The organism is Geobacter sp. PheSNFMC, from assembly GCF_059620965.1.
Map to the genome: position 1 here is coordinate 1 of NZ_JCAMRN010000006.1, position 57,541 is coordinate 57,541.

Genomic DNA, 57,541 nt, shown 5'->3' on the forward strand with positions numbered 1-57,541 from the left:
CTCAATTTCGAACCCCACCGGATTACCTACTACCTGCAGGAACTGGCCGGTGCTTTCCATTCGTTCTATAACAAGAACCGGGTCATTACCGAAGATGCAGACCTGACCGGCGCGCGCCTGCTTCTGCTGCACAGCACGGCAACCGTGATCAGAAACGGCCTCGAGCTTCTGGGTGTGTCTGCTCCCGAGAAGATGTAGCGGAGCGCGGTCAGATGGTTCTTGATTATCGCGAACGAAAGACGGTCAGTAAAAACCGTCCCAAATCAAAGCCGATAGGACTCCTCGCGTGTGCCTTCCTGCTCGTGGCACTGATTTCCTTTGCCCTCGGCGTGCTGGTCGATCGTTTTCTTCTCCCCCCCCGGGACGTGCAGATGGAAGCGCCGTCGACACCTCTTCGGAATGCGGATACGCCGAAGGCTCCCTCTGCCCAGGCCCAGCCCGGTGAAGGAAATCCCCCTGTGGTGTCCACTCCTCCCCGCCCGGCGGGAGAGCCTTCGCTTACGTTCTACGAGACGCTGCCCAAGGGAGGAAAGGCCATTCTGGGGAGCGGCATCAACCTTAGGAAGGATGAGGCGCCACCGAAGAGTCCTGCGGTATCCCCTGCGGCCAAGGAACAGGGGGGAGGAGCCCAGAAGCCCACGCCCAATCCTCCCGAAGCAAGGGGAGGGGAAGCGCGGCGCAACGACGAGCCGTCACCCGCAGTGGGTGCCTCGGCCAAGAACACCGCACCTGAAGCAATGGCTCAGCCGTCTCAGCCGGCATCTGCGGCGAAGGAGACCTATTCTGTTCAGGTTGCCTCTTCCAAGGAGCGCAAGGATGCTGACGCAATCAGGGCCAAGCTTGCTGAGAAGGGATATTCGGCCTATGTCACCGAATCGACCATTTCCGGCAAGGGTACCTGGTATCGCGTCAGAGTGGGCCGGAAGCTGGACCAGTCCGCCGCAAGCAATCTTGCCGAGATGCTTGGCAAGGGAGCGATTCTGGTGCCGGAATGATTAAAGTTAAAATTTGCGATTGACAGCCTTGGATCAGCTGTGGTACATATTGGTTCTCACGACGCGGGGTGGAGCAGTCTGGTAGCTCGTCGGGCTCATAACCCGAAGGTCAGAGGTTCAAATCCTCTCCCCGCAACCAAACAAACAAAGGCGAATCGCTTGCTGGCGGTTCGCCTTTTACTACCATAAGGCGGTGTAGCTCAGCTGGTTAGAGCATACGGCTCATATCCGTAGTGTCCGGGGTTCAAGTCCCTGCACCGCCACCATTAACGATAACCCCTCCGGCTTGGAGGGGTTTTTTGTTTTGTGTTCACGTTCAGGTTTGACGCGAGATTCGGTTTATGAAAGCACTATCCCCGGTTGATGCGGCTTTGAAAAAAGTACGTGCGTTTATCGCTGAACACGGGATGTTCCGTCCGGGCGACAGGGTTGTCGTGGCCGTATCGGGCGGCGCCGACTCGGTTGCACTGCTGGATATCCTCACCGCCCTCAAGGAGTTGCGGCTTGAGTTGGTTGTCGCACACCTGAACCATGAGCTGCGCGGAGCAGAATCTGACGAGGATGAGCGGTTCGCAGGGCAATGCGCTCAGGCATACGCCCTGCCGTTCGTGAGCCGGGGCGAGCAGGTAACGGCGATGGCCGAGCGGGAACGACTGTCCCTTGAAGATGCTGGACGCCGGGCGAGGTATGCATTTTTTGATGACGTTGCTGCTGCTTGGGGAGCCCGAACCGTTGCTCTGGCCCACCATGCGGATGACCAGGCGGAAACGCTGCTCATGCGGCTCGTTAGAGGGGCGGGGGGGCCGGGGTTGTCTGCCATGCGCCCCGTCAGGGCTGGCGGGAACTATGTGAGACCCCTCCTTGTGCTTGACCGGCAGGAAATCGAAGCCTATCTCGATGAACGGGGACTGGCGTTCCGCCAGGATCGAACCAACACCGACGTGGCCTTTCTGCGTAACCGTATCCGGCACGAACTCGTTCCCTATCTCGATCGACTGAACCCGGGCGCCGCTTCCCGGCTTGCCAGAACAGCCGAATTGCTTGCCGATGACGAAGCGTTGCTGGGCCGGCTTGTCGAAGAGGCATCGGCGCGGCATGTTAACGTGACGGAGCAGGGTGGCGCGATCTGCGCCGTCGACGCCCTGCGCCGGGAGCCGCGCGGGCTTCGGCGCAGGCTGTACCGCAAGGCGATCGCGCTGGCCAAGGGTGATCTCGCGCGGATAGGCTTTGACCATGTGGATGCGATAGATCGTCTCGTGTTGTCAGAGAATCCATCCGGCCGGCTCCATCTGCCGGAAGAAACCCTGGTAACCCGCTCCTACGACGAGATTACCTTTGTCCGGAGAACGACTGACATCCCTCCGCTTCAGGATCTGCGAATCGGCGGCCCCGGCTGCTGGCCGCTGTCCGGCGGAGGGGAGCTCGTTGTCGAAATTGCCACGGATCCTCCGCCGTGGGGTGAGCTTCCTGCTACCGAGTCCTGGTTCGATCTGGAGCAGGCCCCGTTTCCCTGGCTTGTCCGTGGATGGAGGCCCGGCGACCGCATGACTCCCCTCGGTATGGCAGGAGAGAAGAAGGTTAAGGACATCTTTATCGACGCAAAGGTGCCCCGCGAACTCCGCCAAAGTGTCCCGCTCGTGTTCAGTGGAGATTCCCTGCTCTGGATCTGTGGTTGTCGTCGTGGAGAACCGGCGAGGATAACAGCCGGCAGTCGAGCGATGGTCGTTGCGCGGATACGCGGCAGGCGCCTGAAGTGACCTGAAATCGCTTGTCAACCCGTTCCTTCTATGATAGCTTTTTTCAATTAGTGGTCTGAAACCAGCAACCATCAGCGTTCGTGGGCGTTCGTGCACTGCCCGAACCACATCATGGGGGTACCCTTGAACCAGTTCTACAAGAACCTTGCGCTCTGGCTCGTCATAAGCCTTATGATGATCCTCCTCTTCAACCTCTTCAACAAGCCGCGCACCACCCAGGAACGGCTCGGCTACAGCGACTTCATTGCTGCGGTTGATGCGGGGAAGGTCAGCACGGTTACGGTCCAGGGGAACGAGATCATCGGCAAGTATTCCGACGGCAAGGAATTCCGCAGCTACAAGCCGACAGATGCCATGCTCTCCGAAAAGCTTCTGGAGAAGAAGATCAATGTCTCTGCCAAGCCCGAGGAAGAGAAGGTCTCGTGGTTCTCCATCTTCATCTCCTGGTTCCCGCTCCTTTTTCTGGTGGGGGTCTGGATTTTCTTCATGCGCCAGATGCAGGGAGGGGGTGGCAAGGCCATGGCATTCGGCAAGAGCCGCGCGAAGCTTCTGACAGAAGCCCAGGGGCGCGTGACCTTCGAAGACGTGGCCGGTGTAGACGAAGCAAAGGAAGAACTGGAAGAAATCATCCAGTTTCTGAAGGATCCCAAGAAATTCACCAAGCTAGGAGGCCGCATCCCCAAAGGCGTTCTGCTCGTGGGGCCTCCCGGTACGGGCAAGACGCTCCTTGCCCGGGCCGTTGCCGGCGAGGCGGGAGTTCCCTTCTTCTCCATTTCGGGTTCCGACTTTGTGGAAATGTTCGTGGGGGTCGGTGCGAGCCGGGTCCGCGATCTTTTCGTCCAGGGAAAGAAGAATGCGCCCTGCATCATCTTCATTGACGAGATCGATGCGGTCGGACGCCATCGGGGTGCGGGACTCGGCGGCGGCCATGACGAGCGGGAACAGACACTGAACCAGTTGCTGGTCGAGATGGACGGCTTCGAATCCAATGAAGGGGTCATTCTCATTGCGGCCACAAACCGGCCCGATGTCCTCGATCCGGCACTCCTGCGTCCGGGCCGGTTCGACCGCCAGGTTGTCGTTCCCCAGCCCGACGTGAAGGGGCGGGAGATGATCCTGAAGGTCCACACCAAAAAGACTCCGCTTGCTTCCGATGTGGACCTGGGAGTAATCGCCCGCGGCACGCCCGGATTCTCGGGGGCGGATCTGTCCAACGTGGTGAACGAGGCTGCTCTGCTGGCAGCGCGTAAGGACAAGAACTCCGTCGAGATGAAGGACTTCGACGACGCCAAGGACAAAGTCCTCATGGGTGTCGAACGGCGTAGCATGGTGATTTCGGAGGAAGAGAAGAAAAATACCGCATATCATGAAGCGGGCCACACCCTCGTTGCCAAGCTGATCCCCGGCACCGATCCGGTGCACAAGGTATCCATTATCCCGCGTGGACGGGCGCTTGGCGTTACCATGCAACTGCCTATCGAGGACAAGCACAGCTATAACAAGGAGTCGCTCCTGAACCGGATCGCGGTGCTCATGGGAGGCCGGGCTGCCGAAGAGATCATCTTCAATGAGCTTACCACGGGCGCCGGTAACGACATTGAACGTGCAACGGAGATCGCACGCAAGATGGTGTGCGAATGGGGTATGAGCGAAAAGATGGGGCCGGTCACCTTCGGTAAGAAGGAGGAGTCGATCTTCCTTGGCCGTGACATGTCCATGCACAAGAACTACAGTGAAGCGACGGCGGTGGAAATCGACGAGGAGATTCGTAAAATCATCGACGGCAGCTACTCGCGGGTCAAGCAGCTCCTGAATGAGAATCTGAGCGTGCTCCACTGTCTGGCAACACAGCTTATCGAGAAAGAGAACCTGACCGGCGACGAAGTTGACCGGATCATCAAGGATGACTGCGCGGCCAGCCGCGCTGCAGTCGAAGAGGCCCCCGTGGCTCCATGACTCCATTGACTGCCCAATGCTCCGGAACCTTACTTTGCGCGGAGCACGCCACCGGACAGCACCATGCCGGGGTATGGCGACTGCGTAGCCGGCGCATTGACCTTACATCCCGTCCTTGTATCATGGGGGTCCTTAACGTGACCCCCGATTCATTTTCTGACGGCAATTGCTACCTGGACCCCGCTGCGGCGGAAGATCGGGCTCTTGCCATGGTGGCTGAAGGGGCAGATATTGTTGATATCGGCGGTGAAAGCACCCGCCCAGGTGCACCTTCGGTCAGCGAAGCTGAAGAAATGCAACGGGTGGTGCCTCTTGTGGAGCGCCTTGCCGCAAAACTGCCGGTTCCTCTTTCCGTCGATACCTACAAGGCTGCTGTAGCCCGCGAGGCTCTTGCCGCCGGCGCAGAGGTCATCAACGATATCAGCGGCCTGACCTTTGACCCGGGCATGGCGACCACCGTGGCCGAGGCCCGGGCGGGACTCGTGGTCATGCACACACGCGGCACCCCGGCGATGATGCAGCGCGATACGGCCTATGACGATCTGATTGCCGAAGTGCTCGGATCGCTGCGCTACTCTATGGGGCGCGCACAGGCGGCGGGAATCCCCAATGAGCAGATCGTAGTGGATCCGGGCATCTGTTTCGGCAAAAGCGTTGACGGGAATCTGGAAATTCTCCGGCGTCTTGCGGAGTTTGCCAGCCTGGGACGGCCCATACTCGTCGGTACTTCCCGCAAGTCGTTCATAGGCGCCGTTCTTGACAGGGAGGTAGCAGATCGCCTGTTCGGAACCGCCGCCACGGTGGCGGTGGCCGTGGCAAACGGCGCCTCCATACTGAGAGTTCATGATGTTCGGGCCATGCGGGATGTGGCCCTGATGACCCGGGCGATTCTTGCTCCGCGACGCTGATCACACCCCATTTACCGTACTGATTCAGCCCACCCCTGTCAGGTGACGACGATGACCGAGCCACTCCAGATCTTCGGTTGGCGCGACGCAATCGATCTCGCGATTGTGGCATGGATCATTTATCGCCTGATCATCATGCTCAGGGGACGGGTCGCCAACCGTCTTCTGCTAGTCCTGGCCTTTCTCGCGGCGCTGTACTCCCTGTCGCGGCTCGCGGGATTCGAGGCGTTTCACTGGATCGTCGGATCCCTGTTCAGCTCACTGATCCTTATTCTCGTCATCCTCTTCCAGCATGACATCCGGAGGGCGTTGGTGACGCACGGCAAGCATCGCCATGCCCTCACGGAAGACCGGGACGAGCAGGAGGAGCGAGACCATGCCTCACTGATTGTCGGTGAATTGATCGCCGCCGCTACATCGCTTTCCTCCCGCCGGATAGGAGCCCTGATCGTCATCGAACGCGAAATGGGTGTCATGAGTCATGTTGAAACCGGCACCGAAGTTGATGCCAAGATTACGAGCGAAATTCTTACATCCATTTTTCTTCCCTATTCTCCTATTCACGATGGTGCAGTGATCATCCGGCGCGGCAAGCTGACGCGGGCCGGGTGTTTTCTGCCCCTTTCGCAGGACCCGACCATCAACAAAAACCTGGGGACCCGCCACCGGGCCGCTCTTGGTCTCACAGAATTGGTGGACTGCGTCGTTCTGGTAGTTTCCGAGGAAACGGGAACCATATCCGTGGCTGTGGGGGGAAGAATCATTTCTGTCAGCGATGCTGCGAGTCTGCGGAAAATTCTTAAAAAGCTCCTTGAACCCAGGTGGCTTACTGAATGAACGTGACGGATCTTGTGAAAAACTGGGATGTCAAGCTCCTCTCGCTAGTCCTCGCCGTCAGCCTCTGGCTCGGTGTTGCCGGGGGGAGGGAAGGGGAGCTTGTCATGCGGGTCCCACTTGAGCTTCGCAACGTTGCCACCGGCTATACCGTGGCAGATAAAGGCCCCGGGGAGTTGGTCGTCACCCTTAACGGACCGAATATTCTTTTGTTGAAGCTCCGTGACGAAAAGATTATCATGCCGCTCGACATGACGGGGGTCGGGGCGGGTACTGTCCTGTTCACCGGTTTTGAGGCCCGCCTGTCTGTTCCCTCCAAAGTTCGGGTGACGCGAGTATACCCAGCTGAAATTTCGGTCCGGGTGGAGCAGTCGCCCGCACGGCCTGAATCCCCCAAGACACATGAAAGCAGGTGAAGCGATGAAGAAATTATTCGGAACGGACGGTGTCCGCGGTGTTGCCAATGTCTACCCAATGACCACGGAAATGGCCATGCAGATCGGCCGGGCTGCAGCCTATCTGTTCAAGGACGGTAATCGCCGTCATCGTATCGTGATCGGCAAAGACACGCGCCTGTCCGGTTACATGCTGGAAAATGCCCTGGTGGCCGGCATCTGCTCCATGGGGGTCGACGTCCTTGTGGTCGGCCCTCTTCCCACGCCGGGAATTGCAAATATCACCTCCTCCATGCGGGCCGATGCAGGGGTTGTCATTTCTGCTTCACACAACCCCTTTCAGGATAACGGCATCAAGTTTTTTTCCCGCGATGGGTTCAAATTGCCCGACGAAATGGAGCTCAAAATCGAGGATCTCATTTTTTCCGGGAAAATCGACTCGCTCCGTCCGGTGGCCACCGAGGTGGGCAAGGCCTACCGGATCGATGACGCAGTGGGGCGGTATGTGGTGTTTCTGAAGAACAGCTTTCCCAAGGACCTCGATCTTGCGGGGATGAAGATCGTCCTCGACTGTGCCAATGGTGCCGCCTACAAGGTTGCGCCGGCCGTTCTTGAGGAGCTGGGCGCCGAGGTCATCCCTTATGGCGTCAAGCCTAACGGAACCAATATCAATGCCGGTTGCGGCTCCCTCTATCCGCAGGTCATCAGCGAAGCGGTCAAAGAGCACCGGGCAGACCTCGGCATTGCCCTTGACGGTGACGCCGACCGGGTCATCTTCGTGGACGAGTTCGGCAACGAGGTGGACGGCGATCACATCATGGCCATCTGCGCTACTCAGATGTTGAAACAGAAAAAACTGCGCAAGAACACACTGGTAGCAACGGTCATGAGCAATATGGGCCTCGATATCGCAGTGAAGCGGGCCGGCGGAAAAGTAGTCAAAACTGCGGTTGGAGATCGCTACGTGGTGGAGGAGATGATCAAGGGGGGGTACAATCTTGGCGGGGAGCAGTCGGGGCACATGATTTTCCTCGACCACAACACCACCGGCGACGGCGTCCTGTCTGCCCTCCAGGTGTTGGCCACCATGCGCCGGGCCGACAAGAGTCTCTCCGAACTGGCGGAGGTCATGATTCCGTTGCCCCAGGTGCTGGTCAACGTGCGGGTCAAGGAGAAGAAGGACATAACAACCATTCCGGAAGTGGCGTTGCTCATCGGAGATATAGAGAAAAAGCTCGGCGACGAGGGACGCATCCTTATCCGCTATTCGGGTACCGAACCGCTGTTGCGTATTATGCTCGAAGGCCAGGACAAATATCAGATAACCGGGTGGGCAAAGGAAATTGCCGATCTGGTCGAGAAGAAGATCGGAGGGAAGTAGGTGGCAAAGCTCGGAGTCAACATTGATCATGTAGCAACAATCCGCCAAGCCCGGGGCGGCGTTGAGCCCGACCCGGTGGCGGCCGCCGCCATTGCCGAGTTCGCCGGTGCCGACGGGATAACGGTGCACCTGCGCGAGGACCGGCGGCATATTCAGGACCGGGACCTGCGTCTGCTCCGTCAGACCGTTAAGACGAAGCTCAATCTGGAAATGGCCGCCACCGACGAGATGGTGGGTATAGCTTTGTCGGTCAAACCCGACATGTGCACCCTGGTACCGGAGCGACGCCAGGAGCTTACCACTGAGGGGGGGCTTGATGTGAGAGTCGGCATGCAGGCGCTTGCCGATGCCATTGGACGCCTTCAGGACGGCGGCATTGTAGTGAGTTTGTTCATTGATCCCGATGCGGATCAGGTTAAGGCATCCAGCAAGGTGGGGGCCGACTACATCGAAATCCACACCGGAACCTTTGCCGAGGCACGGGAGTGGAAAAAGGAGCAGGCCGAACTTGAGCGCATCGAAAACGCCATCAAGCTCGGCACAAAGCTCGGGCTCGGCATCAATGCCGGGCATGGCCTCAATTATACCAATGTTCGCAAAGTCGCGGCCCTCGGAGGTATCGAGGAATTCAACATCGGACATTCCATAATCTCACGCGCAGTGTTTACCGGGCTCGACCGTGCCGTGCGGGACATGGTAGACCTCGTCAAGTACGCATGATTTTCGGTACCGGCATCGATATCGTCGACATTACCCGTTTCGACCGCCTGGTCGAAGAAGGGAACGTGCGTCTCTTCGAGCGGCTCTTTACGCCTCATGAAATGGAGTACTGTGCCGGCAAGGCCCGGAGCTCCCAGCACTATGCCCTGCGGTTCGCGGCCAAGGAGGCGTTTCTCAAGGCCTGCGGTCTCGGCCTGCGTGAAGGGATGACCTGGCATGACGTGGAGGTCGTCAATGATACTCTCGGTAAGCCCGAGCTCAAGCTCCACGGCAAGGCCCTGAAGCTGGCCACCGACCTGAGCCTCAGTCGGACTTTCGTTTCCCTTTCCCACGACGGAGCATACGCCGTCGCCCTAGTTGTGCTGGAGCGCCCATGAAGGTGGTGAGCGGCGAAACCATGCAGCGGATGGACCGTCGCGCCATCGACGAGTTCGGTATCCCCGGCCTTGTCCTCATGGAAAACGCCGGCCGCGGATGTGCCGACGCCATCAGAGAGATGTTCGGCCGCGACGGCTGCATACCGGTCCTTGTGGTCGCGGGCAAGGGTAACAACGGCGGCGACGGCTATGTGATCGCTCGACTGCTGGCTGGGGAAGGGTGGCCGGTGCATACGGTTGTGCTTGCCCGTAAGGACGAAATTGGCGGTGATGCCCGCGAGAATCTGGACCGCCTCGACCCGTCGACGGTTTCTTACCTCCCTGCAGGGGGAACTCTTTCGTCCCTTACGGCTAGGCTCGACGCTGCGGCATTGGTGGTGGATGCCCTGCTGGGGACAGGGCTGAAGAACGAGGTACAGGGCGCGTATGCCGAAGCGATCAGGCACATCGCAGCTTCAGCTCGGCCGGTTGTCTCGGTCGACATCCCGTCGGGTATCGACGCCGCAACGGGCAAGGTGCTCGGGGTTGCGGTCACGGCCAGTCTGACGGTAACCTTCGCCCTTGCAAAATACGGACACGTTCTTTATCCGGGGGCGCTGCACTGCGGCCGGCTGAGAGTTGTCAATATCGGTATTCCGGAGTCAGTCGCCCGGGAAGCGGACGGCATTCTCTACGTTGACGCGGCTGAGGCGGCAGCAGTGGTTAAGCGGCGGGACCCATGCTCCCACAAGGGGAGCTTCGGGCACAGCCTCGTTATAGCCGGGTCTGTCGGGAAGACGGGAGCCGCGGCAATGGCCGCGAACAGCGCCGTTCGAAGCGGAGCAGGCCTCGTTTCGCTGGCAGTTCCGGCAAGCCTTAATGCAATTCTCGAGTTAAAGACCACCGAGGCTATGACAATCCCGCTGGCTGACGGTGGGGTCGGTTTCCTCGGGGATGAGTCACTTGTTCCGCTGAGGGACGCGATTCGAGGCCGGGATGCGATAGCCCTTGGTCCCGGCCTGTCGTGGCAGCCAGCTACTGCCGCCCTTGTGCGGCACCTGCTGGCTGATATTATGGTGCCCCTCGTCCTTGACGCCGATGGCCTCAATGCAATTTCCGAGCAGACCGAACTCTTGAAGGGCGCGCGCCCCGACACCGTTGTCCTCACGCCCCATCCTGGGGAGATGGCGCGTCTTGCGGGAACCACCACTGCGGCGGTCGAAGCGGACCGTATCGGCGTTGCGCGAGACTTTGCCGCACAGTTCGGCGTCTATCTTATCCTCAAGGGCGCACGGTCCGTCATCGCGGCGCCCGATGGGCGCATCGCCCTCAACGGCAGCGGCAATCCGGGCATGGCCTCGGGGGGGATGGGGGATGTGCTCACTGGTGTTGTCACGGCACTCCTTGGACAGGGGTACGAACCATTCGACGCCTGCATACTGGGTGCTTTCGTTCACGGTCATGCCGCTGACCTGGTTGCTGCGGACAAGGGCGAGACAGGCATGTCCGCTCTCGATGTCCAGGAGCGGCTACCCTATGCATTCAATTCACTGATCCGTTTGAAGGGAGAACAATAATGAAGACTGTGCGCGACATAATGACAACCAACGTTGTTACAGCCAGGCGTGAGACCACCATACGGGAGCTTGCCGAGCTTTTTTCGAAATACCGGATCGGGAGTATCCCCGTTGTCGACGAAGCGGGCAACCTGGCGGGCATCGTCACCGAGTCCGACTTGATTGAGCAGGACAAAAGCCTGCACATTCCGACGGTCATATCGCTTTTCGATTGGGTTATCTATCTGGAAAGTGCCAAGAAGTTTGAACGGGAGATCCAGAAGGTAACCGGCCAGACCGCCGGAGATATCTATACCACCGAGGTTGAGAGCGTGACGCCGGAAACCCCGGTGAGCACGGTCGCTGATATCATGGCCAACAAAAAGCTCCACACGCTTCCGGTGGTTGAAGGGAAGAAGCTCGTGGGAATTGTCTCCCGTATTGATCTCATCAGAACCATGGTGGGGTAGGACGCGTGGTGTTTAATGTCACTTCGCGGTGCGAGGAGGAGACCGAGCGACTCGGGGAACTTCTGGGCAGAGAGCTGTCAGCCGGGGCATTCGTTGCCCTGGCGGGGGAGTTGGGAAGCGGAAAAACCCGGTTTGCCCGCGGAGTGGCGCGCGGACTCGGCGTTGCTGAAACGGTCCCCATAACCAGCCCGACCTTTACCCTCCTCAATGAATACCGAGGCCGTATTCCCCTCTACCATTTCGATCTGTACCGGCTGGGCGGCGTTGACGACGCAGCGGCTCTCGGTTTCGACGAATACTTCCATGGAACAGGTGTTTGTCTCGTGGAATGGGCCGAACGTCTGGGTGATGATCTGCCTGTGGAGCGGATTGACATCACCTTTCGACACGAGGATGAAACCATCCGTCTTCTGGAGTTCGTTCCTTACGGCATAACCTATGAAGCTTTATTAAAAAAATGTTTTGACCACTGGTCTGATTCCTGCTATTAAGTGACGACCTGCGGTCGTGTCCTGTATACAAACTGCAGTATGACACATATGATCCAGAGCAAAGGAGGAACGGTAGATGGCACTGGTGGTCCAGAAATACGGCGGCACCTCGATGGGGTCCATCGAGCGCATCCGCAATGTTGCCAAACGGGTCGCCAAGACCTATGACGCCGGAAACGATATGGTTGTTGTCGTTTCCGCCATGTCGGGAGAAACCAACAAGCTCGTGGCCCTCGCCAATGAGATTTGCGAATTCCCGGATACCCGCGAATATGATGTGCTGGTGGCGTCGGGCGAGCAGGTCTCCATAGCTCTCCTTGCCATGTGCCTCAAGTCGATGGGCTACAAGGCCAAGTCATATCATGGCTGGCAGATACCCATTATCACTGACAGCGCTTTCAGCAAGGCTCGAATCGAGAGCATCGACGACACCAAGGTGCGCGCTGACCTTAAAGACGGTTCCATTGTCATTGTCGCCGGTTTCCAGGGCGTCGACAAAGATGGCAATATCACTACTCTGGGCCGTGGTGGCTCCGATACCTCGGCGGTTGCCGTAGCTGCCGCCTTCAAAGCGGATGTGTGCGAGATTTTCACCGACGTGGACGGCGTTTATACCACTGATCCGAATATTTGCCAGGATGCCCGGAAAATTGAGAAGGTATCCTATGATGAGATGCTGGAACTCGCCTCGCTCGGGGCGAAGGTTCTTCAGATCCGTTCCGTAGAATTTGCGAAGAAATACAATGTGGACATTCATGTCCGCTCCAGCTTCAATGAAAATCCAGGGACCATGGTTACCAAGGAGGATAAGGATATGGAAGCAGTTCTCGTTTCGGGAATCGCCTACGACAAGAACGAAGCAAAAATTGCCGTGATGGGGGTACCCGACAAGCCGGGGGTTGCCGCCAAAATCCTGTCGCCCCTTTCCGAGGCCAATATATCGGTCGACATGATCGTTCAGAATGTAAGCGAGGGCGACCTGACCGACTTCACCTTCACCGTTACGAGGGCGGATTTCAAGAAGGCACTCGCCATCACCAAGGAAGTGGCCAAGGAGATCAATGCCAAGGATGTGGCGGAGGACGAAAACATATCCAAAATATCCATTGTCGGTGTCGGCATGCGGAGCCATGCGGGTGTTGCCACTCAAATGTTCCAGACCCTTGCCAAGGAAGGGATCAACATCCAGATGATCTCCACCTCTGAAATCAAGGTTTCGGTCATTGTTGACGCCAAGTACACCGAACTGGCAGTTCGGGTGCTTCACGAAGCGTTCGGACTCTCCGGCAAATAGAGAAACTTCCAGAGCGGAAGTGCGGAATTTCAAAGGCGCGGGGGAGAAAATCGATCATTCAGATTTTTTCTTCCGCGCTTTCGTACATGCGCTTCTCAGTTCCCGAAAGGTAAAAGCATGAGCCTTGTAAAACTCTACGATACCACTCTTCGCGACGGAACCCAGGCGGAGGACATTTCCTTCCTCGTGGAGGACAAAATCCGGATAGCCCATAAACTCGACGAGATAGGCGTTCACTACATCGAGGGGGGATGGCCCGGCAGCAATCCGAAGGACGTTGCTTTTTTTAAGGACATCAAGAAGGAAAAGCTCTCGCAGGCGAAAATCGCCGCGTTCGGCTCCACCCGGCGCGCAAAGGTAACCCCGGACAAGGACCACAACCTCAAGACCCTCATTCAGGCGGAACCCGATGCCTGCACCATATTCGGCAAGACGTGGGATTTCCATGTACACGAGGCCCTGCGGATATCGCTCGAGGAAAACCTTGAGTTGATTTTCGATTCGCTGGAATACCTGAAGGCGAATGTCCCCGAGGTCTTCTACGATGCCGAACACTTTTTCGACGGCTACAAGGCGAACCCGGACTACGCCATCAAGACCCTCAAGGCCGCCCAGGACGCCAAGGCCGATTGCATCGTTCTCTGCGACACCAATGGCGGAACCATGCCCTTCGAGCTCGTGGAGATCATCCGTGAGGTGCGCAGGCATATCACGGCCCCGCTCGGCATTCACACACACAATGATTCAGAGTGCGCCGTGGCCAACTCCCTCCATGCCGTCAACGAAGGAATCGTCCAGGTTCAGGGGACCATCAACGGCTTCGGTGAGCGCTGCGGCAACGCCAACCTCTGCTCAATCATCCCCGCCCTCAAGCTCAAGATGAAGCGCGAGTGCATCGGGGATGATCAACTCAGAAAGCTGCGCGACCTTTCACGGTTCGTCTATGAATTGGCCAACCTCTCGCCCAACAAGCACCAGGCATATGTGGGCAATTCGGCATTCGCCCACAAGGGCGGTGTCCACGTGTCGGCCATCCAGCGTCATCCCGAAACCTATGAGCACCTGCGCCCGGAACTGGTCGGCAACATGACGCGAGTACTCGTTTCAGACCTGTCGGGCCGTTCCAATATCCTTGCAAAGGCAGAAGAGTTCAACATCAAGATGGACAGCAAGGACCCGGTCACACTTGAAATCCTCGAGAACATCAAGGAAATGGAGAACCGGGGCTACCAGTTCGAAGGGGCGGAAGCGTCATTCGAACTCCTCATGAAGAGAGCCCTCGGCACCCACCGCAAGTTCTTCTCGGTGATCGGTTTCCGGGTAATCGACGAAAAGCGCCACGAGGACCAGAAGCCTCTTTCGGAAGCCACCATCATGGTCAAGGTTGGGGGCAAGATCGAGCACACAGCCGCTGAAGGGAATGGTCCGGTGAACGCTCTGGACAATGCCCTCCGCAAAGCACTGGAAAAGTTTTATCCGCGGCTCAAGGAAGTAAAGCTGCTGGATTACAAGGTGCGCGTATTGCCGGCGGGGCAGGGGACAGCCTCGTCCATCAGGGTGCTCATCGAGTCGGGCGACAAAGAGAGCCGCTGGGGTACGGTTGGGGTCTCTGAAAATATCGTCGATGCATCCTATCAGGCCCTTCTGGACAGCGTGGAGTACAAGCTTCACAAAAGCGAAGAGATCGAAGGCTCCAGGAAGTGAAAACCCGCACCGGGCATGTGGTGTATCTCGCCCTTGCCTTAGCGGTCATGACATTGCCATTACTTTACAAAGGCCACGGCACATCCCCTGCGGAGATTCCTGCCGTGGCCTTTGTGCGTTCAGGTGAACGACCCGTGAGCATCATCATGATAACCGGTGTCCCGGAGAGGTCAGGCGTTTATCGGATTGCTCGGGGATCCACGTGCCAGGACGTCATAAATATGACGCTTTCTCACATGCCGGTAACGTACCTTCCTACTCATATAGCAAGCCGTGTCCTCTGCGATGGCGATGTCGTGGCCATACGCAAGGGCAACGGGGAACCCTATGAAATTTCGTTGGGAACACTGGCAGTTTCTCAATTGATGCTTTTGAGAATCTCTCTTGATCCGAACCGGATGAACGTAACGGACTGGGAATTTTTACCCGGCATTGGCCCGGAGTTGGCACGGCGGATAGTGCGTGACCGTCAATATAATGGCGATTTCTCGTCTTTTGGGGAGTTGGAAAGGGTCCCGGGAATCGGTCCAAAAACACTTGAGAGAATAAAAGAGTATTTTAATGCTTACAATATATTGAAATAGTTCGGTTTTTAACAACAAATCACTCTTGCCGCATTGTGTCAACGGGGAGCTCCCTGGTTTGGCACACATGGTGAAAACAGTTAGGACACTCACGGTTATAATTCTACATGGGGGGATGACCTATGAAATGTCCTAAATGCAGAGGCCGAATGTTTGCTGAGAAGTTTTATGATTTCGTGAGATCATTTGATGCATGGAAATGCACCTGCTGCGGAGAGGTGATTGACCCGACGATCCTGGCGAACAGGGCAAAAAATCAGAATATCGTTCTCGGTTAAACAATTCTGTCAGCCTTTGGGCGACGATAAAGGAGGGGAAAGCATGCTTTCCCCTCCTTTTGTTTTGCGGCGCGGGCAGGTCCATGTAATTGTTTCGTGGTGATGTTTATTGTATGGTAAGGGACTGTCAGGCCTATGCCGACCGGGAGGCGTGGTAATGGAGAAAGAGTGGTCGCTCGCACAAACGAAAAGCTACACGGATGAAATGCTCAACTGGGTGAGGGGCAAGGGAAGGATCCTGATCGTTGTTCACGACAACCCTGATCCTGATTGTCTTGCCTCGGCCATAGCCCTGCGGCACCTATTCGTCATGAAGCTGAACAGGGACGCCACCATCGCTTTTTCCGGCATGATCGGCAGGAGCGAAAATATCGCCATGGCCAAGCAACTGCAGATACCTCTGACTCCGCTGGCACTCATAGAGTATCAGGATTTTTCCGTCACATGCATGCTCGATACCCAGCCGGGAACGGGCAATAACTCGCTCCCTCCTGACAGACGGGTTGATATCCTTATTGATCATCACCCCAGGCGGGAAGCTGGCTTGAGGTGCCGATGGGACGATATCCGCGAAGAATACGGCGTAACCGCAACCATCGTCTATGAATATCTGCAGGCCCAGAGTGTCCCCATTGGCAGCAATCTTGCCACGGCGCTGTTTTATGCGATCAAGTCGGAAACGCAGGACTTGGGTCGCGAGGCCGCCCGCCCCGACAGGGATGCCTATCTGAAGCTCTTTCCCCTGGCGAACAAAAAACTGCTCTATGAAATCACCTACCCAAAGCTTCATGTGGAATACTATCTTACAATCAACCGCGCCATTGAGCACTCGCGCATCTATGGCAATCTGCTGGCAACAAATCTCCGAGAGGTCAGTTTCCCGGAAATAGTTGCCGAGATGGCGGATTTTTTCCTCCGGCTTGAGGGGGTTGATGTGGTGATGGCCATTGGCCACTTTAACAGAGATGTGATCCTCTCTTTGCGCACCTCCCGGCACGACGTCAATGCAGGAGCGCTGATCAAGCGGCTCGTCGAGGAGAGGGGGGTTGCCGGCGGCCATGGTATGATGGCCGGAGGTAAAATCGAAGGACTCGCCGATTCCGCTGCGGAACTGGAGGAAATTGAGCAGCTTCTCGTTCGTCGTTTTCTCGATGTCTTCGCGCTGGGACATGTCCGGCCGCTCCCCTTGAGTGCCCTCAGGCGTACTGCTCTGCCCGTCCTTGCCGCTGAGATTGACAACCTGCATCACATCGTTTAAGGTACGCTCTTTCCAATTGCCAGAGGTACATCATGCGTTCAGACGGCCGCAGTTCCGCAGCACTCAGACACATCCGGATTACACGAAAGTATATCAAGCATGCCGAAGGCTCTGTACTTGTTGAATTCGGCGACACGAAAGTTTTGTGCACTGCCTCAGTGGAGGAGTCGGTGCCCCCCTTCCTGCGCGGCAAGGGGGGGGGATGGGTAACGGCAGAGTATTCCATGCTGCCGCGGGCTACCCATACGCGATCTCCTCGCGAGGCGGCCAAAGGGAAGTTGGGGGGAAGGACCCATGAGATACAGCGTCTCATCGGCCGCTCCCTGAGGGCCGTCACTGATTTGACGCTCCTTGGCGAGCGAAGCGTGCTGATTGATTGTGACGTGATACAGGCTGATGGAGGTACGCGGACAGCTTCCATTACAGGTGCCTACGTCGCCTTGGTTGACGCGTTTCGATGGCTCGTAGCGCAGGGGACTATCGCGGCCCTGCCGGTCCGGGAGGCGGTCGCCGCCGTCAGTGTCGGGATAGTCAACGGGGAAGTGTTTCTTGATCTGAACTACGTAGAGGACTCACGTGCCGATGTCGATATGAATTTTGTCATGACTTCGTCGGGCCGTTTCGTGGAAGTGCAGGGAACCGCCGAGGCTGAACCCTTCACCTGTGTCCAGATGGATGAGATGCGGTCCCTCGCCATGATTGGCATCGAGCGGCTTATGGCCATCCAACAAGAGGCACTGGAACAGTGACCCGGTTGGTAGTGGCAACCCGCAACAAGGGCAAATTGCGAGAGATTGCAGCAATTCTCAGCGGGTTACCCTTCATGCTGCTGTCGCTGGATGATTTTCCGGATTTTCCTGAAGTGGAAGAGGATGGCGCGACGTTTGAGGAGAATGCCTTGAAAAAGGCTTCAATGGCCGCCATGGTTACAGGGCTTCCAGCGCTTGCCGATGACTCGGGACTCGTTGTTGACGCACTTGGTGGAAAGCCGGGCGTTTACTCTGCCCGCTACTCGGGTGAGAGCGCCAGCGACGAAGCAAATAATACAAAGCTGTTGAGCGAGTTGGCAACAGTGCCTTACGCGGAACGCACGGCCGCCTTCCGGTGTACCATCGCCTTGTGTATTCCCGGCGGAGAGAGATACACCTTCAGCGGGGAACTGCGGGGGGTAATCCTTGATTCGCCGCGCGGCACTGGAGGGTTCGGCTATGATCCGCTCTTTTTCGTCTCTGAAAATGGAGCAACCATGGCAGAGCTCTCCCTTGAGGTCAAGAATGCCGTCAGTCACAGGGGCAAAGCTCTTGCACTTCTGAAGGGCCATCTCGGTCGGCAGGCGGGTGAATAAAAATACTTGCATGTCAGTACGGCATGTGTTAGTTATACAAATTCCAACGGGGTGTAGCGCAGCCTGGCTAGCGCACCTGCCTTGGGAGCAGGGGGTCGGAGGTTCGAATCCTCTCACCCCGACCAAGCCTGCGCCTGTAGCTCAGCTGGATAGAGCAACGGACTTCTAATCCGTAGGTCAGAGGTTCGAATCCTCTCAGGCGTGCCAACTAATTAACGGTAAATCACATATGGTGGCTATGGTGAAGGGGTCTAACACACATGACTGTGACTCATGCATTCGTGGGTTCAAATCCCACTAGCCACCCCATTTAAGAAAGAGCCCCGTGATGAACGGGGCTTATTCGTATGTGTAGTTGGTTGCGACAATCTGCGAGAGTGGCGGAACTGGCAGACGCACTGGACTTAGGATCCAGCGGGCAACCGTAGGGGTTCGACTCCCCTCTCTCGCACCAATTCATGTATGTGTGACTGTTTCAAATGCCCGCCCGGAGATTGTTGTTTTCTTGCCCGCTATCCCGTCCGATTAATCATCATATGAACACTACCCCAATGGAGAGAGGTTGAACGATGACCAGCACTGTCGAGTCGCTCAGCAGCGTCAAAAAGAAAATTTCCTTCGAAATTCCTGCGGACCGCGTTACGTCCGAGATAGACAAGGTTTTTGAAAAGATCCGCAAACGCGCGGCTCTTAAAGGGTTCCGGAAAGGGAAGGCCCCCCAGTCCCTCATTGAAAAGCACTATGTTGACGTCATGGAAGGCGACGTGTTGAAGAATCTGTTCGAGGAGACATATTTCAAGGCCCTTGCCGAACATAAAATTTTTCCCGTTTCCCATCCCGTAATCGATAGCGATGAAATAAAGCGCGGCACTCCGTTCACCTATTCCGCAACGGTTGAAGTCCTCCCCGAGATCGACGTAAAGGACTACAACGGACTTGAGGTTGCCAAGGAAACCTTTACGCCTGATGAGTCGGTTGTTGAAAAAAGGCTGCAGGAGATGCGCGAAAACATGTCTCACCTGAAGCCCCTTGATGTGGGGTCAGTGGCTGAAACAGGACATTTCGCGGTCATTGATTTTACCGGTTACGTTGACGACGTTCCGTTCGAAGGCGGCTCTGCCGAGAGTTACCAGCTTGAGCTCGGTTCCGGTCGTTTTATACCCGGCTTCGAAGAACAGATTGTGGGAATGAAGAGCGGTGAGTCGAAATCAGTGACGCTGAGCTTCCCTGAAGACTACTGGAACAAGGATCTTGCCGGCAAAGAGGCCCGGTTTGACGTGACCCTGAGCGAGATCAAGGTTAAAGAGCTTCCCGAGCTGAACGATGAATTTGCCGCTCAGATGGGCGAGTTCGACAGCATTGCCCAACTGAGGGACAAGGTTGCCGAGCTGTATGAAAAACAGGAAAGCGACCGGATCAAAGCTGACCTTCAGGATGGGGTCGTGCAGGCGCTCATCGGGAAAAACGAAATAGAAGTCCCCTCTACGCTTGTGGACCGGCAACTGCAGACCATGCTGGCCAATGCACGGAACAGGCTTGCTCAGCAGCGGCTTACGTTCGAGATGATGGGAATGAACGAGGAGTCATTCAAGGCCCAGTACCGTACCGTTGCCGAAAATCAGGTCAAGGGTTCGCTTCTTCTTGAAGCCGTTGCCAAAAAGGAAGGAATATCGGTCGAAGAGGCTGACATCGAGAAGAAGTTGCTGGAAATTGCAGGCGGCAGCGAGGAAGAGCTCGGCCGCGTAAAGAGCTTTTACGAGCAGAATCGCTCGGCACGGGAAAATCTCGTAGCGCACCTGGCCGAGGAGAAGGTCATGTCGTTCCTTCTGGAGAGCGCCGTAATCAGCGAGAAGACGAAAGAGTAACCCGTGGAGCAAGGAGGCAACATGCTTGTACCGATAGTGGTCGAACAGACGGGCCGGGGCGAACGTTCTTACGATATCTATTCAAGGCTTTTGAAAGACCGGATCATCTTTCTTGGCGGCCCCATTGACGACCATGTTGCGAATCTGGTCATAGCCCAGATGCTTTTTCTGGAAGCCGAAGATCCGGACAAGGATATCCATCTGTACATCAATTCGCCGGGCGGCGTCGTAACGTCGGGCATGGCCATCTATGACACCATGCAGTACATCAAGGCTCCCGTGTCGACGATTTGCGTGGGGCAGGCCGCTTCGATGGGGGCGCTGCTTTTGTCGGGCGGGGAGAAGGGGAAGCGTTTCAGCCTCAAGCATTCCCGGATCATGATCCATCAGCCGTTGGGTGGATTCCAGGGCCAGGCCACGGACATCCATATTCACGCACAGGAAATCCTGAAACTCAAAAAGCGCCTGAACGAGATCCTTGCCGAAAATACGGGGCAGCAACTAGCCAAGGTTGAAGCCGATACCGAGCGCGACTATTTTATGTCTGGAGCCGAGGCGAAGGACTATGGTATCATCGATAATATAATTGAGCGCAAAACTCCCAGCGGAGGTACCCGGTGAGTAGGAGAAACGAAGGCAGCGACAATCTCACCTGCTCCTTTTGCGGTAAGAGCCAGGATGAAGTCAAGAAGCTCATTGCCGGACCAACGGTATATATTTGTGACGAGTGCATTGAGCTTTGCAATGATATTATTGCCGAGGAGTCGAAGCTTGAAGAGGCCATGGGGCCCGATGTCAAGAAGCTTCCCAAGCCCCGTGAGATCAAGGATGTACTCGATGAATACGTGATTGGCCAGGACCAGGCAAAAAAAGTCCTCGCCGTTGCGGTTTACAATCACTACAAGCGCATCGAATCCATGGGCAAGCCGAGCGATGTGGAGATGCAGAAGAGCAACATACTTCTGCTGGGGCCCACCGGGTCCGGCAAGACCCTGTTGGCCCAGACCCTGGCCCGGATCCTCAAGGTTCCGTTCGCCATGGCCGATGCCACTAACCTCACTGAAGCTGGCTATGTGGGGGAAGATGTCGAGAACATCATTCTCAACCTCCTTCAGGCTGCCGACTATGACGTGGAACGTGCCCAGAAGGGCATCATCTACATTGATGAAATTGACAAGATAGCGCGTAAATCCGATTCTCCTTCCATTACCCGGGATGTGTCGGGGGAGGGGGTGCAGCAGGCACTGCTGAAAATTATTGAAGGAACCGTTGCCAGTGTTCCTCCCAAGGGAGGACGCAAGCACCCGCAGCAAGAGTTTTTGAAGGTCGACACGACGAATATTCTGTTTATCTGCGGCGGCGCGTTCGCGGGGCTCGACAGCATTATTCAGCAGCGTATCGGTGTGAAAAAGCTCGGCTTCGGTGCTGACGTGAAGAGCAAAGTCGAGAAGAGGGCAGGAGAGCTTCTCACGGAAGTTACCCCTGAAGACCTTCTCAAGTTCGGTTTCATCCCGGAATTCATCGGCCGTCTGCCCGTACTCGCCACCCTGCGCGAACTGGATGAGACTGCCATGGTTCAGATCCTGAAGGAGCCGAAAAACGCGCTTATCAAGCAATACCAGAAGCTGTTCGAAATGGAGCACGTGAAGCTCAAGTTTACCGACGGCTCTCTGGTCGCCATATCCCGGGAGGCGCTCAAGCGTAAGACGGGCGCCCGCGGACTCCGGTCGATCCTTGAGAACGCCATGCTCGACATCATGTACGAAATCCCTTCGCAAACCATGGTGAAAGAGGTGGTCATTAATGAGGATGTCATCTACAACAAGGAAAAGCCGATCATCGTCTATGAAAATGTGGCTGAATCAGCCTGACCGCAAAGGACCCAATGAACGTTGACCATAGTATGGAAAGTCTGGAAAGAGGGGATCTGCAAAGATTCCCTCTTTTACCGTTAAGGGACATTGTTGTTTTCCCGCACATGGTAGTTCCTCTTTTTGTGGGGCGGGAGCGTTCGATCTCCGCCCTTGAGGCGGCCATGAACGGCAACAGGATGATCTTTCTCGCCGCCCAGAGAAATGCCAAAACGGAAGATCCCCGGCAGGAAGACATCTACACGACCGGTACCATCTCACAGATCATACAGCTCCTGAAGCTCCCCGACGGTACAGTCAAGGTGTTGGTTGAGGGCAAACAGCGGGGCAGTCTTGTTTCGTTCCTGCCTAACCCCGACTACTTCATGGCTGAAATACAGCCGCACCTTGAGTCCCTGGAAGCAAACACCGAGGTTGAAGCCCTAATCCGGAGCACAAAATCGGTGTTTGAAGGGTATGTGAAGCTGACCAAAGGCATTCCCCAAGAGGTGGTCAGTGCCGTAGGAGGGATTGTTGAGTCCGGCAAGCTTGCCGACACACTGGCGCCCCATTTGAATCTCAAGCTCGCCGACAAGCAGCAGCTTCTTGACATAGTGAATCCCCATGAACGGCTGGAGAAGCTCTTGTCTTTCATTGAGGCCGAGTTGGAGCTCCTCCAGTTGGAGAATAAGATCCGGACCCGCGTCAAGAAGCAGATGGAGAAGAACCAGAAGGAATATTATCTGAACGAGCAAATGCGAGCCATCCAGAAGGAGTTGGGAGCAAAAGACGATTTCCGACAAGAGCTTCTGGAACTGGAAGACAAGGCAACCAAAGGGAAGTTGTCCAAGGAAGCCCGTCAAAAGGCCCTCGCAGAACTTAAAAAACTGAAGCTCATGTCGCCGGCGTCTGCCGAAGCTGCCGTGGTGAGAAACTACGTTGACTGGCTTGTGTCGCTTCCGTGGGCAAAGATGACTCGTGAAAAACACGACATCCTCGGTGCTGAAGAGGTGTTGAACGCCGACCATTATGGTCTTGAAAAGGTCAAGGAGCGCATTTTGGAGTACCTCTCCGTCCAGGCGCTCGTTAAGAAGTTGAAGGGACCAATCCTCTGTCTGGTTGGTCCGCCCGGGGTGGGCAAGACCTCTCTTGCCCGGTCAATCGCCACGGCGACCGGTCGTCATTTTGTCAAAATGTCGCTCGGCGGGATGCGTGACGAAGCGGAGGTCCGTGGCCATCGCCGCACCTATGTGGGAGCCATGCCCGGCAAGATCATCCAGAATCTCAAAAAGGCGGGAAGTAACAACCCTGTCTTTCTGTTGGACGAGATTGACAAGATGAGCTCCGATTTCAGGGGTGATCCGGCTTCGGCACTGCTTGAAGTTCTCGATCCGGAGCAGAATGCCCATTTCAGCGATCATTTTCTCGACGTAGAGTATGATCTTTCCCACGTCATGTTCATTGCCACGGCCAACTCGACGCATTCGATTCCCCGTCCCCTGCTCGACCGGATGGAGGTGATTCGCCTGGAAGGCTACACTGAGCATGAAAAACTTGCCATTGCCGAACGCTATCTCATCGGCAAACAGATGGCAGCCAATGGCCTGTCCGAGCAACGGGTCAGCATTTCCGGGAAGGCTGTCAGTGAAATAATCCGCTATTACACGCGTGAAGCCGGTGTGCGCAACCTGGAGCGCGATATTGCGACGCTCTGTCGCAAGGCTGCTCATCGTGTGGTCAAGGGTGAGAAAAAGAAGATCGTAATTCAACCCAAGAATCTGCCCGGGTTCCTTGGACCTCGCAAGTACCGGATCGGGACGGCAGAGGACAAAGATGCTCCCGGCTATGCCACGGGTCTTGCCTGGACCGAAGTGGGCGGGGACCTGCTTACCATTGAGGTGGCAGTGGTGCCCGGCACCGGAAAGCTCCTCATTACCGGAAAGCTGGGGGAGGTCATGCAGGAGTCGGCACAGGCGGCCATGACCTATGTGCGCTCACGGGCGCAGATACTGGGTATTGACAAAGGGTTTCACCAGAAAGCGGATATACATATTCATGTGCCGGAAGGGGCAATCCCCAAGGATGGTCCATCGGCCGGCATTACCATGGCTACGGCAATAGTTTCGGCGCTGACCGGCAGGCCGGTGCGCCATGATCTTGCCATGACGGGTGAAATTACCCTCCGCGGCAACGTGCTTGTCATCGGGGGACTCAAGGAAAAGCTTCTGGCCGCAGGGCGAGGAGGGATTTCCACGGTTGTCATCCCAGAGGAAAACAGGAAGGATCTGGCGGAAATCCCACGGGAGGTTACGGTGGGGCTCACTATTGTTCCAGTACGCCATATGGACGAAGTGCTTTCCCACGCACTTCTGGCTGAAGGGGTTGCCGGCGGAGCTCCCTACCGTACCTCGGAGGGGCATCCGTTGATACCCGAAAAGGAAACAGTTACTGCTCACTGATGCACGAAAAAAGCGCTTGACACCTTTGTGAGGTCTCTGTTATAAGTTATGTCTCGCTTCAAGGCGGCAATAAATCAATATTTGTTGTAAAATTGATAGGTTGCTGTTCAAGTGTAGGTACAATTCATGCTGAAAACGGGGTCGTAGTTAAGTTGGTTATAACGCCGGCCTGTCACGCCGGAGGCCGCGGGTTCGAGCCCCGTCGACCCCGCCATTAATTAGTAAGGGCGAATAGCTCAGCTGGGAGAGCGCCAGCCTTACAAGCTGGATGTCGGGGGTTCGATCCCCTCTTCGCCCACCATATATGCTTCAAGGTAGTCGTTCTCTGAGTGGTGGCTACCCTAACTGAATATAACGAATGGGGTCGTAGTTAAGTTGGTTATAACGCCGGCCTGTCACGCCGGAGGCCGCGGGTTCGAGCCCCGTCGACCCCGCCATTAACAAAAAGGTCATGCTATGCATGGCCTTTTTGTTTTGAATAGGTGTAAGATCTGCGATGGTTCGCGGCAGACAGGCCTTCGGAAGGGTGTTTTCCTTGACGGGCGTGTGAATTGGCCGCTATTATCCATTAGTTATTAAGAGAATGTGAGCGCGCCGTTCATGAATGCCGATGACGCGCGTTTGCCTCACCTGGTTTCCACTCAATTCTCTGGAGGCACAACTTGAGAACCGTTGTCGTCATTCCGACGTACAATGAGCGTGATACGATCGAGCGACTGATCAACGACGTGCTGGCGCAGGACAAAGACATTCACGTACTGGTCGTGGACGACAACTCGCCGGACGGCACCGGAGAGATTGTGGACCGGTTGTCCGAGGGGATGGGACGGGTTCATGTGCTGCATCGTCCCGGCAAGATGGGCCTTGGCTCGGCGTATCGTCAGGGCTTCGCCGCGGCGCTTGCCATGGGGGCCGATTTCATTGTCGAAATGGATGCCGATTATTCCCATGACCCGGCAACACTGCCACGGTTCCTGGAGGCCATGGAGGGATGCGACCTGGTTATCGGCTCTCGATACCTGAATGGCATCAGCGTGGTCAACTGGCCCCTCCGGCGACTCATGCTGAGTTATTTCGCCAACTGGTACACGAGATTGATCACCGGTTTGCGCATCATGGATTGCACGAGCGGGTTCAAATGTTTTCGCCGTAGGGCGATCGAATCGATCGATATGAGGACTATTCGCTCTGATGGTTACTCGTTTCAGATTGAAATGAACTATCGGTGCGTGGAAAAGGGTTTTCAGGTGAAGGAAATCCCCATTATCTTCATCGACCGGCGCTCGGGCAGCTCCAAAATGTCCAAGAAAATCGTACGCGAAGCCGTGTTCATGGTGTGGAAACTCAAGCTCGGCTCTGTTTTCGGGGCATTGTTCCGCTAGGAGGGCGATATGCTCGACGTAACATGGGCGCTTGCCGCTCAGGTGGGTTTGTGGGGATGGATCGGTTCCATGGTAGGGTTCATTATGCGAGCCTTTCCCGCGGAGGGCGTGTTCGATCGCAGGGCTGCGAGTATCTGGGGGGGGAGCGTAGTGCTCCTCTTCGCGTTATGGGTAGCAGGGATGATGATGGCATGAGACGAAGCCGCTGCGCGTCAGTTATACTTTTGTTGCTCGTGCTATCGTCACTCTTGCCGATCATGGGGTGCGGCGGGCCGTCAGCCTTGTCCGTCGCCTCCTTGCGGGACCCATCGGTGGATATGACATGGCCTCCTGCTCCTCATCCGGCCCGGATACGATTTCTCCGCGAAATTTCCGGGCCGGAACAGATCAAGGCTGAGCCGGGAGCACTTGCCCGCTTTCTGGAGTTTGTCACCGGTGAGCAGTTCCAGCCCGTCCCCTTTGTGACCCCCTACGGGGTTGTCTCGGATGGCGGGGCGCTTTTGTTTGTCTCCGATTCCTCGTCTGGTGTTGTTCATCGCATCGACCTGGCGCGACAAAAGGTTTCCTATATTGTTCAGGCAGGGGAGGAGTTCCTCTCAAGCCCGGTTGGTCTCGCCCTTTCTCCTTCGGGAGAAGTGTACGTCAGCGATTCGGTCAATGCCAAGGTGTACGTATTTTCACATCGAGGTGAGTTCTTGCACGTACTGGCCGATGGCCAGGTCGGCTTCAGGAGGCCGGCCGGCTTGGCCGTGAACAGTAAAGGTGTTCTTTTTGTGGTTGATGTTTTGGCACACAAATTGAAAGTCTTCGACAAGGATGAGCGTTACATGGGAGAATTTCCCGCCGACGATGGCGGAGGGGAATTGAACCTGCCCTCCCATGTTGCCGTTGATAAGGACGATAAAGTCTATGTTACCGATGCCCTGAATTTTACGGTAAAGATTTATGATGAAGCCGGTCGTTACCTCCGAAGTATCGGTGAAATAGGAGATGCTCCTGGTTCTTTCGCGAGACCCCGTGGCGTCGCGGTCGACAGTGATCTCAATGTGTATGTGATCGATGCCGCGTTTGACAACTTTCAAATTTTCAACCAAGAGGGGCAGTTGCTCCTTTTCGTCGGAAAGCCCGGTAAAAAAACCGGAGAGTTTTATATGCCGAGCGGCATCCATATCGATCGAAACGACCGGATTTTCATCTCTGATTCGTACAACCGGCGGGTCCAGGTGTTCGAATACCTGAAAGAGGAAAACCGATGATGACGAGGATCTTTTTGGTCATGGGCGTGACGGCGCTCGTCATGGGCAGCGTCCGCCCGAATTACGGAGCCCCTGGGCCGAAATTCACCGATCCCGGTGGCGGAAACAAGCATAACCTTTCGTATTCCAACACCAATGTCAACTTCAAGGCCACCAATTCAACCGATATGCGTGCCAAGCAGATCTGTATTTTTTGTCACACGCCCCATAATGCACGTCCGCAGACAACGCTCTGGAACCGTAGCGACACTACTCAGAGTTTCGGGCACTATTCATCAAGCAGCCTGTCTCTCCACCTGGATGCAACCGCCCGCACGGCCAGCGATTATAAGGCGGAGCCCAATGGCTCGTCCCGGCTTTGCCTCAGTTGCCATGACGGGGTCACGGCTCTTGGTGCCGTGCTTTCAGGGGTGCCCATTGAGGTCAACGGCAGCATGTTCACAAAGATGACCGGCGACCATGTCTTTGATCGTGCCAAGATAACCAATTCCCATCATCCGGTTTCGTTCAAGTACACCGCAGAAGTGGTTGCACGTCTCAAGACCCTGGAAGGTCCGGTATCCGATTACTGGCTGCCGGCCGAAGCGCCGTCCCAGGAAAGTCCGGGCGCACCCGGCACCAACAAGGCCAGGCAATTCGTCCGGCTTGACAAGGAAAAGCGGATGCAGTGCACCACCTGTCATGATCCCCACCAGAGTCAGTATCACGACACGAATACCCCTCCGCTGACACCGTTCTGGGCCTATGACGGACGGGGCCTTTCTACCGTGAACGCCGATACCGTTCATGATGAAGTCTGTTACGCATGCCACAGCTTCAAGACGCCAAATCCTTAGGAGATGCAATGCCGGTAGCCGCAGCTCTTCTTTGCCTGGTGCTGTTCTCGGTCATGCCGGCCGTCGCGGCTGATTACACGGGGGGAGTCCATCTTGATCGGAGTAAAGTGCCCCGGGGATGTTCAACCTGTCACCTCAAGTTCAATTTCAAGGACGGCGGCGGCCCCGAAACCTGCATTGTCTGTCACGGTGATCCTTCCCGGCTGACACGCCAGTATGCCGGCATGCCCCGAGGTTTCGCTCCCCGTGAAGCCGATATGAAAAACGTTGAGGAAGAATTCCGCAAGCCTTTCCGTCATCCCACGTTTGATGCCCGCGGCGTCCATCGGGGTGGGGAGACCCTGCCGGAGAGGGATCCCCGCATGCCCCGCCACGCCGACTGCGTGGACTGCCACAATCCCCATCATGTTTCTTCAACAAATAAATTTGCGGGCATTAAAGGGCGCAGGGTCGGTAACCTGGTTTCGACCGTTACGACGGAATTCGAGCTTTGCTACCGGTGCCACGCCGAAAGCGCGAACCTTCCCGGCCGCTTCGGCAATAAAAGGGCCGAGTTTGCCGCCACCAACCCGTCGTTTCATCCGATCGAGGCTGAGGGAAAAAACGCGGCGGTTGTCAGTCTCATTCGTCCGTATAAAGAAAGGAAGGAAAGTCCGGGCGATGTCTCAACCATTTCCTGCGGCGACTGCCACGGCAGCGAGTCTTCTTCCGGCCCTCGCGGTCCCCATGGCTCTCTCAACGAGCACATCCTCGTGGAGAACTACTCGACACGAGACAACCAGCCGGAAAGCCCCCACGCCTACGCACTTTGTTACCGGTGCCACGATCGCAGCAGTATCCTCGGCAATGAAAGCTTCAAATTCCATGCAAGGCACATCCAGGGTACTGGCGGCATTGCCGGCTCAAATGGCACCTCCTGCTATACCTGTCACAATTCCCACGGCAGCGTTGAGTACAAGTACCTGATCCAGTTCAACAGGTCAGTGGTTTCTCCTAATTCCCAGGGCCAACTCAAGTTCGTGGAAAAGGGGATCTCCACATTCAGGGGAGAGTGCTATCTTTCCTGTCACGGCGCAGACCACAATCCAAAGGTATATTGAGCCATGACCTCACCTGCGACGGGCTGTCAGATGCGATTGTTTTTCACCGCGGTTATGGTTGCGTTACTGTGGGGAACGTCAGGTGGGCAGTCAGTCCTGGCGGCCGAACACGTATCACCACACGATGCACAAGGGGCATGCCTCTCGTGTCACATTGCCCCGGAACGTGATTTGAATGCCGACCGTTTTCCTTTCAGTGGAAAAAAGCAGTTAAAATACGGTGTTAACGGAGCATGTCTCCAGTGTCACGGTATTGATTTCGGCCATGGTGTCGGCAAAAAGCCGGAAATGAACCGCACGGGGCTGCCGCTCGACGGAGACGGGTTGATTGCCTGTGCCATCACGTGTCACGACATGCACGTGGTTGCCGCGGAAAATCCTCACCAGAAGGCATACCATCTGCGTGTGCCCGTGGAGGATCTCTGCTTTTCCTGCCATGACCGATAAGGTCGGCCATGTGGCGTGACGTATATGACGTTATCGTGCTACGAGTTTGTTTCTACCTGTTTTTATTTTTAATTTCGCCCATTTTGTGCTAAGAAAATCTAATGGCCCTATACCACTGTAAGCTCGGCTCCTCCGAGGGGCGAATCATAACCAGGGATCTGGAAGCCGCAAACCCTGAGATGCTTCGCGTCAGTTTGGAAGAGCAGGGTTTTTTTGTTTTCGAGATAAAAAAAAAGCCCCTGCAGTTTCTCTGGAACAAAGGGGGAGGGCGGCGCAAGGTAGACAACAAGGCCCTCCTTACCCTTAACCAGGAACTTCTCGTTCTGATCAAGGCCGGACTGCCGATTATCCAGGCGCTTGACACGGTACTGGAGCGGGTTGAGCGGGGAACTCTCTTTGACGTGCTGGCGGTTGTGCGCGAGGACGTCAAGGGTGGGATGGCTCTCTCCGATGCCTTGGAAAAGCACGCCAAGGTTTTTCCTCATCTTTACGTAGCTTCGGTGCGGGCCGGCGAGCGGACCGGAGACCTGCCGCTTACCATCCGGCGCTACATCGCGTTTCTCAAACGGGTAGAAGAGGTACGGAAACGATTCGTTTCCGCGCTGGTCTATCCTGCAATCCTCGTTACTGTGGCGACGTTGGCCATAACGTTTCTTCTGGTCTATGTGGTTCCGACCTTCAGCCAGGTTTATGCGGATGCCGGCTCCCAGCTTCCGCTTCCCACCAGGATGCTCATAGCGTTTTCCACATCCCTGAAACAGCTTTTCCCCCTGGTTATTGCGGCAGTTTTTGGCACTGTATTCATTTTTAGGCGATGGGCCGCCACCGAGGGGGGGCGGTATCGGGTCGATGATATAAAGATACGAATTCCCTTTATCGGTGATATTTTTTCCAAGTTTGCCGTAACCTCGTTCACTCGGACGCTGGCAACAGTCATCGGCAGCGGCATACCTATTGTCGAATCGCTCAAGATGTCGGTCGGCACGTTAAACAATCGCGTCCTCGAAAGGCGCATGCTTGAAGCCGTGGTCAAGATCGAGGAGGGAATGAGCCTGTCGGGCGCCATCGAATCGGCGAGGATCATGCCGCCTCTCGCGCTCCGGATGCTCGGCGTGGGTGAGACTACCGGTTCTCTTGAAGAGATGCTGGGTGATATTGCCGAATACTTCGAGGGAGAAATCGATGCCCGCCTCCACCTGCTGACAACCGCCATTGAACCCGCGATCATGATCGTCATGGGGCTGGTGGTCGGCGTCATTATCGTAACCATGTATCTGCCGGTGTTCAAGATTGCCGGTACCGTGGGGTGATTGTCGCTGCGCAGCCCATTACCGGCCCGGCTTGGAATGAAACAATGGAAAAGCAATCTTTCAGACGGAAAACCATCGGCCAGATTCTGGTTGAGCAAGGTAGCCTCAATCCTGATCAGATTCCCTATCTGGTCGAGAAGAGAAATGCGTCCACAAGGCGTTTCGGGGAAATCTGCGTCGCGGAGGGGCTCATTACCGAGGAGAACTTGGCACGGGCTCTTGCCGAGCAGTTCGGCCTCGATTATGTTGACGCCCGCGGCGTAAGGCTCAACGAGTCGCTCCTGACAACACTGCCGCCCGATGCCGTCTATCGCTACCAGTTTATCCCCCTGGAAGAGGACGACGAGACTCTGGTGGTTCTTATTGCCGATCCGACGGACGTTCTGAAGCTGGACGAGCTGGAGCTTCTGCTGGACCGGTCGTTCACCGTCAAACTGACCACTGAAACGGCCATCGCCACCATCCTCAAAAAGGGGGAAGCCACCAGCAGGGTCCTCAAGGAAGTCTCCGAGGACTTCATGCTCCAGTTGGTCAAGGAGAATGAAAAAGGCGAAGAGATCCTCTCCATGGAGAAGATCTCGGCCGACACGAGTCCCATCATCAAGCTCGTCAACTCCACCGTCATGGACGCGCTGACCCGCCGGGCAAGCGATATTCACATCGAAACCGCCCTGGAAGGGGTTATCATCAAATACCGGATCGACGGGGTCCTGTACCGGGCCACAGAACCCCTCGACATCCACTTCCAGGCACCGATCATTTCTCGCCTCAAGGTCATGAGCGAACTCGACATTTCCGAACGGCGCATCCCCCAGGACGGCCGTTTCAAGGTCCGGCTCAATGACAAGGCCATCGATTTCCGCGTATCGATCATGCCGAGTGCCTTTGGTGAGGACGCGGTTATCCGTATCCTTGACAAGGAGAGCATCGCTTCCGACCTGAAGGGGCTTACGCTTGAGACGCTCGGCATGCATCCGCGGGAAATGAAGCGTCTGAGAAGGAAAATTCGCGAACCTTACGGCATGGTCCTCGTAACGGGGCCGACCGGTTCGGGCAAGACGACCACCCTCTACGCCGCTCTCACCGAGATCCATACGGGCGAAGAGAAGATCATCACCATTGAAGACCCGGTCGAATACGTTCTGCGCGGGATTGTCCAGATCCCGGTGAACGAGAAAAAGGGTCTCACCTTTGCCCGCGGACTCCGCTCGATTCTTCGGCACGACCCGGACAAGATCATGGTCGGCGAGATCCGGGACCCCGAAACGGCACAAATCGCCGTCCAATCGGCCCTCACCGGGCACTTGGTCTTTACGACGGTCCACGCGAACAATGCCTTTGACGTTCTTGGCCGCTTCATTCACATGGGGATCGATCCCTACAACTTCGTGTCGTGCCTCAACTGCGTCATGGCCCAGCGTCTGGTGCGCAAGGCGTGCCCTCACTGCAAATACCCGGTGGAGCACCCGGACTCGGCCCTTATCGAATCGGGACTTGACCCGGAGGAGTGTCGCGACGTAACGTTCTATGAATGCCGTGGCTGCGAGGAGTGCAATGGGACGGGGTATCGCGGACGGTCAGCCATCATTGAGCTTCTTGATCTGAATGACCAGATGCGGGAGTTGATCATGGCAAAGGCCCCTGCAGCCCAGCTCAAGGCGGCCGCCCGTGAGGCCGGCACGGTATTTCTGCGCGAATCGGCCATTGAAAAGGTCTTTGCCGGGGAAACGACCTTGCGCGAAATCAACCGGGTCACCTTTGTGGAGTAAGCATGTTTTTCACCCATAACGCCATAGGTATGGAGGTGTCGCAGCACGGGATCCGCTTCGCCGTGCTGGCTGGCGGCAAGGGGGCGCCGCGTCTCGTGACGCACGGCGGTGCCTCCTTTGCATCGGGGATCGTGCGGATTCTCCACCGCGAGCCCAATGTCGCCGATCCAAAGGCGTTTGTCGGCACGGTGCGCGAGGAATTTTGCAAACTGCTCGCCCGGACGAACCTCGTATCGGTTACACTGCCCGACGCGGTCGGCCGCATAATGATCATGGATTTCGACACGCGCTTCAAAAACAGGGAAGAGGGGCGCGACATGATCCGCTGGAAGCTCAAGAAGAGCCTTCCCCTTGACTCAGGGGACATGCATCTGGACTACCAGACCCTGCGTGAGCGTGACAATGGCAGCCTTTCGGTGCTGATTGCCGTTGTGGCGCGACAGGTCGTGACCCAGTACGAGGATTTGCTCCTTGAGGCGGGCATTCAGCCGAACCGGATCGATTTCAACACGTTTAATCTCTATCGCGTGGCGGCCAAGCGTGTTCCGTCTGAGGATACCGCGCTCTTTGTGGCCTTTCACCGGGGCATGCTGAGCATGCTCGTTCTAACCGACGGAGTCATCGATTTCTATCGAGCAAAAGAGATGGGCAGAGATGGTGTTGATCCGAACCGGATTTTCATGGAGGTCAACAGCTCACTCCTTGTCTATCGCGACAAAAACCCCGGCCGTGAGGTCAAGAGCGTGCTCTGTCTGGCTCCTCCGGATGGGGGGGAGTCCTTCTCCGGCATCGTTGCGGAAGCGAGCGGCGTCGATCCGGTCCTGTTCGCTCCGCAGACGTTCATAGCCAGTAACGGCTCAACTGCGGCGGCTCCCGCGTCACTTCATGACCTGGCAGCAGCCCTTGGTGCGGCCACGAGGAACCTCTGATGGATATCCGGATCAACCTTGCCACCCGTTATTTCTATAACACGAGGAAGGTGAACACGGGGATTGCCGCAGTGGTCCTGGTGCTTCTTCTCCTGCTGGCGTACAACATCGCATCGCTTGTGGCGAATGTTTCCACGGAGCGCGCGCTCAAGAAGGACATGGGGATTTTGCAGGCCCGTTTTGATGAGTCTGCCAAGGGAATTACCGAAAAGCAGTATCGGGATCTGCTCAAGAAGATTGCCGAAGCCAACGCCGTAATCGGCAAAAAGGCCTTTGACTGGTTGCTTCTTCTGAACCGTCTTGAGGAAGTAGTGCCCGAGGGGGTTGCACTCGGGGCCATAGATCCCAGCCTGAAGGACGGGACCCTTAAGCTTTCCGGTGCTGCCCGCTCGTTCGGCGCACTCAGATCGCTGATGGAGAACCTGGAGTCGTCAACCCACTTTACCGATGTTCTCCTGTTGAATCAGGGACAGCTGAGTGTCGGAGAAAAGCAGAAGGGTATTTCCTTTACCGTCACCTGCAAGGTCGACTTTACATGACGAAGCAGCAACTCATACAACTTATCACGTCCAGGAAGCGGACTGTGGTCGTCCTTCTTGTCTTGGCAACGGTGAATATCATCCTGACGATGTTCAAAGGCGTGTATCAAGAGCCGCGCATTGCCGAGCTGAGGGATGAGTGGACATCCAAGAGGTCGCTCAATACGGGTGCCAGACATGATGTGTCCTCCATCTACCGGCAAGGGACTGAGGATCTGAAGGCGTACCGGGAGCGCCTTACCCCCAAGCGGGGGTTCACCGCCCTCATGATGGAAGTGTTCGAGACCGCTGCTGACAACGGACTCACGGTCAAGGGGGTTACGTACAAGCCGAAGCAGGTGCCGGATCAAAAGCTCGTGGTCTATGATGTGGTTCTTTCGCTTGACGGAACCTACGCCGGGATCAAGAGCTTCCTCTCCGATCTCCAGTGTCACAGGTCAATGCTCGTGGTTGAATCTCTCTCACTCAACAGCGGCAGTGCCGTGGAGGAGGCGGTTGCACTGAAAGTGCAGCTTTCGGCCTACCTCCGGACGGAGGAATGATGAACCGTCAACGGCTCATTCTGGCTATTCTCCTGGTGCTGCTGGGCTTGTCGCTGATTTACAGCTACGTCAGAACACCCCGCCAGCAAACCGTTGCCTCGTCTCCGGCGACAAAGGCCAAGGCCCCGGCCCGCGACAAGAAGACGGCACCTGCCAAGCCTGTGGCAGATGAGACGCGGGTAAGGCTTGATCTTTTGGAATGCGGCAAGGGGCGTTTTGCCGGCTTCCGCCGGAATATCTTCCGGCCCATTTTCCATGACGAAACAAAGGTGCCGCCCGCACCGCCGGTTCTGCCGAGACCCATACCGCCACCAGTGCCGCCACGGCCGGTTCCGCCTCCGGTTCCGCCTGTGGCGCCTCCCCAACCGCCACCGGTAGTCCGCGACATGGCGCGTTTTACCTTCCTGGGCTTTCTCAAAAAAGAAAACCGGAAGACCATTTTTCTGGCAAAGGATAAAGAGATCATCCTCGTACGCCAGGGCGACAAGATCGCCGGGATCTACGAGGCTGTCAACATAACGGATGAGGCATTGTCGATCCGCTCGACCACAGACGGCAGCGAGATCGTCATCCCGCTTGTTGAAAATCGCCCGCTGAGCGGGCAGATTCGCTGAATGCAACGATAACTCGAGGAGCAGTTCCATGAGAACCATAGCGAACATGGCCATTGCCGCGGTAGTACTGACTTTCCTCGCCGGGTGCACTGCCGGCCTGACCGCGTTCAACAAGGCTGAAAAGCTCGAAGAGGAAGGGAAGCTTGACGAGGCGGTCATGAAGTTTGCCGAGGCTGCTTCAACCAACCCTCAACAGACCGAGTACCGCATGAGGCTTCTCAAGGCGAGCGAAAAAGCCGCGTTCGAGCATCTCAAAAAAGGGGATACGGCCTATGAGCAGCAACTGCTAGACGAAGCCCTGCGGGAATATCAGGCGGCAGTTTCGCTCAACCCCGCCCTGGCGCGGGCAAAACAGCGCAGCGACGAACTGATTCGGGTGCGTAATTCACTGACCTACTATCGCGAAGGACTCGAGTTTGAAAAATCGAACAAGCCCCGCGAAGCCCTTCAGGCCTATCGCAAGGCTCTGGACCTCAACCCCGAGAACAAGGAAATAAAGGAAGCCCTTGAAAAGCTGCTCCAGACCAGGCGAACCAAGCTGGAAGGCTTTGAACTCAACCTCAAATCGACAAAGCCGATAACCCTCAAGTTCAAGGAAGCAAAGCTCAAGGACGTCTTCTATATCCTGTCCCAGCTTTCCGGAATCAATTTCATTTTCGATGAGGGAGTCAAGGAGCAAAACGTCACCATTTTGCTTGAAAATGCATCATTCAATCAGGCTTTTGATCTTCTTACGAGCATGAACAAGCTGGGGCGCAAAGTCCTCAATGAGGGCACTATCCTCATTTTCCCCAAAACGCCGGAAAAGGCCAAACAGTATGAAGATCTGATGGTGAAGACTTTCTATCTGAACAGCCTTGATGCCAAGAAGGCCGTCAATCTTCTGCGTACGATGCTTCAGGTCAAGAAGATCTATGTGAACGAGGAACTCAACGCCCTCGTCATCAGGGATAATCCGGAACTGATCGATGTGGCGGGGAAGATTCTCGAAGCCAATGATGTGCCCGATGCCGAGGTATTGTTGGAAGTGGAGGTTATTCAGGTCTCCAAGAACAATTCCGAGTTGTTCGGCCTGGGGCTGAGCCGGTATGCCGTATCACTCAATGCCCGTACCCCCGGTTCGGGGGGCGATTTCTTTTCAGACACCTTTGATCCGAAGGTAACCACAACATCGAACGACACGACCACGGTGACCACTACGCAGGTGAAGAATCTCCTCAACCTCTTCAACTGGAACGGTTACCAGGGGTTCCTGACCGTTCCCAGCGCCACGTACAATTTCAGCAAACAATTGTCCAATGCCGAGGTCCTGTCCAATCCCAAGATTCGCGTCAAGAACCGGGAAAAATCCAAGTTTACCGTGGGTACGAGGGTGCCTATCACCACTACGTCCAGTACCGGCTCAGTGGGAGGGGTTACCGTCAACGTCCAGTACGTGGACGTGGGTGTCAAGCTCAATGCGGAGCCGGTGATTCAGTTGAACAACGAGGTCACCATAAAGCTTGGAGTCGAGGTCAGTTCCATCATCGGCGAGAAAACAGTCGGCAGCGGCGATGCCATTAGTTCGGTCGTGACCATCGGTACCCGCAACGTGGATACGGTTCTCAACTTGAAAGACGGGGAGACGAGCATCATCGGCGGCCTCATCGAGGACTCGAAGAGCAAGAGCAAGCAGAAGATATGGCTCCTTGGCGATATTCCCCTCATCGGCAGCCTGCTTTCCAGCCACAACGACAAGTATGACAAAAGCGAGCTGGTGCTTGCCATTACGCCACGCATTGTCCGGGCGGTATCCGTTCCCGAGGCGGATGTGGCGGCCTTCTGGTCGGGCAAGGAAGATGACCCGACAGCCGTAAGACCCTTTTCTTCCTTCGAACTGGAGCCGGAGTTTGCGGTCCAGCCGGCTGCCACGCCGGCTGCCAAAGGGGCGCCCGCTGCACCGGCGGCCAAGCCTGGCCCGGCGACACCCGCCGGGCAGCCGGCGGCTCCGGCTGCCGCTCCAGCCGCCGGTGGCCAACCGGCAGGGACCCCGGCGACCCCGGTGGCCGCTTCAACTGCCGCCGGAGCCCAGGCTGTTGCGGCACCGGTTCAGCCCGCCATGCGTGGAAGCCTCAATATCGCCGCGCCGGCCGGTGTCGATCTCGGCGGTCAGTTCAAGGTGGAGGTCAAGGTGTCGGATGTCAAAGGTCTTGCCAAGGCACCGTTCATTCTACTCTATGACCCCATTTTCATCGAGTATGTCGGGGCGGCGGAAGGGAACTTCCTGAACCGGGACGGCAAGCCGACGACCTTCAACGCATTGGCTGACAAGGCGGCAGGTCGGGTGGTCGTCACGATGGATCGCAGTGCCGCCGGTGAGGGGGTCGACGGTTCGGGAACGCTCCTGACCGCTACCTTTACGGCAAAAAACAAGGGACCGGCCAGCCTCGGACTTCAGAATGTGAAATTCGCTGACCAGGCGAACAGGCCTCTGGACATTATCCCATACAACACGGTGGTTGAAGTCAAGTAGCATGGCGGCCCTGACTGTGCGCATCGGCAGGCGGTTCCGGGGAGACAGCCGGGGCCTGAGCCTCATTGAACTCGTTTTTACCGTGGCCATTCTCGGAATCCTGGCCATGGCCGTTGTCCCATTCACCCAGATGGCGGCTAAGCGCACCAAGGAGATTGAGCTGAGACGGGATTTGAGGGTAATACGCACCGCCATCGACGACTACAAGAAGGATTACGACAAGGCGATCAAGGACAAGAAAATTTTAGATGTTGCCAACAGGTCCGGTTATCCCGAGTCATTTGAAAAACTGATTGAGGGAGAGGATTTCGGCGGCCTCTATGCCTACAAGAAAAAGTACCTTCGCCGGATTCCCGTTGACCCGTTTCATTCTCCCGAGGCAGGGGAGCCGCCCATGTGGGGGATGCGCTCTTCTGTGGATGACCCCGAAAGCGATATCTGGGGAGGGGAAGACCTCTACGACGTGTATTCCTTGAGCGACGGGATCGCCATCGACGGAAGCAAATACAAGGACTGGTAGAAGCGGATGCTGAAATATCTTCGTAACCGCAAGGGATTCACCCTCATCGAACTGATGATCGTCGTGACCATCATCGGCATTCTCGCGGCCATTGCCGTACCCAACTACCGGTGGGGGCTCATCAGGGCCCGCGAGGCTGTCCTGCAGGAAAACCTCTACACCATGCGCAGTGCCATAGATCAGTACTATGCGGATCAGGGGAAATATCCCGATACCCTTGACGAGATGGCGGAAAAGCGGTATCTCAAATCGATTCCCTATGATCCCTTTACCGGTAAGAACGACACATGGGTTACAGTCAAGCCCATAGAACCCACCGGCGAAATCCATGCTGCCGAGGAGATCAAGGGTAACGTAGCTGATGTGCACAGCGGCTCAGACCTTGTCAGTTCAAAAGGAACTCCATACAAGGACTGGTAACAGAGGATACGGACAATAACAAACGGGTGTCAGCCGGTAGGAAGAAGGGAAACAATGATCCAGTTCCACAATGTATCCATGTCATACCAGCGCGACATGGCTGCCCTTAACGACGTAACTCTCAAGGTCCCCAAAGGGGACTTTGTTTTTGTGACCGGCCCGTCAGGGGCGGGGAAGTCGACCCTCCTGAAACTTGTCTATGCAGCCCTCAGTCCAAGCAAGGGGCAGGTGATCGTCGATGGTCAGAACGTCACGCGAATGACCCGCTCGCAGATCCCCTTGCTGAGGCGCTCCATCGGGGTGGTTTTCCAGGATTTCAAGCTTCTTCCCAACCGGACGGTGCTGGAAAACGTGGCGATTACCCTTGAGGTTCTCGGCTGGGGGAAACGGGATATCGGCAAGAAGGTGCACCATATTCTCAGGCTCATGGGGATAGAGCACAAGATCAACGCTACCCCCCTCAGGCTGTCGGGCGGCGAGCAGCAAAGAGTTGCCCTTGCCCGGGCGTTGGTGAACGATCCGAAGATTCTGCTGGCCGACGAACCGACTGGAAACCTTGATGATGAGAACAAGGAGCAGATCCTGACCATTTTCCGGGAGGCCAACATTCGTGGTACGACCGTCATGGTTGCGACTCATGACCGTCGTGTGATCGAAAACAGCCACAAGCGGGTGATTATCCTGGACAAGGGCCGCCTGGTGGAGGATAACGATGTCCCGAAACAAGAACTCTAAACGGCCCACCCTTTCCGGCGATGCTCCCGGAGGGCGGCTCGGCTATTTTCTCGGCAGGGCGATCCTCAATCTTCGCCAGAATGTCATGGTGAACGTGCTGACCATCGGCACCATATCGCTGGCGCTGCTCATCGTCTCACTGTTTCTGCTGGTGTTCGTAAACCTTGAGTCGACTGCCGAGGAGTGGAGCGGCAAAATCCAGGTGACCGCCTACTTTGACCAGGAGTTGCCCCCCCAGGAACTCAACCAGGTAATGAATCGCATCAAAGCCATTGAAGGGACTTCACAGGTTTCCTATGTGAACAAGAACGAGGCGATGAAGCGGTTCAGGTCCAGACTGAAGGGACAGGAAACCCTTCTGGACGGCGTGCCCGCCGACGTGTTGCCTGCGTCGGTGGAGATTGCCCTTAAACGGTCCAGCCGCCAGGAGGGCGCAATAGAACACTACGTTGCCCAGCTTAAAAAGATTCCGGGAATCAATGAGGTGCAATACGGGGAAGAGTGGGTCCGCCGGTTCAATGCCTTTATGAATTTCCTTCGTTTCCTCGGGGCGCTTTTGGGGGCGTTCCTTGTCCTGGCGGTGCTGTTTATCGTTTCTAATACCATCAGGCTCACCATTTACGCCCGGAAGGATGAACTGGAGGTTATGGAACTGGTTGGTGCCACGCGGTTTTTCATCAAGGCACCATTTCTCGTGGAGGGGATGATTCAGGGCGCGATCGGCTCAATCTGCACACTTATCATTCTTGTTGCCGCCTACTTCGGCTTCCTGCAGGGTGTACCCAATTTTATCCCCATATCAGGCACCTTTACCGGGTTCTCTTTCCTGCCGCCAGAGCATATTGCCGGTATTTTCATCGGCGGTATCGTGCTCGGACTTCTCGGAAGCCTCACCTCGCTCAGGCGTTTCAGTGATAGCCAATCATGAAACGAAGGTCTTGGATTTCCATAGTATTTCTCTTGACCTGCGTTTCCGGAACGCTTGCCGCTGATGTGCACGATCAACTCAAGGGGGTGAGGAAGGAGATCAGCGAAAAGAAACGTCTTCTTCGAAAAACCGCTAAAGTAGAAAAACAGGTCACCGGTGAGTTGCTGGTGATCGACCGAAGTCTGAAGGAGAAACAATCCCAACTCGCGTCATTGAACAACGAACTCCACGGCGTTGAAGGAAATCTGTCCCGCACGACCGACGAGATCGAGCGCGTCAAGGATGAAACCGAGCGGAAAAAACAGGAGATCCAGAAGAGGCTTGTGTCGGTATATAAAGCCGGCGAGATTGGAAACCTTCGGGTCGTGTTTTCCTCCGAATCGTTTCCCCAGATGGTTGAGAGCCTGCGTTACATGAGCGCTGTCATCGGGAACGATCGTCGCCTCTTCAACGAATACTCGGACAAGATTGCCGAATTGTCGAACCTCAAACATAAACTGGAAAATGAGGTGCGGCGAAAAGAACGGATCGTTGCCGGAATCGCGAACAAGAAACGTGAGATTGAGGCGGAAAAAGACAAAAAGGCTGCCTACCTCACTAAAGTCAAACAAGATAAGAACGAATATCTCGCCTCGATCAGGGACCTCCAGGCTAACGCTCGCAGGCTGCAGTCCATGGTGGAAAAACTTGAAGCACAGAGTAGAAAGAGCTATACTCAGTCACGCGAAAAGAAAGGACTTCCGCCGGGTCTCCCCCCTTTGCCCGATTCAGGATTCGGTTCCCAGCGAGGGAGACTTTCCTTGCCGGTTTTCGGTGAAGTCATCGGAAGATTCGGGCGGCACAAGCATCCCGAATTCAACTCCTATACGGTCAGCAATGGTATTTCTATTGCTGCACCGGCTGGTTCCGATATCAGATCGGTCTATGAGGGCAAAGTCCTGTTTGCGGATTATTTCAAAGGTTATGGCAATATGGTCATTATTGATCATGGGGGCGGATTTTTCAGCCTCTACGCCCACGCATCACGAATCACAAAACGAGTTGGCGCACAGGTTTCCCGCAATGACGTAGTGGCCAGCGTCGGTGACGTTGATTCGACCCGCGGCCCGATGCTGTACTTCGAGTTACGTTACCAGGGACGGCCGGTTGATCCGTCTCCGTGGTTCAGGTAGTCTGTTTCTCAACTCTGGGAGGAGTAATGTTCAAGATCATCAAAGGTAAACGCGTCGCACTGTTGCTTGCATCGCTTTGTGTTGTTGCCGTGCTCGGTGTCGTTGCCGTTCAGAAGCAGTGCGCAGCTGAAGGGGGAAACGATTACGAGTCCATCGAACTCTTCACGGATGTGTTGGCGATTGTCAAGAAAAGCTATGTTGAAGAGGTGGACACCAAGAAGCTCATTTACGGAGCCATCAACGGCATGCTCGCTTCCCTTGATCCTCACAGCTCCTTCATGCCTCCGGACATGTACAAGGAGATGAAGATCGATACGAAGGGGTCTTTCGGTGGTCTGGGAATCGAGATCACGATCAAGGATGGACTCCTCACGGTGATCTCTCCCATTGAGGATACCCCCGCCTTCAGGGCCGGCATCAAGGCAGGAGACCAGATCCTTAAGATCGAGGACCGCTTCACGAAGGATATGACCATCATGGATGCGGTCAAGAGAATGCGCGGCCCCAAGGGGACGAAAGTGACCCTTACCATCATGCGCGAAGGCTTCGACAAGCCGAAGGAATTCACGCTCGTTCGCGACACCATTCAGGTTAAGAGCGTGCGGTTCAGATCAATGGATCAGGGATATGGGTATATAAGAATCGCACAGTTCCAGGAAAAAACCGATGATGACCTGGTTAAGGCGCTCAAGGCGCTCAAAGAAGAGAACGGCGGAGAATTACGAGGGCTCGTACTCGACCTCCGCAACGATCCGGGCGGACTTCTCGATCAGGCTGTCAAGGTTGCCGACCACTTTATCGAGGATGGGCTCATTGTGTATACGGAGGGGCGGGAGAGGGAGTCGCGAATGCAGTTCAGCGCCCGCAAGTTAGGCACCGAGCCCAACTATCCGATGGTTGTGCTGATCAACAGCGGGAGCGCCAGTGCTTCCGAAATCGTTGCGGGTGCGTTGCAGGATCATAAACGTGCCGTTGTCATGGGGACCCAGAGTTTCGGAAAAGGGTCGGTTCAGACAATCATCCCGCTTTCCGACGAGTCTGGTCTCCGGCTCACCACGGCGCGATATTTCACGCCAGGCGGTCGCTCCATACAAGCCAAAGGCATAACGCCGGACATCGTTGTCGAGCGCGCTGAAATTCAGTCCACGGAGAAGATGGAAGGCCATATTCGCGAAAAGGATCTGGAGAATCATTTCGATTCCGGCGCCCAGGACGGGTCGGACAAAAAACAAAAAGGGACTGATAAGAGCGCTTCAACAGCTTCCAAGGCCGATGAGCAACTGAAGAGCGATTACCAGGTAATGCGTGCACTGGATCTCCTTAAAGGATGGGAAATTCTGAAAACAATAAGTAAATGAAATGGTGCATCTCTCGGGAAAGGGGGGCGTATGCCCCCTTTTTCTTTTAAATCTGCTTAGTTCTATATTTATATTGACACTCCCGTAACGATGTAGTATTCAGTAAGTAGATTAACTATAGTTAAGGTAAGGGTCTATCGTAATGGTTGCACAGAGAAAAATAGCGATGACAGAGGAGAGGGGAGAAGAGGGGCCTGCTCTACACATCAATTCGTTTGGTGGCCTTTCCATTTCCTATCAGGTGACTCCCATAAGCATCGTTTGGGAAAGCCAGAAGGCCAGGATTCTTTTCTGTTATCTCCTTATTTCCTACGATCAGTGGCTGCACAGGGACAAACTCATTGAAATGATCTGGCCCGGCTGTGATCTTTCCTCCGGCGCAAAAAATTTCAAGACTACCCTCAGCAGGCTGCGCAAGTCATTTTCCGGCCCTCGCACCGTAAATCCCGTCTTAAGCCTGGGAGAAGCCATCAGGCTCGATTACTCCGTTTTTTCTCTTGATTCCAGCCAGTTTAAATATCATGCCTCTTCTGGCATAAAAATGCTGGCCCGGGGTGAGATCTCGCTGGCAAGGAAGTATCTGGAAACTGCTCAGGACCTTTACCGTGGGCCCTTTTTACCCGAAGAACCATTTGATCCCTATATTTCCGCGGAGCGCAACGAACTGGAGAAACTGCACACGTCCGTGCTGTCATCACTTGAGAAGGTATACCAAATTGAAGGCAATCAGGATGCTGTTGAGGCTATAACTCTCCTTAGGAATGTTGCGGGGATGGCTCACCAGTCCTGATGAGCCGTCTCATGCAGCATATCTGTAAGTATTGACTGAAATATTCAACACAACAGAGTCTCGCCAACTCCTTTCCCTCTCCTCACTCTGTGACTGCTGCGCCTTTTTATCTTCCATTCGTACGAACTTTCTTTCGATTCACTTTGGTGGCACATCTAACCGTAATCCGTTACATTTTCCTTCGGGGATGTGAGCATCCGCGCTGTGTAGATTTTCTGCAAAGTTGCAGGGCTGTTTTGTGGTACGATGGCTCATATGAGCTTACCCGGTGATTGTGAGGAGTCGCAATGAATAAGTCCGCGATACGTGGCGCTCTGGTCTGTGCGTTTTTTATCCTTGCTGTCAAGACGCTTGCGTTCGGCGCCGGTGGCAGCCTTTCGGCGTACCCATCGGGGAGCGATGTGCTGATCTCCGCCACAGGGTTGTCCAATGTCAGTGGCATTGAAATCGATGCAACGTATGAACCTTCCTCGATAGGCAATGCCCAAGTGACGAAGCTGAGCGGTTTCCAATGGATGATTTTCGTCCCGAATACAACTGTTCAAGGTAAGTTTTACATTGCTATGCTGAGTGAGCCACCGCTGTCCGGGTCGGGTCCTCTTGTCAGAATCAGCTTTCCCACAACATTCAGTGGGGCGGTCATTATGACGATTAATTACAGGATAACCTTTAGCGATTATAGTATTCAGAGGAAGACTCTCAAGGTTACCCTTAATAGGGGGACAACACAGTCCAGTGACACCTCCACGACGCAATCGACCGACTCCCTCGTAACATCTGACCAGAGACAAAACCCTGCAGGCGATCCCGGTACCTCCGTAACGGATGGAACTGCTCAGGTGCCTTCGGCAGGCGCAACGTCGGGCGACGCTGCTCATCGAGGAGGAACCGTCGTATTGCCGGGGATGATAACGTCTGGGGCTGTTGATAACGATGCGCGTGTTTCCGCAGGGAAGCCGTCTGCTGCGGAACAGACCGCGCCGCCTGAAGAGCCTCCACAGGCGCAAGCGGACGGCGCGAATGAGAGCGGAGAACAGCACGCTTCGCCCCCAGAGGCCGAGCTGCCAGTGTCAGAGCCGGAAGTGAAACCTGCACCTGTGACCCAGGAGGGGTATGCCGTCCTCGGCAGCGTGGTTGCCCGCTTCCGCAACTACACGGGTGCGAGAGCCCCCAAGGCGCTCATGGCACTGTTCAAGGAACCCGTGGCAGATACCATCAGTCAGGAACCTGCAATCTGCCTCACTGACGGCAAAACCGCCGTTCGCATCACTGTGGATCTCACGGGGGGAGAAAAGGCCGCGCCCAACTTCGCATTGAGAGGAGCGGCGCTCAAGTCACTCAAAAAGGGGGGCGAGAACCGCTGGCTGGTGGAGGCGCTGCCGGAGGCCGGTGCTGTGGAGGCGACTCTCATCATCGTGACTGGCCGAAAGATGGTGGAGTATCCCCTCACCGTCGCGCCGCGGGCAGACGTCGACATGGACGGCAAAGGGCGCGTGACCGAGGCGGATTTCCTGCTCTTCCTTGCCCGGAAACCGGCGGGCTCGTCCCGCTCTTTTGATCTGAACGGCGATGGCAAGGTCGACTATCTCGATGATTACATTTATACAGCCAATTATCTTGTGGCCACGGAAGAACAAACGACGCGAAACTAGGCCGTATCCTCCATAGTCCATGAAAGCCCGCCTGCAGCCCACGGCGGGCTTTCATGTCTCGTCAGGATACGGTTTCACCCCTCGCTGAGCTATGGTATTATTATGGGCCGAATCTCCCAACCAAGGAGCCTCTGTGGCCTCACCACGTAAAACTGTCAGAACGAACCGCAGAAAACGGAATTCTTACCGCGTGCCACTTATTGGCATGGCTCTGGTCGTCATAGCGGTCATCGCCGCTGTTGTCTTCCTTGACCGTACGCACCGCAGACAGCCGGCCGTGCAGCAGGCTCCGCCTCCTGCGGTGGAGCGCCACAAGCTTCCCCCCCGCGGACCGGACCGGCCCGTTGTCCACGAGGATTACACAGGGGTCATTCACCACCCGGCCGAACCACAGCGCACACAACGCCCAACGGGACCGGGAACCCTTGCCGTCGTCATCGACGACATGGGAAAGGGGCTCCCTGAAGCGCGCGCCCTGATGGATATCGGCATCCCGCTCACCTTTGCCATCATACCTGGCCTGCCGAAGGTCAGGCGGGTTGCAGAGGAGGCCCGGCAGCGGGGAATCGAGGTAATGGTGCACCTGCCCATGGAGCCCAAGGGATATCCCGAAAGGCGCCTTGAGGCGAACGGACTCCTCCTCTCCCTGGGCGACGATGAGATTGTCGGCCGGGTGAACGGTTACCTGAACGAGATCCCCCAGGCAGTCGGGGCGAATAATCACATGGGCTCGGAGTTCACGGAGAATCGTCAGAAAATGGCCGTGGTGATGGGGGTGCTGAAGGAGAGGGGGCTGTTCTTTGTGGACAGCAAGACGTCTCCGGTTTCGGTGGGGGATGCCGTGGCACGGGAAATGGGGGTGCGCACGGCGGTGCGGAACGTATTTCTCGACAATATCCAGGAGCCGGGTTACATCGCGAAACAACTTCGCCAGGCCGCTTCGATCGCCCGGAAGCGGGGCAGCGCCATAGCGATCTGCCATCCGCACCCGGCCACTATCCAGACCCTTGCCGCCGAGTTGCCGCGCCTGCGGGACGAGGGGATCACCTTTGTGTCGGTGTCGAGGCTGGTCAGGTAGCTGATACGCTATGACGAGGCGATCTGGGCCGCGATGTGCTGCTTGAGCCTGGTAAGGCCCCGGTAGCTCTCGTCCCGCAGAATCCCCTGGGGATTGTCCCGCATTACCGGGTGGACGAGGATGAAACGATCGGAGCTTCCTGCACCGGCTGTTCCCAACGCTTCGGTCATGAGGGTGTAAAGCCTGCTGCGTTCCCGCCGCAGCAACCCTCCTTCGTATTCCCTGAGGGGGTAATTCTTCTTGATCAGGAGCGTGCCGTCGAGACTGAACCGATGGAACTCCACGGCGCCACCGTTCGACGCCGGCCGGAAGACAAAGGCCGACTCCCGGGACGAATCGCGCATGAGATGAACCGTCGGGGCGTCATCCACCATGCTTACGTCCATGTTGTAGATGTTGGTCATGAGCATGGTGAGGAAGCACTCTTCCTCAAAGAATCCGGCCGCGCTGCCGTCGGACACCTCGAAGTAGAACGAGTGCCGGCCTTTTCCATCGTCGCTGGCCGGTTTGCCGCAAAGCAGGCACTGGCTCTTGATCCCTGAAAGCCGCGCGAAAAACTCTTCCTTCTTGCGACTTTCCTCGGTCTGGAGCCACTTGTGGAAGAGGAGAGAACGGGGCTCCGTGGTGGCGTGGTACTCGTTGATGAGAATCTGGGCCAACTGGGCGAACTGGCCGTGGACTTCGGTCCACTTGGCATGGGTCAGAATCGGATAGATTTTGCCGTCCGGGTTGGTAGTGAGGCTTTCCACCTTGGGACTCTTGGATATGTACACGTCGAGGCAACGGTACCCGCGGTTGATGGCGTAGGCCTTGAGCAGCGTTTTCTGGTCGTTGAAGGGACCGTCGAACTTGATCCGTTCGTCCACGAGGCAGGGGATGAGGCTGAGACTCTTGCGGTCGAGCCCCCGCTGTTCGAACAGCGCGAAGATGTTGCGGCAATTCTCCAGGCTCGGCATGTCCTTGACCGGGATGATGGCCCGATCCGCCGCGAACAGGGCATTCTGGGTGAACATGTCCAGGTCGGGCCTCGTGTCGATGATGAGAACACCGGGGATGCGCGAGGCGGCCAGGAGCCGCGCCAGGACCATGGGCCCCCGGATGGAGCCTTTCAGGTCGTTGAGACTGGATGACGAAGGGATGTAGCCGACTCCGTACTGACCGGTGTGGATCAGGTCGCGGGGCGGAGATTCCATGAGCAGGTCGGCCACGCTGCCGGTCAGCCTCTGCCCCTTGATCTCGAACATCCGGTCTACGGTGAAGTGGTTGTCGAAGGAAAAGATGGTAACCGGCAGATTCTCGTCGAGGGCCTTCAGATAGATTGCCAGGTTTGTGGCAAGAGTGGTCTTGCCGACCCCTCCCTTTTCCGAGGAGACAGTGATAACATAAGGGTAATTCTGCATGGGGCACATACTACACTGTCCGCCTGACAACGGTCAACCCGGTTTGACAGGCCATTGCCCCTGAATTGTATCTCTTTGATACTAAATGATTTTACTCGGGACGACCGTGGATATTTTTTCTGAAAAACGAATTTTGACCGTGTCCCAGCTCACCTCGCTCATCCGCGGGGTGCTCGAGGAAAACTTCGAGCACGTGTGGGTGGAAGGGGAGGTTTCCAATCTCGCCACGCCGGCTTCCGGCCACCTCTACTTCACTCTGAAGGACGGGGCGGCCCAGATCCGCTGCGTCATGTTCAGGGCATCATCCAGGGCACTGAAATTTCGCCCCCGGGACGGGATGGACCTTATCGTCCGCGGGAGAGTCACGGTGTACGATCAGCGGGGAGAGTACCAACTGCTGGTGGAATACCTAGAACCTCGCGGCATCGGGGCCTTGCAACTGGCTTTCATCCAGTTGAAGGAACAGTTGGCCCGGGAGGGGCTGTTCGCTGACGAGCACAAGAAGCCCATTCCATCGCTGCCCCAGAAAATCGGAGTGGTCACCTCGGCCACGGGGGCGGCCATCCATGACATCCTCACCGTGCTGAACCGCCGTTTCGCCAACGTAGAGATCCTCATCCGCCCGGTCAAGGTCCAGGGGGAGGGGGCTGCGGAAGAAATCGCCGGGGCCATCGACGACTTCAACCGCTACGGCGCCATCGACGTGATGATCGTCGGGCGGGGGGGCGGATCGCTCGAAGATCTGTGGGCATTCAACGAGGAAACGGTGGCGCGGGCCATCCATCGCTCGCGTATCCCGGTGATCTCCGCCGTTGGGCACGAAGTGGACTTCACCATCGCCGACTTTGTCGCCGATCTGCGTGCCCCCACGCCGTCGGCGGCGGCCGAACTGGTGGTGAAGAGCAAAGAGGAGCTTGCCGCCCGTCTCGAATTCCTCAGGCACCGGCTTGTCCAGGGGGTGCGGCAGGTGCTGGCCGAGGGAAGAGCCGGGATCGACGGTCTCAGCCGCTCCCTGCGTGACCCGTCCATGCTGGTGGGACACCTGTCGCAGCGAATCGACGACCTGTCGGCCCGGCTTGAGCGCGGGGCAGCGAACAGTGTCCGCCGTCACCGCGGCAGTCTCGATCTGCTGACCACCAATCTGCGCCTCACCAACCCAGCCGTCAGGATCGAGCGGGCCCGTGAAAGGGCCATGGTCCTTGCCGGGCAAAACGAGGCGCTGCTCCGCCGCTTTCTGGACCATCTCAGGGAGGAGTCGCTCGTGGCGGCTGCGCGGCTCGATACGCTTTCGCCCCTGGCCACCATGGCCCGGGGATACAGTATCGTGCTGAAGCTTCCCGAGCGGCGCCTTGTTACCGACAGTGCCCGCCTGGCGCCGGGAGACCGGGTGGAATTGCGCCTTCGCCGCGGCCGGGTCGGCTGTTGCGTGGAATCCAGCAACGACACGTGACAAACCTTGACTCACCCTGTCCGGGCGCTATAATGACCCCTCCATTTTCATATTCGGGATAAAACAATGGCTGTTGAAAAATTCGAAACCGCGCTGAAAAAGCTGGAAGACGTGGTCAGGAAGCTGGAGGGAGGAGACCTTTCCCTCGACGATTCGCTCAAGGCCTTCGAAGAAGGGGTCAAAATGGCCTCTTTCTGCACGAAGAAACTGGACGAGGCCGAGAAAAAGGTGGAACTTCTCCTGAAAAAGAAAAACGGCACGTTCGTGCGCGAGGATTTCCGGCTGGACGACGAATAGGCCGGTTCCGCGCGCATGAACCCTCACGTGAAAGGATGGTCCGATGGATCTGAAAACGTATCTCAAAGAACGCTGTGCCCTGGTGGACGAGGCATTGGGACGCCATCTGCCGGCCGAAGACGATCTTCCATCCTCGGTGCACCGCGCCATGCGCTATTCGGTTTTTGCTGGTGGGAAGCGGGTCCGCCCGATCCTGATGCTGGCAGCCTGCGACGCCGTTGGAGGCGATACGGCGCTGGCCCTGCCGGCGGCCTGCGCCATGGAGATGATCCATACCTACTCTCTCATCCATGACGACCTGCCGGCAATGGATGACGATGATTTCCGCCGCGGGCGGCCAACGAATCACAAGGTGTTTGGCGAGGCCATTGCCATCCTTGCCGGAGACGCCCTGCTCACCGAGGCGTTTATTCTCATGAGCTCTCCCTCCTATGCTGCCGCGGTTGGAAACGATCGGCTCCTGCCAGTCATTCACGAGATTGCCCTCTGTGCCGGTTCCCGGGGAATGGTCGGCGGACAGGTGATCGACATGGAGAGCGAGGGGAACAAGGAGATCGATCTGGCAACGGTCCAGTACATTCACACCCGCAAGACCGGTGCCCTGATCAAGGCATCCATAAAGGCGGGAGCAGTGCTGGGCGGGGGCGATGCCGACGCTGTCAAGGCGATGACGCGCTATGGCGAAGCCATTGGCCTGGCGTTCCAGATTGCCGACGACATCCTCGATATCGAGGGAACCACCGAGCAGATCGGCAAGGACGCGGGCAGCGACGAAGCTCGGGGGAAAGCCACCTATCCGGCCGTGCTGGGCCTGTCCGAATCCAAGCGGCGCGCCCAGGAACTTCTCGATCTCGCCATTGAGGCCCTTTCGCCCTTTGACCACCGGGCTGACCCTCTCAGGGAAATCGCCCGGTACATCGTGTCACGGAAATCATGATGTCACGCATTCTCGACAGGATAGATTCTCCCTCGGACCTGAAGGGACTCTCTGTGGCCGACCTGGGGATCCTTGCAGAGGAGATCCGGCAGGAAATCATAGCCGTCTGCTCCCGCAATGGCGGTCACGTAGCTCCAAGTCTCGGCGTGGTGGAACTTACCCTGGCGCTGCACCGGGTATTCGCCTCGCCCGAGGATAAAATCGTCTGGGACGTGGGCCACCAGGCCTATGCCCACAAACTCGTGACCGGTCGCCGGGACCGGTTCGCAACCCTGCGGACCCTCGGAGGGATCAGCGGCTTCCTCAAGCGTGCCGAGTCGCCCCACGACGTGTTCGACGCCGGCCATGCGTCCACCTCCATTTCCGCCGCCTTGGGGCTTGCGGCTGCCCGTGACCTCGCCGGCAGGAAGAACAAGGTGGTGGCGGTCATCGGCGACGGCTCCATGACCGGCGGCATCGCCTACGAAGGGCTCAACCATGCGGGGCACCTGAACCGCGATCTGGTCGTGGTCCTGAACGACAACGAGATGTCCATCGCCGAGAACGTGGGGGCTCTCTCCAATTTCCTGAGCCGCACCGTTACCAGCGAGTTCGTTCATACCCTGAAGAAGGATGTGGAAAGCTTTCTCGAGGGGCTCGACCGGATCGGCCGGAACGTTCTCAAGGTGGCAAAGCGGGCAGAGGAGTCTCTCAAGGGGCTCTTTACGCCGGGTATGCTCTTCGAGGCCTTCGGGTTCGAGTATATCGGCCCCATCGACGGCCACGACATCGGCCGCCTCACGGAAACCTTCGAAAAGGTCAGGCGGTTCGATGACGCGGTCCTGGTCCATGTCCTGACCAAAAAGGGGAAGGGGTTTGCCCCGGCCGAAGCCAAACCGTCGCTTTTCCACGGGGTCGGCCCCTTTGACCCGGTCAGCGGTGAAATCGTAAAAGGGAAGGGCGGGGCCGCATCCTACACGGGTGTCTTCGGCCAAGCCCTGACACGGATTGCCGACGAAGACGAGCGGGTCGTCGCCATCACTGCGGCCATGCCCGACGGTACGGGCCTCGGCTCCTTTTCGGCCCGCCACCCCGCTCGCTTCTGCGATGTGGGGATTGCGGAGCAACACGGTGTAACCTTTGCCGCCGGCCTTGCAGCCGAGGGGTTCCGGCCGGTCTTCGCCATTTACTCTTCGTTCCTGCAGCGTGCCTATGACCAGCTCTTCCACGATGTCTGCCTCATGAACCTGCCGTTGACCTTTGCCATCGACCGCTCCGGCGTCGTGGGGAGCGACGGTCCGACCCACCACGGCCTTTTTGACCTGTCCTACCTGCGCACCCTGCCCAACATGGTCATCATGGCCCCCAAGGACGAAAACGAGCTGCAGCACATGCTCAAGACCGCCATCGCCCACGATGGCCCTGCAGCGGTCCGCTATCCCCGCGGCAATGGCCTGGGCGTCCCCCTTGACCAGTCACTGGTTCCGATCCCTCTGGGCACGTCGGAAGTGCTCCGTGCCGGCAACGGCACCTGCGTTGTGTTGGCGGTGGGCACCATGGTCGGGCCTGCCCTCGAAGCGGCCGCCACCCTTGAAGGTGAGGGCATTGACCTGACCGTGGTCAACGTCCGGTTTGTGAAGCCCCTCGACCGGGAACTCATTCTGTCGTATGCCGACCGGGCAGGAGTGCTGGTGACCATTGAGGAAAACGTCCTTCAGGGGGGGTTCGGCTCAGCCGTGCTCGAACTGCTTGCCGACGAAGGCGCAGAAGGCGTTGCCGTGCATCGGCTCGGTTTCCCGGACCGTTACGTGGAGCAGGGTGAGCAGCATGAACTGCGGTCACGCTACGGCCTCGATGCCGAGGGGATCGCCGGACGGATCAGGGTGTTGTCCACGCGCTAGCTGTGGATCCATACCTCCTGCCGGGCGCAATGGTTGGACTGACATGCGCTCCGGGCCATCATCGATGGGGGCAGCCGATGCACTATGCAGATCTCGTCAAGTCTCTGGAAATATTCGGACTATCCGACCGGGTGACGCTACGGGAGATCAAGGCCCGTCACCGGGAACTCGTGCGGCGCCATCATCCCGACACGGGAGAAGAGGGCGACCCTGAGCGAATCCGGCTCATCAACGGGGCCTATGCCCTGCTTCGCGAGTACGCCGACGGTTACCGCCTCTCCTTCTCCGAAGATGAGTTCTACGAGCAAAACCCCGATGAACGGCTTCGGATGCAGTTTGAAGATGCTCCTCTCTGGGGCATGCGTTGAACGCCATCCAGAAACACCGCCTGCGGTTTACCCTTCCCCTGCTGCTCGGTGGCTTTATGGCCGCCGTCCCGCCGGCAACCGGCGCCGACCCGATCGCCCAGAACAACTACGGTGTCCAACTCATTGAGCGCGGCGAGGTGGAAAAGGCCATAGAGCAACTGGAACAGGCCTTTTCTCTCTTTTCCCTGGACCCGACGCTGAGGGATAACCTTGCCGCGGCCCACGCCCTTCTCGGGCGGAAACTGCTGGAGAGCAAATCCTACGGGGAGGCGGCACGGCATTTCGGCCGCGGCAGCGAGCTCTATCCCGACGAACCCCGTTTTCATCTTTTGAGGGGAATCGCCTTTTCCCTGGCCAAGAATGGAGAAATGGCCCGTTACGAGCTTTCCCTGGCCCGGTCCCTCGGCGGAGATACGGCAGAAGGTCTGTATTTTCTGGGCAAAACATATTACGACACGGGTGAGACCGATCAGGCCATGGCTTTGTGGGAAAAAGCCGCGAACCTTGCGCCCTCCGAGTCCTTCCTGGCCGGACTGCTGGAAAAGGTGCGGCGTGAGCAGTCGGTCGAGGAACGGATGGAGCGGGGGCATAGTTCACGCTTCATTGTTTCTTACGACAGCGGAACGAAGACCGGCAGCGCCCTGGCAATTCTTGATCTGCTTGAGGAATTCTATAATTCGGTCGGCACCGATGTGGGGTATTTCCCCGCCTCACGGATTCCGGTCATACTCTATACCCGCCAGGACTACCGGGAGGTCACCCGGTCGCCCCACTGGTCGGGCGGATTGTATGACGGCAAAATCCGTCTCCCTGTCGGCGGCATAACCGAGATCACACCGGATATCCGGGCAACCCTGCGCCATGAATATGCTCATGCCGTCGTCATCGACCTGACCCGCGGCAATTGCCCCACCTGGCTGAACGAGGGGATTGCCGAAATCCAAGGGCGTCTGGAGTATAGCCCACCACTCGGCGAGTTGGGAAAGGCGGCTAAGCGTGGTGAGTTCTTGCCGCTGAAACGCCTCGAAGGATCATTTGCCGGACTTGAAGGTAACGAGGTGCGTCTTGCCTACGAGCAAAGCTATTCCCTTGTCAACTTTATCGTTTCCGCCCACGGATGGCATCGGGTTCGGATGGTCCTCGAATACCTGGGGAACGGCTTGCCGCTCGGCAAGGCCATGAACCGAGCGTTTGCCGACGTGGGGCTCGATTATGACGGTCTGTTTGCCCAATGGCGCGATCATGCGCTGAGAGAGTTTGGTGGCGGAGACGCTCCGGAGCGATAAGCCGGATTCCGGTAAAATAGAAAACGGCCTGCAAAAGCAGGCCGTTTTCCGTTGGAGGTCAGTGCTGATCAGTTTGCGTTGACAAAGGTCTTAAGATTCGCAAGATCCGCGGCGGTGAGCGTAATTCCCTTGTGCCCCGAAACGCCGGCGGTGAACTTTCCGTCAATTTTCGTCCCGGCTTGGGAGAGGCTCGGAGCACTGCCGGAAGCGTCATAGGTGCCCAGGCGGTGACAGGATGCGCACCGGCTGTCGTAGACGGTCTTGCCCGGGTCGACGGTGGGCGTCGGAGTCGGCGTAGGGGTGGGCGTCGGTGTAGGTGTGACAGCCGATGCCAGCGAGGTGGCTATCGCCTGAACTTCAGCGGAAGTGAGGGTGGAAAGGAACCCCATGCCGCCACGATTGCCGGAGATGGCCGACTGGATTGCCGATACGGTTTTTGTCTGGATGTCAGAGTTCGCGAGTGAGCCATGGCATGCCTGACAGTTGCTTCCGTAGAGGGCCGACCCATCGGGCGCCGGAGTGGGCGTAGGCGTAGGGGTGGGTGTCGGGGTCGGCGTGGGAGCAGGAGCAGGCGCCAAGACGTCGACGATTGCCTGGAGCTGAGTTGCGGTCAGGGGAGAGAGGAACCCCATGCCTCCGGCATTCGCGCTTACGGCACTCTGGAGGCGCGCAAGCGTTGTGCCTTTTTTCTCAGAGGTGGCCAGGGCACCGTGACAGGCCGCACAATTGGCTGCGTAAAGTCCTTGTCCGTCTGTCGCCGGAGTGGGGGGAGCCGGCATGTTGCCCATGGTGAAGGTTCCGCCGTTAATGTTCGTCAGGGGAGCGCTGAAGATCGGCGCATTGGTGGACCTGTTGGCGACTACCATGGTGCCGGCACCGAGCTGAACCCGGATCACGTCCAGAACAGCGTCGAGACCGGTGTGGTTGGCCGTGAAGGGGGCGGTGATCGGGTGCACATTGGCACCGTATTGGTCGAGCAGGGGTTTGAGTTGGGTGCGCAGGGCAGCTACGGCAGCCGGCAGGTTGGCACTGATGATTTCGAGCATCGCAGGGGATGGGGATGCATAGACTGTCGCGGCCGGGTCGCTTACGCCGGCGGCGCTGGCCAGTGCCGCATTGGATAGCGGATTGATGTTCGCGGTGCCGGGGCCGGATGCAAACGAACAGATGGTTACGGCAGTCCCGCCGGAGGTGCCGTCCGCCTTCAGGATATACGGCGGCGTCAAACCGGTAACGTCGATGGTGAAGGAGCCGTCTGCGGAGGAAGTGGTGGTTTTTTCCACCGCCGGTGATGAAGAGTCCTTGAGGCGGATCGTGCCCACGAGGGGGGCTCCGGTGGCTGCCACCCCCGATACCGTAGCAGTTGTCGGCGTGGCCGTCGAGGTAGCAGTGGTGGAACCGCCTCCGCCGCCACAGCCGCCAAGTGCCATAAGTGCCGTGATCATGAGCATGATCAGGCTGGTGAACGTTTTCCGGGGCAGCGTGCCCTGTCGTGTCTGGAGCGAAATAAGCCCGTTACGTGCGGTCATTCAGTTTCCTCCCTGAGCGCGTGGTAGTGTACCGGACCAGAACGATCCGGCAGCCCGAGCACACAAAAGCCGGGGCCTGATATCGTTCAGATATTTCGGCGACCCGGCTGTCTCAGGGAGACCCTTAGGCTTTCCGCCCCATCCTCGCGGATGGTTTAGTATTGTCGTGTATCTGATTCGGTTGGTGAATTGCTGACTATAGAACTAACAAACCTCGTATTTGAATGTCAACACAAAATGTTTTTTGAATGTTACCTTATTGAAATGGCAAGTGATTGTAAGGTGTTGAATGGCTGAGTTTTGTGCCGTTTTGCGCTGGACGAATCGAGGTTTTCCTTTTTTGCAATGAAAAAGCCGGTCACCCAAAGGATAACCGGCTTCACGTTTCTCTTCTCTTGCGGGCGGGGCTAGCCCCTGTGGCAGAGCTTGCACTTCGTGGGCCCCGCCCCCCGTACCTCGTGGCACCCCTTGCAGGTCTTGTGGGCGTATTCTTTGCCGAAATTTGTTATTTTGCCAGGGGTTTTCTCGTGACAGTTCCTGCATTCCCTGATGAATTCCGAGTGTCGTTTGTGGGTAAAGGTGACGGCGCCGCTTTTGGACGGGAACAGGATGACATCAGCCGCGAGGCCGGCAGAGGCGGTTAGAAGCATGGCAGCGAAGAGAATGACCGTTCGTTTCATGGCACCGTTCCTCAATGGCGGAGTATCCGGAGGACATGTTGCGTGATCAGGCCCCCGGCGGAAGCATGGACACCTTTCTCCCCTCGATCCTGAGGCGTCTCTCAGCAAAGAGCCGGACAGCCTCGGGATAGGTCCGGTGCTCTTCGACCTGGATACGGGCCGAAAGGGAGGCTTCATCGTCATCATCCAGAACCGGAACAACCGCCTGGATGATGATCGGTCCCGTGTCGGTGCCTTCGTCGACAAAGTGCACGGTGCATCCGGAGAACTTGACTCCGTACCGGAGCGCCTGGGCCTGGGCGTGGAGCCCGGGAAAGGCGGGCAGAAGGGCGGGATGGATATTCATGACCGCATTGGGGAAGGCGTCAAGCAGCACCGAAGTAACGATACGCATGAATCCCGCCAGGACGACGAGTTGGACCCCGTGGCCGCGCAGGGTCTCCACCAGGGCCGCGTCATAGGATTCACGGCCGCCATGGGCCCTGTGATCGATATGGATGGCGGGTATGCCGTGCTTTCTTGCCCGTTCGAGGCCAAAGGCGTCAGCCTTGTTGCTGATGACGCAGGCAATTCTCACCGGAAGCGAGTCAGCCTCGATCCGGTCGATGATCGCCTGGAGGTTCGAGCCATTGCCCGAAACGAGAACTCCGACTGCAAGCGGTTCGATCATAGGGCCTCCCACGATGCCACGTCTCCGTTATACGAGTTCGACCATCTCGGCGCCGGGCTCGCACTTGACGACCTCGCCGATGACGAAGGCCTTCTCCTGGAGTCCCGAAAGGCGGATGAGTATCTCGTCGGCCTCGTTTTCGGGTACGGCCAGCACCATGCCGATTCCACAGTTGAACGTGCGGTACATTTCATCCCGCTCAACGGATCCTGCTTCCTGAAGCAGGGAGAAAAGGGGCGGGAGCGGGCATCTGTCCAGATGTACCAAGGCCTTGCAGCCGTTGGGGAGCACGCGGGGAACGTTTTCCAGCAGGCCGCCGCCGGTAATGTGCGCGATGCCGTTCACGTGGAAGTCCCTCAGCAGGTTGAGGATGGACTTGACGTAGATTTTGGTTGGGGTGAGCAGGGCATCGGCCACGGAGGTGCCGAGCCCAGGCAGAATGGAGTCGATGCCGAGCCCCATGGATTCAAAGATAATCTTGCGGGCGAGCGAATAGCCGTTGCTGTGCAGGCCGCTGGAGGCGATGCCCACGAGACGGTTGCCCACCGTGATCGACGATCCGTCGATGATGTTGTCGCGCTCGACCACGCCCACGGTGAACCCGGCAAGGTCGTATTCGCCGGGCTGATAGAAACCGGGCATCTCCGCCGTCTCGCCGCCGATAAGGGCACAGCCGGCCTGGACGCATCCCTCCGAGAT

The 57,541-nt window shown here is 56.9% G+C and carries 55 protein-coding genes, 9 tRNA genes and 1 riboswitch (1 of these 65 cut by a window edge); of the genes, 59 read left to right on the forward strand and 5 right to left on the reverse strand.

What is annotated here, in order from left to right; genetic code table 11:
* The 53 genes from AC6CDK_RS02195 to AC6CDK_RS02455 all read left to right on the forward strand — a co-directional run.
* A partial coding sequence (locus AC6CDK_RS02195; protein ID WP_496639701.1) for a DALR anticodon-binding domain-containing protein occupies window positions 1-198 on the forward strand: 198 nt, incomplete at its 5' end.
* A gap of 14 nt (window positions 199-212) precedes the next feature.
* Window positions 213-995: an SPOR domain-containing protein gene (locus tag AC6CDK_RS02200; protein ID WP_039644426.1), complete on the forward strand. Its 783-nt coding sequence runs from the start codon at window positions 213-215 to the stop codon at window positions 993-995.
* 62 nt (window positions 996-1,057) lie between these two features.
* Window positions 1,058-1,134 (forward strand) — tRNA-Met (locus AC6CDK_RS02205).
* Window positions 1,135-1,184: 50 nt separating this feature from the next.
* Window positions 1,185-1,261 (forward strand) — tRNA-Met (locus AC6CDK_RS02210).
* Between the two features lie 75 nt (window positions 1,262-1,336).
* Window positions 1,337-2,752: a tRNA lysidine(34) synthetase TilS gene (gene tilS / locus AC6CDK_RS02215; protein ID WP_192905645.1), complete on the forward strand. Its 1,416-nt coding sequence runs from the start codon at window positions 1,337-1,339 to the stop codon at window positions 2,750-2,752.
* 123 nt (window positions 2,753-2,875) lie between these two features.
* Window positions 2,876-4,708 (forward strand): ATP-dependent zinc metalloprotease FtsH, encoded by a 1,833-nt coding sequence (gene ftsH, locus AC6CDK_RS02220; RefSeq protein WP_318842692.1) that lies wholly within the window; start codon window positions 2,876-2,878, stop codon window positions 4,706-4,708.
* Entirely contained in the window at window positions 4,705-5,616 is a 912-nt protein-coding gene (folP, locus tag AC6CDK_RS02225; protein ID WP_192905643.1) for a dihydropteroate synthase, read from the forward strand. The genes ftsH and folP overlap by 4 nt, the downstream gene beginning before the upstream one ends.
* Window positions 5,617-5,667: 51 nt before the next feature.
* Window positions 5,668-6,453, forward strand: a complete 786-nt coding sequence (cdaA, locus tag AC6CDK_RS02230) for a diadenylate cyclase CdaA (protein ID WP_496639702.1) — start codon at window positions 5,668-5,670, stop codon at window positions 6,451-6,453.
* Entirely contained in the window at window positions 6,450-6,866 is a 417-nt protein-coding gene (locus tag AC6CDK_RS02235) for a CdaR family protein (protein ID WP_010942451.1), read from the forward strand. The genes cdaA and AC6CDK_RS02235 overlap by 4 nt, the downstream gene beginning before the upstream one ends.
* Window positions 6,867-6,870: 4 nt before the next feature.
* Window positions 6,871-8,226 (forward strand): phosphoglucosamine mutase, encoded by a 1,356-nt coding sequence (gene glmM / locus AC6CDK_RS02240; RefSeq protein ID WP_014551651.1) that lies wholly within the window; start codon window positions 6,871-6,873, stop codon window positions 8,224-8,226.
* Window positions 8,227-8,946 (forward strand): pyridoxine 5'-phosphate synthase, encoded by a 720-nt coding sequence (locus AC6CDK_RS02245; RefSeq protein WP_010942449.1) that lies wholly within the window; start codon window positions 8,227-8,229, stop codon window positions 8,944-8,946.
* The gene (locus tag AC6CDK_RS02250; protein WP_010942448.1) at window positions 8,943-9,323 is read left to right on the forward strand and encodes a holo-[acyl-carrier-protein] synthase; all 381 of its coding nucleotides are present in this window, start codon (window positions 8,943-8,945) and stop codon (window positions 9,321-9,323) included. Before AC6CDK_RS02245 ends, AC6CDK_RS02250 begins: the two co-directional genes overlap by 4 nt.
* Window positions 9,320-10,879 (forward strand): bifunctional ADP-dependent NAD(P)H-hydrate dehydratase/NAD(P)H-hydrate epimerase, encoded by a 1,560-nt coding sequence (locus AC6CDK_RS02255; RefSeq protein WP_010942447.1) that lies wholly within the window; start codon window positions 9,320-9,322, stop codon window positions 10,877-10,879. Before AC6CDK_RS02250 ends, AC6CDK_RS02255 begins: the two co-directional genes overlap by 4 nt.
* Window positions 10,879-11,328 carry a CBS domain-containing protein gene (locus AC6CDK_RS02260; protein ID WP_010942446.1) on the forward strand — a complete coding sequence of 150 codons (450 nt, stop codon included), beginning with the start codon at window positions 10,879-10,881 and terminating at the stop codon, window positions 11,326-11,328. Before AC6CDK_RS02255 ends, AC6CDK_RS02260 begins: the two co-directional genes overlap by 1 nt.
* A 5-nt stretch (window positions 11,329-11,333) precedes the next feature.
* Window positions 11,334-11,819, forward strand: a complete 486-nt coding sequence (gene tsaE / locus AC6CDK_RS02265; RefSeq protein ID WP_010942445.1) for a tRNA (adenosine(37)-N6)-threonylcarbamoyltransferase complex ATPase subunit type 1 TsaE — start codon at window positions 11,334-11,336, stop codon at window positions 11,817-11,819.
* Between the two features lie 76 nt (window positions 11,820-11,895).
* Entirely contained in the window at window positions 11,896-13,113 is a 1,218-nt protein-coding gene (locus tag AC6CDK_RS02270) for an aspartate kinase (RefSeq protein WP_192905642.1), read from the forward strand.
* 117 nt (window positions 13,114-13,230) lie between these two features.
* Entirely contained in the window at window positions 13,231-14,817 is a 1,587-nt protein-coding gene (gene cimA, locus AC6CDK_RS02275; protein WP_039644447.1) for a citramalate synthase, read from the forward strand.
* The gene (locus AC6CDK_RS02280) at window positions 14,814-15,401 is read left to right on the forward strand and encodes a ComEA family DNA-binding protein (RefSeq protein ID WP_192905641.1); all 588 of its coding nucleotides are present in this window, start codon (window positions 14,814-14,816) and stop codon (window positions 15,399-15,401) included. Before cimA ends, AC6CDK_RS02280 begins: the two co-directional genes overlap by 4 nt.
* A 435-nt stretch (window positions 15,402-15,836) precedes the next feature.
* A complete protein-coding gene (locus AC6CDK_RS02285; protein ID WP_039644448.1) occupies window positions 15,837-16,937 on the forward strand; it encodes a DHH family phosphoesterase in 1,101 nt (366 codons plus the stop codon).
* A gap of 32 nt (window positions 16,938-16,969) precedes the next feature.
* Window positions 16,970-17,686, forward strand: coding sequence for a ribonuclease PH (gene rph / locus AC6CDK_RS02290; RefSeq protein WP_039644450.1), 717 nt, complete (start codon window positions 16,970-16,972; stop codon window positions 17,684-17,686).
* Window positions 17,683-18,282 carry an XTP/dITP diphosphatase gene (locus AC6CDK_RS02295; protein ID WP_066357370.1) on the forward strand — a complete coding sequence of 200 codons (600 nt, stop codon included), beginning with the start codon at window positions 17,683-17,685 and terminating at the stop codon, window positions 18,280-18,282. Before rph ends, AC6CDK_RS02295 begins: the two co-directional genes overlap by 4 nt.
* Before the next feature lie 47 nt (window positions 18,283-18,329).
* Window positions 18,330-18,407, forward strand: a tRNA-Pro gene (locus AC6CDK_RS02300).
* A gap of 5 nt (window positions 18,408-18,412) precedes the next feature.
* A tRNA-Arg gene (locus AC6CDK_RS02305) sits at window positions 18,413-18,489 on the forward strand.
* Window positions 18,490-18,514: 25 nt separating this feature from the next.
* A tRNA-His gene (locus tag AC6CDK_RS02310) sits at window positions 18,515-18,591 on the forward strand.
* A 62-nt stretch (window positions 18,592-18,653) separates the two neighbouring features.
* Window positions 18,654-18,736, forward strand: a tRNA-Leu gene (locus AC6CDK_RS02315).
* Between the two features lie 115 nt (window positions 18,737-18,851).
* On the forward strand, window positions 18,852-20,147 hold the full coding sequence (gene tig / locus AC6CDK_RS02320; protein WP_039644453.1) for a trigger factor: 1,296 nt from the start codon (window positions 18,852-18,854) through the stop codon (window positions 20,145-20,147).
* Between the two features lie 21 nt (window positions 20,148-20,168).
* Window positions 20,169-20,768: an ATP-dependent Clp endopeptidase proteolytic subunit ClpP gene (gene clpP, locus AC6CDK_RS02325; protein WP_039644455.1), complete on the forward strand. Its 600-nt coding sequence runs from the start codon at window positions 20,169-20,171 to the stop codon at window positions 20,766-20,768.
* Window positions 20,765-22,018 carry an ATP-dependent Clp protease ATP-binding subunit ClpX gene (clpX, locus tag AC6CDK_RS02330; protein ID WP_039644456.1) on the forward strand — a complete coding sequence of 418 codons (1,254 nt, stop codon included), beginning with the start codon at window positions 20,765-20,767 and terminating at the stop codon, window positions 22,016-22,018. Before clpP ends, clpX begins: the two co-directional genes overlap by 4 nt.
* Before the next feature lie 14 nt (window positions 22,019-22,032).
* Window positions 22,033-24,456, forward strand: a complete 2,424-nt coding sequence (lon, locus tag AC6CDK_RS02335; RefSeq protein ID WP_039644457.1) for an endopeptidase La — start codon at window positions 22,033-22,035, stop codon at window positions 24,454-24,456.
* A gap of 137 nt (window positions 24,457-24,593) precedes the next feature.
* Window positions 24,594-24,670 (forward strand) — tRNA-Asp (locus AC6CDK_RS02340).
* A gap of 11 nt (window positions 24,671-24,681) precedes the next feature.
* A tRNA-Val gene (locus AC6CDK_RS02345) sits at window positions 24,682-24,757 on the forward strand.
* A 59-nt stretch (window positions 24,758-24,816) separates the two neighbouring features.
* Window positions 24,817-24,893 (forward strand) — tRNA-Asp (locus tag AC6CDK_RS02350).
* A gap of 225 nt (window positions 24,894-25,118) precedes the next feature.
* Window positions 25,119-25,838 (forward strand): polyprenol monophosphomannose synthase, encoded by a 720-nt coding sequence (locus AC6CDK_RS02355; protein WP_039644458.1) that lies wholly within the window; start codon window positions 25,119-25,121, stop codon window positions 25,836-25,838.
* A 191-nt stretch (window positions 25,839-26,029) separates the two neighbouring features.
* Window positions 26,030-27,094, forward strand: coding sequence for a 6-bladed beta-propeller (locus AC6CDK_RS02360; RefSeq protein ID WP_192905640.1), 1,065 nt, complete (start codon window positions 26,030-26,032; stop codon window positions 27,092-27,094).
* A complete protein-coding gene (locus tag AC6CDK_RS02365) occupies window positions 27,091-27,930 on the forward strand; it encodes a cytochrome C (protein WP_066357371.1) in 840 nt (279 codons plus the stop codon). Before AC6CDK_RS02360 ends, AC6CDK_RS02365 begins: the two co-directional genes overlap by 4 nt.
* Before the next feature lie 8 nt (window positions 27,931-27,938).
* Complete coding sequence (locus tag AC6CDK_RS02370; protein WP_039644464.1) at window positions 27,939-29,030, forward strand: cytochrome c3 family protein; 1,092 nt, start codon at window positions 27,939-27,941, stop codon at window positions 29,028-29,030.
* 30 nt (window positions 29,031-29,060) lie between these two features.
* Window positions 29,061-29,477 carry a cytochrome C gene (locus AC6CDK_RS02375; RefSeq protein ID WP_318258770.1) on the forward strand — a complete coding sequence of 139 codons (417 nt, stop codon included), beginning with the start codon at window positions 29,061-29,063 and terminating at the stop codon, window positions 29,475-29,477.
* Window positions 29,478-29,578: 101 nt separating this feature from the next.
* Entirely contained in the window at window positions 29,579-30,787 is a 1,209-nt protein-coding gene (locus AC6CDK_RS02380) for a type II secretion system F family protein (protein WP_066357372.1), read from the forward strand.
* A gap of 44 nt (window positions 30,788-30,831) precedes the next feature.
* A complete protein-coding gene (locus AC6CDK_RS02385) occupies window positions 30,832-32,556 on the forward strand; it encodes a GspE/PulE family protein (RefSeq protein WP_039644468.1) in 1,725 nt (574 codons plus the stop codon).
* A 2-nt stretch (window positions 32,557-32,558) separates the two neighbouring features.
* Window positions 32,559-33,485: a type IV pilus biogenesis protein PilM gene (gene pilM, locus AC6CDK_RS02390; RefSeq protein WP_039644471.1), complete on the forward strand. Its 927-nt coding sequence runs from the start codon at window positions 32,559-32,561 to the stop codon at window positions 33,483-33,485.
* On the forward strand, window positions 33,485-34,024 hold the full coding sequence (locus AC6CDK_RS02395) for a PilN domain-containing protein (protein ID WP_039644472.1): 540 nt from the start codon (window positions 33,485-33,487) through the stop codon (window positions 34,022-34,024). The genes pilM and AC6CDK_RS02395 overlap by 1 nt, the downstream gene beginning before the upstream one ends.
* Window positions 34,025-34,068: 44 nt before the next feature.
* Window positions 34,069-34,566 (forward strand): GspMb/PilO family protein, encoded by a 498-nt coding sequence (locus AC6CDK_RS02400; protein ID WP_237560710.1) that lies wholly within the window; start codon window positions 34,069-34,071, stop codon window positions 34,564-34,566.
* Window positions 34,566-35,180 carry a hypothetical protein gene (locus tag AC6CDK_RS02405; RefSeq protein WP_039644474.1) on the forward strand — a complete coding sequence of 205 codons (615 nt, stop codon included), beginning with the start codon at window positions 34,566-34,568 and terminating at the stop codon, window positions 35,178-35,180. The genes AC6CDK_RS02400 and AC6CDK_RS02405 overlap by 1 nt, the downstream gene beginning before the upstream one ends.
* Window positions 35,181-35,208: 28 nt before the next feature.
* Window positions 35,209-37,692 carry a secretin GspD/PilQ domain-containing protein gene (locus tag AC6CDK_RS02410; protein ID WP_039644476.1) on the forward strand — a complete coding sequence of 828 codons (2,484 nt, stop codon included), beginning with the start codon at window positions 35,209-35,211 and terminating at the stop codon, window positions 37,690-37,692.
* Window position 37,693: 1 nt separating this feature from the next.
* Window positions 37,694-38,212: a type II secretion system protein gene (locus AC6CDK_RS02415; protein ID WP_192905639.1), complete on the forward strand. Its 519-nt coding sequence runs from the start codon at window positions 37,694-37,696 to the stop codon at window positions 38,210-38,212.
* A 6-nt stretch (window positions 38,213-38,218) separates the two neighbouring features.
* Window positions 38,219-38,632: a type IV pilin protein gene (locus tag AC6CDK_RS02420; protein ID WP_039644478.1), complete on the forward strand. Its 414-nt coding sequence runs from the start codon at window positions 38,219-38,221 to the stop codon at window positions 38,630-38,632.
* A gap of 54 nt (window positions 38,633-38,686) precedes the next feature.
* Window positions 38,687-39,367: a cell division ATP-binding protein FtsE gene (ftsE, locus tag AC6CDK_RS02425; RefSeq protein ID WP_039644480.1), complete on the forward strand. Its 681-nt coding sequence runs from the start codon at window positions 38,687-38,689 to the stop codon at window positions 39,365-39,367.
* Window positions 39,345-40,295 (forward strand): permease-like cell division protein FtsX, encoded by a 951-nt coding sequence (ftsX, locus tag AC6CDK_RS02430; RefSeq protein WP_039644482.1) that lies wholly within the window; start codon window positions 39,345-39,347, stop codon window positions 40,293-40,295. Before ftsE ends, ftsX begins: the two co-directional genes overlap by 23 nt.
* Window positions 40,292-41,467 carry a murein hydrolase activator EnvC family protein gene (locus AC6CDK_RS02435; protein ID WP_192905638.1) on the forward strand — a complete coding sequence of 392 codons (1,176 nt, stop codon included), beginning with the start codon at window positions 40,292-40,294 and terminating at the stop codon, window positions 41,465-41,467. The genes ftsX and AC6CDK_RS02435 overlap by 4 nt, the downstream gene beginning before the upstream one ends.
* A 26-nt stretch (window positions 41,468-41,493) precedes the next feature.
* The gene (locus AC6CDK_RS02440) at window positions 41,494-42,825 is read left to right on the forward strand and encodes a S41 family peptidase (RefSeq protein ID WP_192905637.1); all 1,332 of its coding nucleotides are present in this window, start codon (window positions 41,494-41,496) and stop codon (window positions 42,823-42,825) included.
* 142 nt (window positions 42,826-42,967) lie between these two features.
* A complete protein-coding gene (locus AC6CDK_RS02445; RefSeq protein WP_039644490.1) occupies window positions 42,968-43,615 on the forward strand; it encodes an AfsR/SARP family transcriptional regulator in 648 nt (215 codons plus the stop codon).
* Between the two features lie 1,082 nt (window positions 43,616-44,697).
* A complete protein-coding gene (locus tag AC6CDK_RS02450; RefSeq protein ID WP_226048431.1) occupies window positions 44,698-45,267 on the forward strand; it encodes a hypothetical protein in 570 nt (189 codons plus the stop codon).
* Between the two features lie 190 nt (window positions 45,268-45,457).
* The gene (locus AC6CDK_RS02455) at window positions 45,458-46,345 is read left to right on the forward strand and encodes a divergent polysaccharide deacetylase family protein (protein ID WP_318556711.1); all 888 of its coding nucleotides are present in this window, start codon (window positions 45,458-45,460) and stop codon (window positions 46,343-46,345) included.
* A gap of 8 nt (window positions 46,346-46,353) precedes the next feature.
* On the opposite strand, the gene AC6CDK_RS02460 is transcribed toward AC6CDK_RS02455, so the two are convergent.
* Entirely contained in the window at window positions 46,354-47,754 is a 1,401-nt protein-coding gene (locus tag AC6CDK_RS02460) for a ParA family protein (RefSeq protein WP_039644496.1), read from the reverse strand.
* Window positions 47,755-47,851: 97 nt separating this feature from the next.
* On the opposite strand from AC6CDK_RS02460, the gene xseA reads away from it, so the two are divergent.
* The 6 genes from xseA (at window position 47,852) to AC6CDK_RS02490 (ending at window position 53,963) form a co-directional block, all read left to right on the forward strand.
* Window positions 47,852-49,195 carry an exodeoxyribonuclease VII large subunit gene (gene xseA / locus AC6CDK_RS02465; RefSeq protein WP_192905655.1) on the forward strand — a complete coding sequence of 448 codons (1,344 nt, stop codon included), beginning with the start codon at window positions 47,852-47,854 and terminating at the stop codon, window positions 49,193-49,195.
* A gap of 66 nt (window positions 49,196-49,261) precedes the next feature.
* Window positions 49,262-49,492, forward strand: coding sequence for an exodeoxyribonuclease VII small subunit (locus AC6CDK_RS02470; protein ID WP_039644501.1), 231 nt, complete (start codon window positions 49,262-49,264; stop codon window positions 49,490-49,492).
* 43 nt (window positions 49,493-49,535) lie between these two features.
* Window positions 49,536-50,429 carry a polyprenyl synthetase family protein gene (locus tag AC6CDK_RS02475; protein ID WP_039644503.1) on the forward strand — a complete coding sequence of 298 codons (894 nt, stop codon included), beginning with the start codon at window positions 49,536-49,538 and terminating at the stop codon, window positions 50,427-50,429.
* On the forward strand, window positions 50,429-52,309 hold the full coding sequence (dxs, locus tag AC6CDK_RS02480; protein ID WP_039644505.1) for a 1-deoxy-D-xylulose-5-phosphate synthase: 1,881 nt from the start codon (window positions 50,429-50,431) through the stop codon (window positions 52,307-52,309). The genes AC6CDK_RS02475 and dxs overlap by 1 nt, the downstream gene beginning before the upstream one ends.
* Before the next feature lie 77 nt (window positions 52,310-52,386).
* Entirely contained in the window at window positions 52,387-52,677 is a 291-nt protein-coding gene (locus AC6CDK_RS02485; RefSeq protein WP_039644507.1) for a J domain-containing protein, read from the forward strand.
* Window positions 52,678-52,733: 56 nt separating this feature from the next.
* Window positions 52,734-53,963, forward strand: a complete 1,230-nt coding sequence (locus AC6CDK_RS02490) for a peptidase MA family metallohydrolase (protein ID WP_052269475.1) — start codon at window positions 52,734-52,736, stop codon at window positions 53,961-53,963.
* A gap of 68 nt (window positions 53,964-54,031) precedes the next feature.
* Here the strand turns inward: AC6CDK_RS02490 and AC6CDK_RS02495 are convergent, their stop codons facing one another.
* The 4 genes from AC6CDK_RS02495 to purM form a co-directional block, all read right to left on the reverse strand.
* Complete coding sequence (locus AC6CDK_RS02495) at window positions 54,032-55,492, reverse strand: c-type cytochrome (RefSeq protein WP_066357382.1); 1,461 nt, start codon at window positions 55,490-55,492, stop codon at window positions 54,032-54,034.
* A gap of 94 nt (window positions 55,493-55,586) precedes the next feature.
* Window positions 55,587-55,662, reverse strand: a riboswitch (cyclic di-GMP riboswitch).
* A gap of 237 nt (window positions 55,663-55,899) precedes the next feature.
* Window positions 55,900-56,172 (reverse strand): cytochrome c7, encoded by a 273-nt coding sequence (locus AC6CDK_RS02500; protein ID WP_039644514.1) that lies wholly within the window; start codon window positions 56,170-56,172, stop codon window positions 55,900-55,902.
* A 46-nt stretch (window positions 56,173-56,218) separates the two neighbouring features.
* Entirely contained in the window at window positions 56,219-56,842 is a 624-nt protein-coding gene (gene purN, locus AC6CDK_RS02505; RefSeq protein WP_066357383.1) for a phosphoribosylglycinamide formyltransferase, read from the reverse strand.
* Between the two features lie 27 nt (window positions 56,843-56,869).
* Window positions 56,870-57,541: the 3' portion of a phosphoribosylformylglycinamidine cyclo-ligase gene (gene purM, locus AC6CDK_RS02510; RefSeq protein WP_039644518.1), read on the reverse strand. It continues 375 nt past the right edge of the window; 672 of the gene's 1,047 nt are visible here — the last part of the coding sequence; its start codon lies beyond the right edge, outside the window; the stop codon is at window positions 56,870-56,872.

Coding starts and splice junctions, on each gene's coding strand:
- AC6CDK_RS02420 (WP_039644478.1), top strand. CDS start 38,219: ATGCTGAAATATCTTCGTAACCGCAAGGGATTCACCCTCATCGAACTG.
- AC6CDK_RS02385 (WP_039644468.1), top strand. CDS start 30,832: ATGGAAAAGCAATCTTTCAGACGGAAAACCATCGGCCAGATTCTGGTT.
- AC6CDK_RS02445 (WP_039644490.1), top strand. CDS start 42,968: ATGGTTGCACAGAGAAAAATAGCGATGACAGAGGAGAGGGGAGAAGAG.
- pilM (WP_039644471.1), top strand. CDS start 32,559: ATGTTTTTCACCCATAACGCCATAGGTATGGAGGTGTCGCAGCACGGG.
- AC6CDK_RS02235 (WP_010942451.1), top strand. CDS start 6,450: ATGAACGTGACGGATCTTGTGAAAAACTGGGATGTCAAGCTCCTCTCG.
- tilS (WP_192905645.1), top strand. CDS start 1,337: ATGAAAGCACTATCCCCGGTTGATGCGGCTTTGAAAAAAGTACGTGCG.
- rph (WP_039644450.1), top strand. CDS start 16,970: ATGCGTTCAGACGGCCGCAGTTCCGCAGCACTCAGACACATCCGGATT.
- AC6CDK_RS02415 (WP_192905639.1), top strand. CDS start 37,694: ATGGCGGCCCTGACTGTGCGCATCGGCAGGCGGTTCCGGGGAGACAGC.
- ftsX (WP_039644482.1), top strand. CDS start 39,345: ATGTCCCGAAACAAGAACTCTAAACGGCCCACCCTTTCCGGCGATGCT.
- AC6CDK_RS02405 (WP_039644474.1), top strand. CDS start 34,566: ATGAACCGTCAACGGCTCATTCTGGCTATTCTCCTGGTGCTGCTGGGC.
- glmM (WP_014551651.1), top strand. CDS start 6,871: ATGAAGAAATTATTCGGAACGGACGGTGTCCGCGGTGTTGCCAATGTC.
- AC6CDK_RS02435 (WP_192905638.1), top strand. CDS start 40,292: ATGAAACGAAGGTCTTGGATTTCCATAGTATTTCTCTTGACCTGCGTT.
- AC6CDK_RS02460 (WP_039644496.1), bottom strand. CDS start 47,754: ATGTGCCCCATGCAGAATTACCCTTATGTTATCACTGTCTCCTCGGAA.
- AC6CDK_RS02370 (WP_039644464.1), top strand. CDS start 27,939: ATGCCGGTAGCCGCAGCTCTTCTTTGCCTGGTGCTGTTCTCGGTCATG.
- ftsE (WP_039644480.1), top strand. CDS start 38,687: ATGATCCAGTTCCACAATGTATCCATGTCATACCAGCGCGACATGGCT.
- AC6CDK_RS02485 (WP_039644507.1), top strand. CDS start 52,387: ATGCACTATGCAGATCTCGTCAAGTCTCTGGAAATATTCGGACTATCC.
- AC6CDK_RS02250 (WP_010942448.1), top strand. CDS start 8,943: ATGATTTTCGGTACCGGCATCGATATCGTCGACATTACCCGTTTCGAC.
- AC6CDK_RS02395 (WP_039644472.1), top strand. CDS start 33,485: ATGGATATCCGGATCAACCTTGCCACCCGTTATTTCTATAACACGAGG.
- dxs (WP_039644505.1), top strand. CDS start 50,429: ATGTCACGCATTCTCGACAGGATAGATTCTCCCTCGGACCTGAAGGGA.
- AC6CDK_RS02200 (WP_039644426.1), top strand. CDS start 213: ATGGTTCTTGATTATCGCGAACGAAAGACGGTCAGTAAAAACCGTCCC.
- AC6CDK_RS02410 (WP_039644476.1), top strand. CDS start 35,209: ATGAGAACCATAGCGAACATGGCCATTGCCGCGGTAGTACTGACTTTC.
- AC6CDK_RS02260 (WP_010942446.1), top strand. CDS start 10,879: ATGAAGACTGTGCGCGACATAATGACAACCAACGTTGTTACAGCCAGG.
- AC6CDK_RS02270 (WP_192905642.1), top strand. CDS start 11,896: ATGGCACTGGTGGTCCAGAAATACGGCGGCACCTCGATGGGGTCCATC.
- AC6CDK_RS02440 (WP_192905637.1), top strand. CDS start 41,494: ATGTTCAAGATCATCAAAGGTAAACGCGTCGCACTGTTGCTTGCATCG.
- AC6CDK_RS02285 (WP_039644448.1), top strand. CDS start 15,837: ATGGAGAAAGAGTGGTCGCTCGCACAAACGAAAAGCTACACGGATGAA.
- AC6CDK_RS02360 (WP_192905640.1), top strand. CDS start 26,030: ATGAGACGAAGCCGCTGCGCGTCAGTTATACTTTTGTTGCTCGTGCTA.
- purN (WP_066357383.1), bottom strand. CDS start 56,842: ATGATCGAACCGCTTGCAGTCGGAGTTCTCGTTTCGGGCAATGGCTCG.
- folP (WP_192905643.1), top strand. CDS start 4,705: ATGACTCCATTGACTGCCCAATGCTCCGGAACCTTACTTTGCGCGGAG.
- AC6CDK_RS02495 (WP_066357382.1), bottom strand. CDS start 55,492: ATGACCGCACGTAACGGGCTTATTTCGCTCCAGACACGACAGGGCACG.
- clpP (WP_039644455.1), top strand. CDS start 20,169: ATGCTTGTACCGATAGTGGTCGAACAGACGGGCCGGGGCGAACGTTCT.
- tig (WP_039644453.1), top strand. CDS start 18,852: ATGACCAGCACTGTCGAGTCGCTCAGCAGCGTCAAAAAGAAAATTTCC.
- lon (WP_039644457.1), top strand. CDS start 22,033: ATGAACGTTGACCATAGTATGGAAAGTCTGGAAAGAGGGGATCTGCAA.
- cdaA (WP_496639702.1), top strand. CDS start 5,668: ATGACCGAGCCACTCCAGATCTTCGGTTGGCGCGACGCAATCGATCTC.
- AC6CDK_RS02475 (WP_039644503.1), top strand. CDS start 49,536: ATGGATCTGAAAACGTATCTCAAAGAACGCTGTGCCCTGGTGGACGAG.
- AC6CDK_RS02375 (WP_318258770.1), top strand. CDS start 29,061: ATGCGATTGTTTTTCACCGCGGTTATGGTTGCGTTACTGTGGGGAACG.
- AC6CDK_RS02500 (WP_039644514.1), bottom strand. CDS start 56,172: ATGAAACGAACGGTCATTCTCTTCGCTGCCATGCTTCTAACCGCCTCT.
- AC6CDK_RS02490 (WP_052269475.1), top strand. CDS start 52,734: ATGGCCGCCGTCCCGCCGGCAACCGGCGCCGACCCGATCGCCCAGAAC.
- AC6CDK_RS02365 (WP_066357371.1), top strand. CDS start 27,091: ATGATGACGAGGATCTTTTTGGTCATGGGCGTGACGGCGCTCGTCATG.
- cimA (WP_039644447.1), top strand. CDS start 13,231: ATGAGCCTTGTAAAACTCTACGATACCACTCTTCGCGACGGAACCCAG.
- AC6CDK_RS02380 (WP_066357372.1), top strand. CDS start 29,579: ATGGCCCTATACCACTGTAAGCTCGGCTCCTCCGAGGGGCGAATCATA.
- AC6CDK_RS02470 (WP_039644501.1), top strand. CDS start 49,262: ATGGCTGTTGAAAAATTCGAAACCGCGCTGAAAAAGCTGGAAGACGTG.
- AC6CDK_RS02255 (WP_010942447.1), top strand. CDS start 9,320: ATGAAGGTGGTGAGCGGCGAAACCATGCAGCGGATGGACCGTCGCGCC.